Genomic DNA, 56,920 nt, shown 5'->3' with positions numbered 1-56,920 from the left:
GCCTCGCCGTCGACTCCGGCCTCCTGCTGCACGGTCACCTCTCCTGCCTTTTGCCCGCCCGGCCGTACGGGAATCCGGCCAGCTCTGACGGGTGTTGAACGCTTCGACCCTACCTTCGCTCGCTTTCGTATCCCGTTCGCTGGGTATTCCCCTGGCGTGAGGGAGAGCGCAAGGGTGAAGATCGGACACACCCCGACAGTCTTTGTGATCTAGGGGTTTCAATCGACACCCACCCAGGTAGGGTCTGGAAGCGTCCAGCTCCCCTTGGAGGAGGTGAGGACCGTGGCAGCCCACGACGACGACATGAACCGCGGCATCCGCCCGGGACGCGGGTCCGACGACCCGGCCGGGCAGATTGCCTACCTTGAGCAGGAGATCGCCGTCCTGCGACGCAAGCTCGCCGACTCTCCGCGGCACACGAGGATTCTCGAAGAGCGGATCGTCGAGCTGCAGACCAACCTGGCCGGCGTGTCCGCTCAGAACGAGCGACTCGCCAACACGCTCCGTGAGGCACGCGACCAGATCGTGGCCCTCAAGGAAGAGGTCGACCGGCTCGCCCAGCCGCCGGCCGGCTTCGGTGTCTTCCTGCAGGCGAACGAGGACGACACCGCCGACATCTTCACGGGGGGCCGCAAGCTCCGCGTGAACGTCAGCCCCAGCGTCGAACTCGAGGACCTGCGGCGCGGCCAGGAAGTAATGCTCAACGAGGCGCTCAACGTGGTCGAGGCCATGAAGTACGAGCGCGTCGGGGACATCGTCACCCTCAAGGAGATCCTGGAGGACGGCGAGCGCGCCCTGGTGCTCGGGCACACCGACGAGGAACGGGTGGTACGGCTCGCCGAGCCGCTGCTGGACGTCAACATCCGACCCGGCGACGCCCTGCTGCTCGAACCGCGCTCCGGCTACGTCTACGAGATCGTTCCCAAGAGCGAGGTCGAGGAGCTCGTCCTCGAAGAGGTCCCCGACATCGGCTACGAGCAGATCGGCGGCCTCGGCGGCCAGATCGAGGCCATCCGCGACGCGGTCGAGCTGCCGTACCTCTACCCGGACCTGTTCAAGGAGCACGAACTGCGCCCGCCCAAGGGCGTGCTGCTCTACGGGCCGCCCGGATGCGGCAAGACGCTCATCGCCAAGGCCGTCGCCAACTCGCTGGCCAAGAAGGTCGCCGAGGTCACCGGCCAGGCCGCCGGCAAGAGCTTCTTCCTCAACATCAAGGGCCCCGAGCTGCTGAACAAGTACGTCGGTGAGACGGAGCGGCAGATCCGCCTCGTCTTCCAGCGGGCCCGGGAGAAGGCCAGCGAGGGCACCCCCGTCATCGTCTTCTTCGACGAGATGGAGTCCCTCTTCCGCACCCGCGGCTCCGGTGTCAGCTCGGACGTGGAGAACACCATCGTCCCGCAGCTGCTCGCCGAGATCGACGGTGTGGAGGGCCTGCAGAACGTGGTCGTGATCGGTGCCTCCAACCGTGAGGACATGATCGACCCCGCGATCCTGCGCCCCGGCCGGCTCGACGTGAAGATCAAGATCGAGCGTCCGGACGCCGAGGCGGCCAAGGACATCTTCGGCAAGTACCTCACCGAGCGCCTTCCGCTGCACGCCGACGACGTGACCGAGCACGGCGACGACAAGTCCATGACGGTCCAGAGCATGATCCAGACCGCTGTGGAACACATGTACGCCGAGTCCGAGGAAAACCGCTTCCTCGAGGTGACGTACGCCAACGGTGACAAGGAAGTCCTGTACTTCAAGGACTTCAATTCCGGCGCCATGATCGAGAACATCGTCGGCCGCGCCAAGAAGATGGCGATCAAGGACTTCCTGGAGCACAACCAGAAGGGCCTGCGCGTCTCCCACCTCCTCCAGGCCTGCGTGGACGAGTTCAAGGAGAACGAGGACCTGCCCAACACCACCAACCCGGACGACTGGGCCCGCATCTCCGGAAAGAAGGGCGAACGGATCGTGTACATCCGTACGCTCATCACCGGAAAGCAGGGCGCGGACACCGGACGCTCCATCGACACGGTGGCGAACACGGGTCAGTACCTGTAAAAGGCAGGGCGGCTGCGGGTGCCCTCAGCGGGTACCCGCAGCCGACTGTTTTTCGGGCCACGGCTGGAGCACAGCAATGACGCAAATGATCTCCCCACCAGCGCAAAGGCGTTCTAGGCTCTTCCGTACCGCCGGATCGCGCAGTGCGGGGACGGGCACCGCACACGCAACCGAGCGCCAGCGGTATCTGAGCGGCGTCCACGACCGAGGGCACCGCCGGGCAAGGAGGGCCGCATGACCGTACGGCGAGTAATGGGCATCGAGACGGAGTACGGGATCTCCGTCCCCGGCCACCCCAACGCCAATGCCATGCTCACCTCGTCCCAGATCGTCAACGCCTACGCGGCGGCGATGCACCGGGCCCGTCGGGCCCGCTGGGACTTCGAGGAGGAGAATCCGCTGCGCGACGCACGGGGCTTCGACCTCGCCCGTGAGGCCGCCGACTCCAGCCAGCTCACCGACGAGGACATCGGCCTCGCCAACGTCATCCTGACCAACGGGGCCCGTCTCTACGTGGACCACGCACACCCCGAGTACAGCGCTCCGGAGGTGACCAACCCCCGCGACGCCGTGCTCTGGGACAAGGCCGGTGAGCGGATCATGGCGGAGGCCGCGGAACGGGCCGCCCAGCTGCCCGGCGCCCAGCCGATCCACCTGTACAAGAACAACACCGACAACAAGGGCGCCTCCTACGGCACGCACGAGAACTACCTGATGAAGCGGGAGACCCCCTTCTCGGACATCGTGCGCCACCTGACGCCCTTCTTCGTCTCCCGGCAGGTCTTCGCCGGAGCGGGCCGCGTCGGCATCGGCCAGGACGGGCACGAGCACGGCTTCCAGCTGAGCCAGCGCGCGGACTACTTCGAGGTCGAGGTCGGCCTGGAGACGACGCTGAAGCGTCCGATCATCAACACGCGCGACGAGCCGCACGCCGACGCGGAGAAGTACCGCCGGCTGCACGTGATCATCGGCGACGCGAACCTGTCGGAGATCTCGACCTACCTCAAGCTGGGCACCACGGCCCTGGTGCTGTCCATGATCGAGGACGGCTTCATCGCCGTCGACCTGGCCGTCGACCAGCCCGTACGCACCCTGCACCAGGTCTCGCACGACCCCTCGCTCAAGCGTCTCGTCACGCTCCGCAGCGGCCGGACGCTGACCGCGGTCCAGCTGCAGATGGAGTACTACGAGCTGTCCCGCAAGTACGTCGAGGAGCGCTTCGGGGCCGACGCCGACGAGCAGACCAAGGACGTCCTGCAGCGCTGGGAGGACACCCTCAACCGGCTGGAGCACGATCCGATGAGCCTGTCCGGCGAGCTGGACTGGGTCGCCAAGCGGGAGCTGATGGAGGGCTACCGGCGCCGTGACGGCCTCGACTGGGACGCCGCCCGGCTGCACCTGGTCGACCTCCAGTACGCGGACGTACGCCCCGACAAGGGCCTGTACAACCGTCTGGCCTCGCGCGGCCGGATCAAGCGGCTGCTGACCGAGGAGGACGTCGAGCGGGCGAAGTCCAAGCCGCCGGAGGACACGCGCGCGTACTTCCGCGGGCGCTGCCTGGAGCAGTACGCCGACGACGTGGCCGCGGCGTCCTGGGACTCGGTGATCTTCGACCTGCCGGGCCGGGACTCCCTGCAGCGCGTTCCAACCCTGGAACCGCTTCGCGGAACGCGTAATCACGTCAAGGAGCTCTTGGACCGCTGCCGCACCGCGGAAGACCTGGTCAAGGTCCTGAGCGGCGGCTGAGCGGGTACTCGGGCGGGGCCGGGCGCACAGGGTGGAAATCCTGGCGCCCGGGAATCATCGAGGTGGCCCTCGTACGTTGCAGAAACTGCGGGGCCATTGTCGGACCCGGCTTGTAGGGTCTGATCATGACCGATCGGCAGCGATGTCGAACATTCGGGCGAACCGAGCGGGGTGAGGGTTATGGCGACCAAGGACACCGGCGGCGGACAGCAGAAGGCGACGCGTTCCACCGAGGAGGTCGAGGAGCAGGCGACAGAGGCGCAGGCTTCGGAGGACCTCAAGGAGCGTCAGGAGAAGCTCTCGGACGACGTGGACTCGGTACTGGACGAGATCGACGACGTCTTGGAGGAGAACGCAGAGGACTTCGTGCGTTCCTTCGTGCAAAAGGGTGGGCAGTAAGCCCACTTGCCCTTCGAATCGAAGGTCGACGGGGGTGTGGGTGTCCGGCATCCCGCCGATGAGGTGCCACGCGCGGTGCGGTGGGTCCGAGCCGCGCGTGGTCTTCGCCCGCGGCTGCGTGTGATCTGCCGGAAGGCTTCCGCCCTTCATGTGGATCACCGCCATGAGACGGGTAGGGTCCGTGGCGTACCTTGCTTCAACTGCGATACCGGCGTCGGCCTGTTGAGTGACGATCCCGAAGCCGTGTACCGAGCTGCTGACTACTTGGAAGGAAACGCGTGGAAGCCAACACTCGTAGCACCGGGCGTCTACCAGCTGCCTTCCTGACGCCTGGGTCCTCCTCCTTCATGGACTTCCTGGCCAGGCACCAGCCGGAGATGCTGCCCGGCAACCGGCAACTGCCTCCCACCCAGGGTGTGATCGAGGCGCCGCACGGCACCACGATCGTGGCCGTGACGTTCCCCGGCGGAGTCGTGCTCGCCGGTGACCGCCGGGCCACCATGGGCAACGTCATCGCGCAGCGCGACATCGAGAAGGTCTTCCCGGCGGACGAGTACTCGGCCGTCGGCATCGCCGGCACCGCCGGTCTGGCCGTCGAGATGGTCAAGCTCTTCCAGCTGGAGCTGGAGCACTTCGAGAAGGTCGAGGGCGCCCAGCTGTCCCTGGAGGGCAAGGCGAACCGGCTGTCGACCATGATCCGTTCCAACCTCGGCATGGCCATGCAGGGCCTCGCCGTGGTGCCGCTCTTCGCCGGCTACGACGTGGACCGGGGCAAGGGCCGCATCTTCTCCTACGACGTGACGGGCGGCCGCTCCGAGGAGCAGGGCTTCGCGGCCACCGGCTCCGGTTCGATCTTCGCGCGCGGCGCCATGAAGAAGCTCTTCCGTGAGGACCTGACCGAGGACCAGGCCACGACCCTCGTGGTGCAGGCCCTCTACGACGCGGCAGACGACGACTCGGCGACCGGTGGTCCCGATGTCGCCCGCCGGATCTACCCGATCGTCACCGTGATCACCGAGGACGGCTTCCGCCGGCTCACCGAGGACGAGGGCTCCGCGATCGCCCGCGCGATCCTGGAGCGCCGGCTGGAGCAGCCCGACGGCCCGCGGGCCGCGCTGCTGTAGCCGGCGGCCGTTTGTTGTCCGAGGGTTCTCCAGTGACTTCGACAGAAAGGGACGGATAGCCGGTGTCGACGCCGTTCTATGTCTCACCCCAGCAGGCCATGGCCGACCGGGCGGAGTACGCCCGCAAGGGCATCGCCCGGGGCCGCAGCCTGGTCGTGCTGCAGTACGCCGACGGCATCGTCTTCGTCGGCGAGAACCCGTCCCGCGCGCTGCACAAGTTCAGCGAGATCTACGACCGGATCGGCTTCGCGGCCGCCGGCAAGTACAACGAGTACGAGAACCTGCGCATCGGCGGTGTCCGCTACGCCGACCTGCGTGGGTACACCTACGACCGCGACGACGTGACCGCCCGCGGCCTCGCCAACGTCTACGCGCAGACGCTGGGCACGATCTTCTCCAGCGCGGCCGAGAAGCCGTACGAGGTGGAGCTGGTCGTCGCCGAGGTCGGCGAGACGCCCGAGGGCGACCAGATCTACCGGCTCCCGCACGACGGCTCGATCGTGGACGAGCACGGCTCCGTCGCGGTGGGCGGCAACGCCGAGCAGATCAGCGGCTATCTGGACCAGCGCCACCAGGACGGCATGACGCTCGCCGAGGCGCTGAAGCTGGCCGTGCAGGCCCTGTCCCGTGACACCAACGGCAGCCAGCGGGAGATCCCCGCCGAGCGCCTGGAGGTGGCGGTGCTGGACCGGACGCGCCCGCAGAAGCGCAAGTTCAGGCGGATCACCGGCCGACAGCTCGGCCGACTGCTGGAGGCGGGCGGGGCCTCGTCCGCCGCGGAGGCCGAGGACGAGGCCGGCGAGGACGAGTAGACCCGTCTCGGCCCGCCCGACCCCCTTGCGGATGCCCCGGTCCCGACGGCCGGGGCATCCGGCGTTTCAGAGCGCCGGTGGCGGCGCCGTGGAGCCCCGTACGACCAGCTCGACCGGGATGTCCCCGCCCTCGGGCTCCCGGCCCTCCAGGACCGCCAGCAGGGCCCGCATACCGCGTTCCCCGAACAGCTCGGCGTCCAGGCGCACGGTCGTCAGCTCCGGGTCGATCGCGGTGGCCAGGGCGAGGTCGTCGAGGCCGGTGACGGAGATGTCGTCGGGGACGCGCAGACCCAGCCGCCGGACGGCCTTGTAGGCGCCCGCCGCCAGCTTGTCGTCGTCGCAGACGACGGCGGTGGCGGGGCGGCTCCCGAGCGCGGCCTCGGCGGCGCTCAGGGCGTCGTCGATGGAGATGGGCGCGCGGGCCGTGTGCACGGTCGTCCCGGGGACGGCTCCCACGCGCGCGGCGAGCTCCCGGGCGCGCACCTCGAAGGTCCAGGACGGCACGTCGGCCGCCAGGTGCAGGAAGTGGCGGTGGCCGAGGCCCAGCAGGTGGTCGGTGACCTGGCGGACGCCGTCGGCGATGTCGAGGTTGACCGTGGCCGCGCCCAGGCTGCCCCTGGGATCGCTGTCGAGCATCACCAGGGGCAGCTGGTCGCCTCGGATGGCGGTGAGGGCGTCGGCGGCCATGGAGGAGGCGATGACGCCGTCCAGGGCGGCCTGGGCGGACGCGAAGGGGCTTCGCGCGGGCCCGATGCCCTCGGGGGAGGGGTAGAGCACCACGCCGAAGCCGTGCTCGGCGGCGACGCGGGCGGCCCCGGTGTAGACGCCGGCGAAGAACTCGGTGGTCAGGGCGGGGACGACCAGCAGGACCGTGCGGGTGTGGCCGAGGCGCAGGTTGCGGGCGGCGAGGTTGGGGCGGTAGCCCAGGTCACGGGCGGCCGCCCGGACCCGCTCGGCCGTCGCCTCCGAGACGCGGCCGCGCCACTTCTCGCCCAGCACCAGCGACACGGCGGCCTGCGAGACCCCGGCGGCCTCGGCGACGTCCCGGCTGGTGGGGCGGGTGCCGGCTCGTGCCACTCGGCCTGCTCCTTCGTCGCGTGGGGTCCGGGCTTCGCCTGGACGGGTGAACAGCGCACATGGTACGTATGGCAATGGACGTTATACGTAAAACTTCGGCGGAGGGCGGGGTCATGGCCGTGGGATACGGGGAGATCCTCAGGGCGAAACACGCCGCGAGGCTGCTGACCGGCACACTCGTGGGCCGGCTGCCCAACGCCACCGCAGCGATCGCGATCGTGCTGTTCATCCGCGCCGAGGGCGGCTCCTACAGCCTGGCCGGCGCCCTGGCGGCCGTCTACGGCGTCGCCAACGCGGTGGGACAGCCCCTGCTGGGGCGGCTGGTCGACCTGCACGGGCAGCCCCGGATCCAGCTGCCGGCCGCGCTGCTCTCGGCGCTCGCCATGGCCGGCTTCGCCCTCAGCGGCACCGAGGCGCTGCCGCTCTCCTACGCTGCCGTCGCCGCCGCCGGGCTCTTCACACCGCCCCTGGAGGGCGGCCTGCGCGCGCTGTGGCCCTCGGTGCTGCGCCGCGAGGACCAGATCCACACGGCGTACGCCATGGACGCGGTGGCCCAGGAAGTCATGTTCACGGCCGGGCCGCTGCTGGTGACGCTCTGCGTGTCCCTGTGGTCGGCGCAGGTCGCCCTGCTGGTGCTGAACGTCGTCGGGGTGCTCGGCGCGCTCTCCGTCGTGCTGTCGCCGCCCTCGCGCGCGTGGCGCTCGGCGCCGCGCGAGGCGCACTGGCTGGGCGCGCTGCGCTCACCGGGGCTGCTGGCCCTGCTGGCCGCGTTCCTCTTCGTCGGCGTGGCGCTCGGCTCCATCACGGTCGCCGCGGTGTCCTACGCGGACGACCGAGGCGGTGACGCGGTGTACGGCTGGCTGATGGCGGCCCTGGGACTCGGCGCGCTGGTCGGCGGGGTCGGCTACGGGGCGCGGGAGTGGGCCGGTTCCCCCGAACGGCGACTGCGGGTGCTCGTGGGGCTTCTGGCGGTCTGTTACCTGCCGCTGATGCTGATGCCCGGGCCCGTCGCGATGACCGCCCTGTCCGGGCTGGCCGGTGTCTTCCTCGCACCCGCCATCGCCTGCGCCTTCGTCATCGTCGACCGGCACGCTCCGCGAGGGACCGTCACCGAGGCCTTCTCCTGGCTTGTGACGACGTTCACCGTGGGTGCCTCGGTCGGAACGGGGCTGGCGGGGCCCGTCGTCGAGTGGGGCGGGGCGCTGGGGGGCTTCGCCGTGCCCGGTGCGGCGGGAGCCGTGTCGTTGCTGGTTCTGCTGGCCACGGGGCGGGTACTCGCAGCTCCCGCCGGAACGGCGGTCGTTGCGGCTTCATCGGAAAATGATCCAAATCGTGCTGCCGAACCCCGTTTCAGTTCAGGGGATCGGGCGTAATGTTCAGTCATGGACCGCCGCATTTTCGGGCTGGAGAACGAGTACGGCGTCACGTGCACGTTCAGGGGACAGCGCCGTCTGTCGCCTGACGAGGTGGCGCGGTACCTCTTCCGCCGTGTCGTGTCATGGGGCCGCAGCAGCAATGTCTTTCTGCGGAACGGCGCCCGCCTCTATCTCGACGTGGGCTCGCATCCGGAATACGCGACACCCGAATGTGACAACGTGATCGAGCTGGTCACCCACGACAAGGCCGGCGAGCGCATTCTCGAAGGACTCCTGGTGGACGCCGAACGACGCCTGCACGAGGAAGGAATCGCGGGCGACGTCTACCTCTTCAAGAACAACACCGACTCCGCCGGCAACTCCTACGGCTGCCACGAGAACTATCTGGTGGCCCGCCACGGGGAGTTCTCCCGGCTGGCGGACATCCTCATCCCGTTCCTCGTCACCCGGCAGCTGCTGTGCGGCGCCGGCAAGGTGCTGCAGACGCCGCGCGGGGCCGTGTACTGCGTCAGCCAGCGCGCCGAGCACATCTGGGAGGGCGTCTCCTCGGCGACGACCCGTTCCCGGCCCATCATCAACACCCGCGACGAGCCGCACGCGGACGCCGAGCGCTACCGTCGGCTGCACGTCATCGTCGGCGACTCGAACATGTCCGAGACGACCATGCTGCTCAAGGTCGGCGCCACCGACCTGGTGCTGCGCATGATCGAGGCGGGCACGGTGATGCGCGACCTCACCCTGGAGAACCCCATTCGGGCGATCCGCGAGGTCAGTCACGACATAACGGGCCGGCGCAAGGTGCGACTGGCCAGCGGCAGGGAGGCCTCGGCGCTGGAGGTGCAGCGCGAGTACTTCGAGAAGGCCGTCGACTTCTGCGAGCGGCGCGGCATCCGCACCGGCATCGTCGAACAGGTGCTGGAGCTGTGGGGCCGTACGCTCGACGCCATCGAGGCCGAGGACCTGGACCGGATCGACACCGAGATCGACTGGGTCATGAAGTACAAGCTCATCGAGCGGTACCGGGCCAAGCACAACATGACCATGTCGAATCCGCGGGTCGCCCAGATAGACCTCGCCTATCACGACATCCACCGCCGTCGTGGCCTCTACTACCTGCTGGAGAAAAAGGGTCAAGCCGCCCGGATCTGCAACGACTTGAAGATCTTCGAAGGCAAGTCGGTTCCGCCGCAGACCACTCGGGCCCGGCTGCGCGGCGACTTCATCCGGCGGGCCCAGGAGCAGCGCCGGGACTTCACCGTCGACTGGGTTCACCTCAAGCTCAATGACCAGGCCCAGCGGACGGTGTTGTGCAAGGACCCGTTCCGTTCCGTGGACGACCGGGTGGAGAAGCTGATCGCCGGTATGTGAGCCATGTGTTCCGAGTGAAGCCGGAACGCCACACGGGCGCCGTACGTTTCCCGTACGGCGCTCTTCTCACACCGTAGAGTTGCGCGCACGCCATCAACAAGATCGACCGATTACGAGGCCCCCACCGTGCGCCGACGCTCACTGCTCATCGCCGTTCCCGCTGGACTGGTCACACTCGCCGCCTGCGGCGACGAAGGGTCCGACTCCGGCAAGGCCAGCGACACCGCGTCGCCCTCGGACCCGGCGTCGCCCTCCGCAGCACCGTCACCGAAGATCGTCGACGGACCGCTGCCGGCGATCACCGCGGGCACCAAGTTCGGCGAGAAGCCCACGGTGGCCAAGGGCAGTGGCGAGCCGTCGAAGGACCTCGCCGTGAAGACGGTGATCGCGGGCGGCGGCCGCACCGTCGCGGAGAACGACTACCTCGTGGCCAACTACCTGGGTCAGATCTGGTCCAGCGCGAAGGTCTTCGACAACTCCTACGACCGCAAGACGCCGCTGCTCATCCAGCTCTCCCAGGGCAGCATCATCGACGGCTGGCGTTACGGGCTGGCCGGCAAGAAGACCGGCAGCCGTGTCGAGATGGCCGTCCCGCCCACCTGGGGGTACGGCGAGCAGGGCAACCCCCAGGCGGGCATCAAGGGCACCGACACGCTCGTCTTCGTCATCGACATCGAGGACACGTACAACGCGAGCAGCTCCGCCAAGGGCACCGACGTCGCGCAGGACGACGCGGACCTGCCCAAGGTCGGCACCAACACCGACGGCAAGGCACCCTCGATCGAGATCCCCAAGACCGACGCGCCGACCGAGCTGGTGGCGACCTACGTGATCGAGGGCGACGGCGAGGAGCTGAGCGCCGACAGCACCGTGCTCGTGCAGTACAAGGGCGTGCTCTGGGACACCGGCAAGGAGTTCGACTCGTCGTACAGCCGCAAGGCGCTGACCTCCTTCTCGCTCCAGCAGGTCGTCAAGGGCTGGGCGCAGGGTCTGACCGGCAAGAAGGTCGGCAGCCGGGTCCTCATCGTCATCCCGCCGGAGCTGGGGTACGGCGACAACCCGCCGCAGGGCAGTGGCATCGAGAAGGACTCGACGCTGGTCTTCTCGGTCGACATCCTCGCGGCGATGTGATCGCCGGGAATGTAAGACTGTGCGTGTTCGCCTTTCCCCACACGAGCAGGAGCTGAAGACGTGAGCATCGACAAGCCCGAGATCGACTTCCCGGGCGGCGAGCCCCCGGCGGACCTCGAGATCAAGGACATCTGGGAAGGCGACGGCCCCGTTGCGGAGGCCGGCCAGACGGTCACCGTGCACTACGTCGGTGTCGCCTTCAGCACGGGCGAGGAGTTCGACGCCAGCTGGAACCGCGGCACGCCGTTCCGCTTCCCGCTGGGTGGCGGCCGTGTCATCGCCGGCTGGGACAAGGGCGTGCAGGGCATGAAGGTCGGCGGCCGTCGCCAGCTCACCATCCCGGCCCACCTCGCCTACGGCAACCAGAGCCCGACCCCGGCGATCAAGCCCGGCGAGACCCTGATCTTCGTGGTCGACCTGCTCGGCGTCTGAACAGGACCGATCGGAGCCGATCACCTGGGGCCCATGCCTGTTCGGGCATGGGCCCTCGGCTTTTGCCAGGGCCCCGCGGAGCGGTACGGTCAACGGTCGGAAGCACCATAGGGAAGGGCGTCGATGGCCATTGCCAAGGCCGAGCGGCTGATGAACCTGGCGCTGTGTCTGCTGGGAACGCGGCGGCCGCTCAGCAAGCGTGAGCTTCGAGAATCCATCGAGGCCTATCTCGAAGCGGGCAGCGACGACTCCTTCAACCGGATGTTCGAGCGGGACAAGGACGACCTGCGCGAGCTGGGCCTGGTCATCGAGACCGTGGAGAACCTCGACGGTGACGTCGGCTACCTGGCCCGCCGCGACAGCAACCGCCTCCCGCCCATCACGCTGGACGCCGAGGAGGCCGCCGCCCTGGGCCTGGCCGCCAAGGTCTGGCAGCAGGCCCGGCTCGCCGGCGCGGCCAGCGGCGCCCTGCAGAAGCTGCGCGCCGCCGGCCTCCCCGAGGACGTCGACCCGTACGAGTCGCACGGCGCCCTGGAGCCGCGCATCCCCGTGCACGAGGCCGCCTTCGAGCCGCTCATGCTGGCGTGCCGCGACCGCCGCCCGGTCGTCTTCGAGTACCGCAAGGCGAACGCCGCCCACCCCGAGGCCCGGCAGGTGGAGCCGTGGGCGCTGGAGTGCTGGCGCGGCCACTGGTACCTCGCGGGCTGGGACCGGGAGCGCGGCGCCGAGCGGGTCTTCCGGCTGTCCCGGATCACCGGCAAGGTGCGCACCCGCAGCGGCCGCTACACGGCACCCGTCCCGGACGTCGTCACCGTCCGCGAGACCGTCGCCGGGTGGGCCGGTGAGACCGCCGACCGCAGCGCCCGGATCCGGCTGCGCTCCGGCTCGGGGTACCCCCTGCGGGCGAAGGCGGCCGCCGTCCGGGAACTCGGGGACGGCTGGGACGAGTTGGAGATTCCGTACGGCCACGGGCTGGATGCCTGGCTGGTCGAGTTCGGACCGGACGTGGTGGTCCTGGAGCCCGCGGAGCTGCGGGCCGACGTGGTGGACCGGCTGCGTGCCGTGGCCAAGGGCTGAGGGGGAGCGGAAGAAGACAGTGGCCGGCAAACCGATCAGGCCCACGAACGCCATCGACCAGACCCGGCGGATGCTCTCCCTGGTGACCTATCTCAGGGAGCGCCCCGGGGCCCGGGTGGAGGACGTCGCCCGCGCTTTCGGCATCACCGAGGACGAGCTGGTCTCCGACCTCGACCTGCTGCCCATGTGCGGCACCAGCTTCCGCGGCGGCGATCTGCTCGACATCGACACCGACGGTGAGCGCATCTGGTGGCACAACCCCGCCGCCCTCGGCGCGGACGCGGCCGAGCCGCTGCGTCTCGCCGCCGACGAGGCGACCGCCCTGCTGGTCGCCGCCCGGGCCGTGTCCACCCTGCCCGGCCTGCGCGAGAGCGACCGGCAGGCGTTGCTGCGCGCCACCGCCAAGATGGAGGCCTCGGCCGGCGAGGCGGCCGGCGCCAGCTCCCGGCTGTCCGTGACCTTCGAGTCCGAGGGCGGTGTCTTCGCCGACGTCGACCGGGCGATCTCGGAGCGCCGCAGGCTGTGGATCCGCTACTACTCGCCGGCCCGCGACGAGGTCACCGAGCGCGAGGTGGACCCGATCCGCCTGGTCAGCGTCGGTCACACCTATGTCGAGGGCTGGTGCTACCGCTCCGAGGCGCGCCGCACCTTCCGGCTCGACCGGGTCGCTGAGATCAAAGTCCTCGACGAGCCGTCCGCACCGCCCGAGACCGAGCTGCGGGACCTGTCCGAGGGGCTGGTGCAGCCCGCGGCGGAGGACCCGGAGGTCGTCGTCGAGGTCGGCCCCGGCGGCCGCTGGGTCGCCGAGTACTACCCGCACGACACCGCGGATGAGCTTGCGGACGGCGGACTGCGTATCACCCTGCGCACGCCCGACCCGGCGTCGCTGCGCCGCCTCGCCCTGCGCCTCGGGCGCGACGGCCGGATCGTCACCCCGCTGGAGCTGGCCGACAGTGCCCGGCAGGCGGCCCGCGAGGCGCTGGCGGCGTACGACGGGATCGAGGCGGAGGCTCCCGGGAGCGGGCACCCGGGCCAGCCGGGCAAGCAGGCACACGACAGTCAGGAGCAGGGACTTTGAGCGAGCCGGCGGCTGGGGTGCGGGAGATGACTGTGGTGTCCGCGTTCGCGGGGATGAGAAGCGTGGCCCCCGTGGTGTTCCGGGCCGGCTGCCCGGACTGCCGGGGCCGCTTCGAGCTCGCCGCGGGCGCCCTGCGCCTGGCCATCGGCGCCACGAGCCGTACGACCTTCTACTCCTTCACCTGCCCCGAGTGCGGCGCCGCCGTACGCAAGCCGGCGGGGGAGCGGGTCGTCGAGCTGCTCACCGGCGGCGGGGTCCGGACCCTGCGGCTGCACTCCACGCTGTAGCGGTGTCGGCGCACCTGTGCGCACCCGCCGCCGGACAGGCCCTAGGCTCTGGGGCATGTTCTGGCCGATGTTCGCGGTAGCTGTGGGTTTCCTGGGAATCGCCGTTCTCGGCGTGCTCGCCGTCCGGGTCTTCCTGGAGGCCCAGCGTTTGGGCAGGCAGGTGTCGGACTCCGCGCGCCGGATCAACCGCGCCGCGGAGGATCTGGAGCGGGCGGCGGCGAGCACGGCACAGTCCGTGGACGCGCTGTGACCGGCCGCTGACCTGGCCTGACCCGGCCGGTGAACCCGGCGCTTGGTGTCCCTTTGAACCGCTTCGCCCTGTCAACTTCCCCCATGCGGAAGGTACGCTGCTGATCGCGGCCCGGAGAACGAGGCCCGGGCCGTGGACCGGGAGTACGCACGGGGATTGCTTCACGTTCACCCCCGAGCGTTACGATCGCTGTCAGCACGGTCGTTCGGATTCCTGTCCGACCGGTCGGACAGCACCCACCCGCCCGCCTCGGTGAGAAGGTAAAGACTTATGTTCGGAAGGCTCGGAGCCCCCGAGATCATTCTCATCCTCGTCGTCATCATCCTGCTGTTCGGCGCGAAGAAGCTTCCGGACATGGCTCGCTCGCTCGGCAAGTCGGCGCGGATCCTCAAGAGTGAGGCCAAGGCGATGAAGGACGACAGCAAGTCCTCCGCCCCCGCCGACCCGCCGAACACCGACGAGCAGCAGGCTGCCCCGTCTCAGCGCATCATCCAGGCCTCGCCCGGCGACGTGTCCAGCTCCCGCCCGGTCAACGAACCGACGGACACGACCAAGCGCTGACGCCGGGCCGGTGACTCTCCGGCCTGCCGCACGAGATGGGAATGTGGGTTGCTGAAGCCTGCCCGCAACAAGGAGAAGGATCCCGAGGGGCGGATGCCCCTCGCGGAGCACCTGCGTGAGCTCCGCAACCGGCTCGCGAAGGCACTGCTGGCCATCATCGGTGTCACGGTCGTCGCCGCCTTCTTCTACAACGACATCATCAACTTCTTCACCGAACCGATCCTCGACTCGGTCGGTTGCTCCCAGTCGTTCGAGGAGCTTGCCAGGGCGTCCGCGGAGAACGCCAAGAACGCGGAGCCGTGTGCGCAGATCACGATCAACGGTCTGCTCGCGCCGTTCACGCTGGCCCTGAAGGTCTCGCTGATGGCCGGCGTCGTGCTGGCCTCGCCGGTCTGGCTCTACCAGCTGTGGGCCTTCATCGCGCCCGGTCTGCACCGGCACGAGAAGAAGTACGCGTACGCGTTCGTCGGCACCGGTGCCCCGCTGTTCCTCTGCGGCGCCTTCTTCGCCTACAAGGTGCTGCCCACCACAGCCAACGTGCTGATCGAGTTCACGCCGTTCGGTGTCGACAACCTGCTGCCGCTCGACGACCTGCTCGACCTCGTCACCCGCATGGTGATCGTCTTCGGTCTCTCCTTCGAGCTGCCGCTGCTGCTGGTCATGCTCAACTTCAGCGGCGCCATCTCCGGCAAGCGGATGCTCGGCTGGTGGCGCGCGATGATCATGGGCATCACGGTGTTCGCGGCGATCGCCACTCCCAGCACCGACCCGCTGACCATGCTGGCCCTGGCCGGGCCGATCTGGATCCTGTACTTCGGCGCGGTGGCCGTCTCCCTTGTCAACGACCGGCGCAGGCGCCGTCGAGACGCGCTGGGACCCGCCGACGACGAGGCCTCCGAGCTGGACCTCACGCCCGACGAGATCGGCGAGGTGGAGACCGTCAGCGCGAGCCGTGCCCTGCCCGAGCAGCCGGGCAAGGACCGGATGAACGGCTACGACGACGTGACCTGAGACCCTCTTCGTCAACCCCTCCGCGGGCAGCGGCCGGGGCGCCCACGGGGCGCAGCCGGCCGCTTCCGCTGTGCGGGCGGCCGGTTCCTCCCCCTCGGTCCCTGCCGCCGAGCGTGCGGTGCGTGCCGGGGCGGTGCGCCTCGTGGGGCGCTGAGCTGGGGTGATCACCGGATTCAGCGCAGCGGATCCGGATAATGATCGTCCTGTTGTCAGTGCGGGCCGGTACGCTCGAAAGCACGATGACTGAGGACCTCTCCCCGGCCGAGCGGTACGTGGCGGCGCGTCGGCGCGCCGCCGAGCAGGCCACCGCGCTCGCGTCCTTCCGCGAGATGTACGACTTCGGCCTCGACCCCTTTCAGATCGAGGCATGCGAGGCGCTCGAAGCGGGGAAGGGCGTGCTGGTCGCGGCGCCCACCGGCTCGGGCAAGACGATCGTCGGTGAGTTCGCCGTCCACCTCGCGCTCCAGCAGGGCAAGAAGTGCTTCTACACGACGCCCATCAAGGCGCTGTCGAACCAGAAGTACAACGACCTGTGCAGGCGCTACGGCGCCGACAAGGTCGGCCTCCTCACCGGCGACAACAGCGTCAACTCCGACGCCCCGGTGGTCGTGATGACCACCGAGGTGCTGCGGAACATGCTCTACGCCGGCTCGCAGACCCTCCTCGGCCTCGGCTACGTGGTCATGGACGAGGTGCACTACCTCTCCGACCGGTTCCGGGGCGCCGTCTGGGAAGAGGTGATCATCCACCTCCCCGAGTCGGTGACGCTGGTGTCGCTGTCCGCGACCGTGTCCAACGCCGAGGAGTTCGGCGACTGGCTCGACACCGTGCGCGGCGACACCGAGGTGATCGTCTCCGAGCACCGGCCCGTGCCGCTGTTCCAGCACGTGCTCGCCGGGCGCCGGATGTACGACCTGTTCGAGGAGGGCGAGGGCCAGCGGAAGGCCGTCAACCCCGACCTCACGCGCATGGCGCGTATGGAGGCGAGCCGGCCGTCGTACCAGGACCGCAGGCGGGGCCGGGCGATGCGTGAGGCCGACCGGGAGCGGGAGCGGCGGCAGCGGACGCGGATCTGGACGCCGAGCCGTCCCGAGGTCATAGAACGGCTGGACGCGGAAGGGCTGCTGCCCGCCATCACGTTCATCTTCAGCCGCGCCGCGTGCGAGGCCGCCGTCCAGCAGTGCCTGCACGCCGGGCTGCGGCTGAACGACGAGGAGGCCCGGGAGAAGGTCCGGGCGCTGGTGGAGGAGCGCACCGCCTCGATCCCGGCCGAGGACCTGCATGTGCTCGGGTACTACGAGTGGCTGGAGGGCCTGGAGCGCGGCATCGCCGCCCACCACGCGGGCATGCTGCCGACCTTCAAGGAGGTCGTCGAGGAGCTGTTCGTGCGCGGGCTGGTGAAGGCGGTCTTCGCCACCGAGACGCTGGCCCTGGGCATCAACATGCCCGCGCGGTCGGTCGTGCTGGAGAAACTCGTCAAGTGGAACGGCGAGCAGCACGCCGACATCACCCCGGGCGAGTACACGCAGCTGACGGGGCGTGCGGGGCGGCGCGGCATCGACGTCGAGGGTCACGCCGTGGTGCTGTGGCAGCGCGGGATGAACCCCGACCACCTCGCGGGACTGGCCGGGACGCGCACGTATCCGCTGAAGTCCAGCTTCAAGCCGTCGTACAACATGGCGGTCAACCTGGTCGAGCAGTTCGGGCGGCATCGCTCGCGGGAGCTGCTGGAGACCTCGTTCGCGCAGTTCCAGGCCGACAAGTCGGTCGTGGGCATCTCGCGCCAGGTGCAGCGCAACGAGGAAGGACTCGAAGGCTACAAGGAGTCGATGACCTGCCACCTCGGGGACTTCGAGGAGTACGCGCGGCTGCGTCGCGAACTGAAGGACCGCGAGACCGAGCTGGCGCGCCAGGGCGTGGCCGACCGGCGGGCCGAGGCGGCCGTCGCGCTGGAGAAGCTGCGGCCGGGCGATGTCATCCATGTGCCGACCGGGAAGTACGCCGGGCTGGCGCTGGTGCTGGATCCCGGGCTGCCCGCCGGCCGGTCCAACGGCCACCGCGGCTTCGAGCACCACGACGGGCCGCGGCCCCTGGTGCTGACGGCGGAGCGGCAGGTCAAGCGGCTGGCGTCGATCGACTTCCCGGTGCCGGTCGAGGCCCTGGAGCGGATGCGGATCCCGAAGTCCTTCAATCCGCGTTCGCCGCAGTCCCGGCGGGACCTGGCGTCGGCGCTGCGCAGCAAGGCCGGGCACATCGCGCCGGAGCGGCAGCGCAAGCGGCGTTCGCAGGCCGCGGACGACCGGGAGATCGCGCGGTTGCGGACGGCGCTGCGGGCCCATCCGTGCCATGGGTGCAACGACCGTGAGGACCACGCCCGCTGGGCCGAGCGGTACCACCGGCTGATGCGGGACACCTCGCAGCTGGAGCGGCGCATCGAGGGGCGTACGAACACGATCGCCCGGACGTTCGATCGGATCGTCGCGTTGCTGACCGAGCTGGACTACCTGCGCGGTGACGAGGTCACCGAGCACGGCAAGCGGCTGGCGCGGCTCTACGGCGAGCTGGACCTGCTCGCCAGCGAGTGTCTGCGAGAGGGGGTCTGGGAGGGGCTGGGTCCGGCGGAACTCGCCGCGTGCGTCTCGGCGTTGGTGTTCGAGGCGCGGGCCGCTGACGACGCGATGGCGCCGAAGCTGCCCTCCGGCAAGGCGAAGGCCGCGCTCGGTGAGATGGTGCGGATCTGGGGGCGGCTGGACGCGCTGGAGGAGGAGTTCCGGATCACGCAGACCGAGGGCGTCGGGCAGCGAGAGCCGGATCTCGGCTTCGCCTGGGCCGCGTACATGTGGGCCTCCGGGAAGGGGCTCGACGAGGTGCTGCGCGAGGCGGAGATGCCGGCGGGGGACTTCGTGCGGTGGTGCAAGCAGGTCATCGACGTGCTGGGGCAGATCAGTGCGGCGGCGCCGCAGGGCTCGACCGTGGTGAAGAACGCGCGGAAGGCCGTCGAGGGGTTGCTGCGAGGGGTTGTCGCGTACTCGTCGGTGGGGTGAACTCGTCGGTGGGGTGACGAGGCGCCGGGCGGGGTGCGGGGTGCGGGGTGCGGGGTGCGGGTCCGCGCGCCGTCCTGTGGCGGTCGCTGACCGCCCACTTCACTCATCACGGTGAGTCGTTTTCGCATGCCCATGCACGGCTACTTACCGTGTTCGAATGTGATCACAGCGTGCAAATGGGGCTGAGCGTACTCCTGTTGCATGCCCCATTTCAGGTGCTTGCTGAATATGACATGGCGATGATCCGGTCGGACTAAGCTCGCCCGCAGCGCACCGAGTTGCGGTGTATTCGTGCGCTTGTTCCCAAGAACCCTGATGATCCCAACAGTCCCATGACGCATACCCCCACAAGCTCCCCCGACTCCCCGCCGACTGCTTTCAGAGGGCCCACATGGTGAGTGTTCAATCCCCACCCGCACGCCGTGAACTTCCCTACGCGCGCGTGCTGTTGCTCCCGGCGATACTGATGGCCGCGGCGACCGGAGCCGCCGTCGCCCTGGTGACGTCCTCGGCCCGGACCGCGGTCGCCGTGTGCGGCACCGTCGCCACACTCCTGGTGATCGCCGCCGCGGCCGAGGCGGTGCGCCGCGGCCGCGCGCTGCGGGACGCGCAGATCGAGCACGCCCGTCACAGCGCGTCGCTGGAGCGGCGCATCACCGACCATCACGACGACTGGGTCCGCTTCGGCGAGGTGGTCGTGCCGACGGCCCTGCGGCGGATGGCCGGCGGTGTCACCGCCGTCGAGGTGATCCGCCAACTGAGCCTCATCGAGCCGGTCTTCCGGGACATGCCCGACCCGCAGCGCCAGTTGCTGAAGAAGCTGATGCGCATCGTCGACCACGAGGAAGCCCTGCGCGACTCCGCGGCGGCCTCGTTCGTCAGCGTCGCCCGGCGCGTCCAGGCGATCGTCCACCAACAGGCCAACGAGCTGCGGGAGATGGAGGAGGACCACGGCCGCAACCCCGAGGTCTTCGACGACCTGCTGCGCATCGACCACGGCAACGCGCTGATCGGCCGTCTCGCCGACTCCATCTCCGTCCTCGGCGGCGGCCGTCCGGGCCGGCAGTGGCCCCTGCCGGTGTCCCTGTACAGCACGCTGCGCGGCGCGATGTCGCGCATCCTGGAGTACCGGCGCATCAAGCTCGACAACATCTGCCGCATCAGCGTCAAGGGCATCCACGTCGAGCCCGTCATCCACGCCTGCGCGGAGCTCTTCGACAACGCCACCCGCTACTCGCCGCCGCACACCGACGTGCACGTCACCGCGGTCCGGGTGCAGACCGGCATCGCCATCGAGATCGAGGACGCCGGCGTCAGCTTCAGCGAGGAGGCCCGCGCGCGGATCGAGGGCATGCTGGAGCGCGCCAAGGCCGGCGTGGACCTCCAGGACCTCGGTGACGCCCCGCGCCTCGGCCTCGCCGTCGTCGGCCGCCTGTGCCGGGCGTACAACATGCAGGTCGCCCTGCGCTCCTCGGCCTACGGCGGGGTGCGGGCCGTGGTCATCGTGCCGAGCAACATGCTGACCGACGAGCCCGGCGTCGGACTCGCCCACGGCATCGGCGCCACCTCCGTGCCCAATGTCTCGCCCGACGCGCTGGAGGGCCCCAAGCGGCCCCCGAAGCGGCGCCGCCCGACCAGCCCGAAGATCCCCGCCTCGGTCTCCATGGAGGACGACGTCCCGGTCGTCACCGAGTGGACCGCGGGCGGCCTGCCGCAGCGCCGCAGCCGGGTGAAGACCCCGCTGAGCCAGCGGATCGCCGAGCAGTACGCCGCCGAACGCGCCGAACGCGAGGCCGCCGAACGGGAGGGGCGCGAACCCCGGTCGGTCTGGGGGGCCCCGGAACCCAGGACCGAGGACAAGGACCAGCCCCCGCCCGGAATGTGGGTCGAGGCGTTCATGGAGGGGCTCAAGCGACCGACGCCGACCTCGTCCACCCAGCCGACCAACGAGCCGGCCCGCGTTGAGGCCGACGACGAGAGGGACCCCAACTGATGGCGTACCGAGCGGACTTCGACTGGATGCTCCAGGACCTCGCCAAGGGCGTACCGGGTATTCAGATGATCGTGGTGCTCTCCGCCGACGGGCTGCGCATCGCCCGGCACGGCGGCGACCCGGACACCGCCGACCGGGTCGCCGCGGCCTGCGCCGGACTGCAGAGCCTGGCGAGCGCCGTGGCCGACGAGATCCCGACGAGCGACGGCCAGATGCGCATGGTCCTCATCGAGGTCAACGGCGGCTACTTCTACCTGATGGCCGCGGGGCCCAACGCCTATCTCGCGGTGCTGTCCAACATCGTCGCCGAACCGGGTCTGATGAGCGCCCAGATGCGCGACCTGGTCGACCGGATCGGTCCCCACCTGACCAGTCCGCCGAGGCGCAACGGGAAGGCCGTATGACTCCCCCGAAACGCAAGCGGCGCTCCCCGAGGCAGGGGCCCCCACCGCAATCGCAGCCGTTCTCCCCGGAGGGCGGCGAGGGCGACGACGGCACGGACGGCCCGGAGGGCAAGGACGGCAAGCCCTCCAACCCCGAGCGCCTGTTCGTGATCGGCGAGGCGGACGGCGACCGCGCGGAGCTCGACCTGGTCACGTTGGTCGTGGCACGCGCCGAGCCCAAGCCGTCCACCAGCCCGGAACAGGCAGCGGTGCTCCGGCTGTGTTCCGCCCCGCTCTCCGTGGCCGAGTTGTCGGCCTACCTCAGTCTGCCGTTCAGCGTGATCACCGTGCTGCTCACCCAGATGCTGACGGCCGAACTCGTACAGGCACGCGCCCCGGTCGTCCGCCAGGCGCTCCCGGACCGTTCCATCCTCGAAGCGGTGATGCATGGACTTCAAAAGCTCTGAGACCATCCCGGGCCCACGCGCCGAGGACCATCTGCCGCACACGGCGCAGGCCGCGGTGAAGATCGTCATCGTGGGTGGCTTCGGGGTCGGCAAGACCACCATGGTCGGCTCGGTCAGCGAGATCAAACCGCTGACCACCGAGGAGACCATGACGCAGGCCGGCGTGGGTGTCGACGACAACTACGGCTCCGACTCCAAGACGGCCACCACCGTGGCGATGGACTTCGGCCGCATCAGCATCACCGACCAGCTCGTGCTGTACCTCTTCGGCACGCCCGGCCAGGAACGCTTCTGGTTCCTGTGGAACGGGCTGTTCGAGGGCGCGCTGGGCGCGGTGGTCCTGGTCGACACCCGCCGGCTGGAGGTCAGCTTCGACGTCATGGGCCGGCTGGAGGAGTGCGGCGTGCCCTTCGTGGTCGCCGTCAACACCTTCCCGGACGGCCCCCGTTACCCCCTTGCGGACCTGCGCGCGGCGCTCGACCTGTCGGAGGAGATCCCGATCCTGGAGTGCGACGCCCGCCGCCGCGCCTCCAGCAAGGAGGTCCTCATGACGTTGATGCGGTTCCTGCACTCCCTCGCCATGACGGGACAGCTCACCTGACCCGCCCGCACCGCCGCAGCCCCACTGCCCAGACAACGGCCCCCCCCACAGTTTCCGAAAGCGACTCGCTGTGACGCCTGAATCCCACTCCACGACAGACACGGACGACCTCGGCATCAGCCCGCCCCCCGGCTGCCCCGCGCACAACCTCGGCCCCGGCGGACTGCACCGGCTCTACGGCCCCGAAGCGCGCGACCTGGGCGCCCTGTACGAGGGACTCCGCGCCGAGCACGGGGCCGTGGCCCCCGTCCTCCTCCATGACGACGTACCGATGTGGGTGGTCCTCGGCCACGCGGAGAACCTGCACATGGTCCGCTCGCCCACGCAGTTCACCCGGGACAGCCGCATCTGGAGCCCGCTGCTGGAGGGCATGGTCAAGCCCGACCACCCGCTCATGCCGCACATCGCCTGGCAGCCCATCTGCTCGCACGCCGAGGGCGACGAGCACCTCAGGCTGCGCGGCGCGGTCACCGGCGCGGTCTCCACCATCGACTTCCGCAGCCTGCGCCGGCACATCACCCGCTACACCCAGATCCTCGTCAACCGGTTCTGCGAGGTGGGGGAGGCCGACCTCGTCGGCCAGTACGCCGACCATCTGCCCATGGCCGTGATGTGCGAGATCCTCGGCATGCCCGACGAGTACGGGGACCGGATCGTGCACGCCGCCCGCGACATGCTCAAGGGCACCGAGACCGCGATCGCCAGCAACCAGTACATCGTGGACGCCCTCGGACGGCTCGCCGCCCAGCGGCGCGCACAGCCCGAGGACGACTTCGCCAGCCACCTCGTCACCCACCCGGCCGGCCTCACCGACGACGAGGTCCGCGAGCACCTGCGGGTCGTCCTGATCGCCGCCTACGAGGCCACCGCCAACCTCCTGGCCAACGTGCTGCGCACGGTGCTCACCGACCCGCGCTTCCGCGCCCAGCTCAACGGCGGGCAGATGACCGTGCCCGAGGCGGTCGAGCAGTCGCTCTGGGACGAGCCGCCGTTCAGCGCGGTCTTCGCCTACTTCGCCAAGCAGGAGACCGAGCTGGGCGGGCAGCGCATCCGCAAGGGCGACGGGCTGCTGTTCGCCCCGGCTCCGGGCAACGTCGATCCGCGGGTGCGGCCCGATCTGACCGCCAACATGCAGGGCAACCGCTCCCACCTCGCCTTCGGTGGCGGCCCGCACGAGTGCCCCGGCCAGGACATCGGCCGTGCCATCGCCGACATCGGTGTGGACGCGCTGCTGATGCGGATGCCGGACGTCGAACTCGACTGCGACGAGGAGGACCTGCACTGGTCCGAGTCGATCTCCTCACGCCATCTGGTGGAGCTGCCGGTGCGGTTCGACCCCTCGCCGCGGCAGGACGTGATGGAGAAGCCCGGCCTCCAGCCGGTGCACCGCCCGCGCGCCGACTGGCAGGTCGGCACCGCTGCCCCCGAGCCGGTGCCCGCCGCCGTACCCACGGCCGCCCCCGTGTACCCGCAGTTCACCGAAACCGCGGCGCCGGGACAGCCCCCGCAGCCCCCGCATCCCGCGCCGGTCGCGGAGCCGGACGGCGCCCGGAGGCCGGGCGCCTGGCAGCGGTTCCTGCGCTGGTGGCGCGGTTACTGACCGGCCCACTCCCGAGCGCCGGCCGCCGTGGTACGACGGCGACTGCTCCGGCCGCTGCCGTCCTGCTACCGACCGGCCCACTCCGGGTCTCCGGACCAGGCCGTCAGCGTCCGCCGACTGCGCACGGCGTGCGTCAGCCCCGTGACCGGGTCGGTGAACTCCAGCTCCCGCGCCAGCAGTTGCAGCGGGCGCCGGAAGTCACCGGCCGGCACGGGGTCGGTCACCACCGGATACAGCGGATCGCCGAGGATCGGCACGCCCAGCGCGTTCATGTGCACCCGCAGCTGGTGCGTCTGCCCGGTGCCGGGCACCAGCCGGTACCGGGCGAGATCCGCGCGGTGCTCGATCAGCTCGACGCGGCTCACCGCGTTCGGCTCGCCCTCGACCTCACGGGCCGTCAGCGTCCCGCGCTCCTTGACGATCCGGCTGCGCACGGTCCGGGGCAGCCCGAGCGCGGGATCGTACGGCGCCACCGCCTCGTACACCTTGCGCACCAGTCGGCGCTGGAACAGCGTCTGGTAAGCACCCCGTTCCTCGGGCCGCACCGTGAACAGCACCAGCCCGGCGGTGAGCCGGTCCAGTCGGTGCGCGGCGGTGAGCGTGGGGATGCCCAGCTCACGGCGGAGCCGGGCGAGCGCGGTCTCGGCGACATGGCTGCCGCGCGGGGTGGTGGCGAGGAAGTGCGGCTTGTCGGCGACGACGATGTGCTCGTCGCGGTAGGCGACCTGCAGCGGGAACGGCACCCGCACCTCGGCGGGCAGCTCCCGGTGGAACCACACGAACATCCCCGGCTCGTAGGCCGCGTCCGGCGCCACCGCCGTGCCGTCCGCCCCGACGATCAGCCCCGCCTCGAACATCCCGTCGACGACCCCGGTGCCGGCGCCCGTGAGTCGCTCCACCAGATGCTCCCGGACGGTCGCCCACGCGCCCTCGAAGGGCAGCCGCACCCGCACCGGGTCCACCCCGTCACGCTGCGGCAACGGGGAGGGCGGTATGCGGGTCCTGCGTCTCATGGCTGTTCAGCGTAGGCGCTCGGGCGAGGCGGGCGCCCGGGGCGGCGAGTCCCGTGAACGCCGGAACGGCGGCACCTCTTCCGGTGCCGCCGCCTTGGGAACGTATGCCTAGGCGGCCGAAACCGCTGCTCCGGTCTCCTGCTCCGCCTCGATCCGGGCGTTCCACTCCCGCTTCGACGCCTGCCAGCCGTCCTCGTTGTGGCCGAGACGCCAGTAGCCGGAGATGGACAGGTCCTCGCGCGGTACCTGGCGCTCCAGGCGCAGCAGTGCGCGCAGTTCCTTCACGAAGGCCGCCTCGCCGTGCACGAACGCCTGCATCCGGCCCTCGGGGCAGTCCAGCGTCCGTACCGCGTCGACCAGCAGCTCGCCGACGGGGCGGTCGCCGCGGTGCAGCCAGACGACCTCCACGTCGGAGTCGATCTTCTGCTCCTCCTCGGGCCCGGAGATCTCCACGAAGGCCCGTACGTCGGCGCCGTCGGGGAGCGACTCCAGGGCGGCGGCGATCGCGGGCAGCGCGCTCTCGTCACCGGCGAGCAGATGCCAGTCGGCGCTCGGGGCGGGCGCGTAGGCGCCGCCGGGGCCGAGGAAGCGCACGGTCTCGCCCGGCTGGGCGCGCATGGCCCACGGGCCGGCCAGCCCCTCGTCGCCGTGCAGCACGAAGTCCAGGGTCAGCTCGCGCAGTTCGGGGTCCCAGCACCGCACGGTGTACGTCCGGGTCACCGGCCACTGGTCGCGGGGGAACTCCTCGCGGATGCGCTGCAGGTCGAAGGGCTCCGGATAGGAGGCGCCCCCGGTCGGGAACAGCAGCTTCACATAGTGATCGGTGCACGTACCCGCCTCGAACCCGGCGAGACCGTCGCCGCCGAGAACCACTCGCTGCATATGGGGGGTCAGCCGCTCGGTGCGGACGACCCGCGCGGAGTGGGCCTTGCGCGGCTGGCGGGCCGGACGATCTGCCATGACGGCCTCCCTGATCCGATAGCTTAGGCTTACCTAAGCTAGCATCCCCGCCCCGCAGACGCCTCTCCGCTGTTCAAGTGCGTCTCTCAGGTGTTCAAGTGTATGAGCCGACTCGTCCGAATCGTCATGATTCGAGCGTGGTGCGGAGGCGTTGGAGCGCGCCGCCCAGCCCCCAGCGCCCCGACAACGCCTCCAGCGCCGCCGGATCGCGCGGTGCACGCGGCACGGTCGTGTCGACGTCCGGCAACGGCACGTCGCACGCCACGCGGACGACCGTCGGCGCCACCGCGAGGTAGGGCCGCGACTCGTCCAGCCGCTTGCGCTGGGTGGGCGTCAGCTTCGCCCTCGGGTCGTCGACCGCGGCCAGGATCCCGGGCAGGTCGCCGAACTCGGCGAGCAGCTTGGCGGCCGTCTTCTCGCCGATGCCCGGCACGCCCGGCAGGCCGTCACTGGGGTCGCCGCGCAGCAGCGCGAGGTCCGCGTACCCACCGCCGGCGACGCCGTACTTCTCGAGCAGCCACGCCTCGTCCGTGAGCTGGAGGGTGCCCACGCCCTTCAGCGGGTACAGCACGCGCACGCCCCGTGCGTCGTCCACCAGCTGGTAGAGGTCGCGGTCGCCGGTCACGATGTCCACCGGGCCGGTGGCCCGCGCGGTGAACGTGCCGATGACGTCGTCCGCCTCGTACCCCTCGACCCCCACGCGCGCGATGCCGAGCGCGTCCAGGACCGCCTCGATGACCGGCACCTGCGGTGACAGCGTGTCCGGCACCTCCTCCACGTCCGGCCCGACCTCGTGCTCCTCGGCGACCCGGTGCGCCTTGTACGAGGGGATCAGGTCGACCCGCCACTGCGGGCGCCAGTCGGCGTCCATGCACGCCACCAGGTGTGTGGGGTGGTGGTCCCTGACCAGCCGCTCGATGAAGTCGAGCAGCCCGCGCACGGCGTTCACCGGGGTGCCGTCCGGCGCCTTCACGGAGTCCGGGACGCCGAAGTAGGCGCGGAAGTAGAGCGAGGCGGTGTCGAGGAGCATCAGTCGTCCGGTCACGTCCCGCATCATGCCGTACCCCACCGACAGTCACCTGGTCATGGCCGCGGCATGGCAGTCGTGAACGGCATGTGAACCGGATCACCATCTCGTTTGCCTTGGGCGCCCCTGGGCAGGCGCCGCCTCGGAGCGAGTCCGGTTGCATTTTCAACCGTTTGCGGGCCCCAGGCCCTTCGTCTCCGATCTTTGCCGTCGAGACGAGAGGTACGCGTGACAGCCAGGCTTGAGGCCCAGCATCTCTACAAGGTGTTCGGCAGACGACCGGACGAGGCAGTGGACCGGCTCCGCGAGGGAGCCGACCGGGAGGAGTTGCGGGCCGACGGCACCACCGCCGCCGTGATCGACGCGTCCTTCAGCGTGGAACCGGGCGAGATCTTCGTCGTGATGGGCCTCTCCGGGTCCGGCAAGTCCACACTGCTGCGCATGCTCAACGGGCTGCTGGAGCCCACGGCCGGAACGGTCGGCTTCGACGGCCAGGACCTGACCGCGCTCGCCGACCGCGATCTGCGTGAGGTCCGGGCGAAGAAGATCAGCATGGTCTTCCAGCACTTCGCGCTGTTCCCGCACCGCAGCGTCCTGGAGAACGCCGCCTACGGCCTGGCCGTGCAGGGCGTGCCCCGCGCCGAGCGCGAGCACCGCGCCGGCGAGGCGCTGGCCCTGTGCGGACTGGACGGCTGGGCGAAGTCCTGGCCCGACGAGCTGTCCGGCGGCATGCAGCAGCGCGTGGGCCTCGCCCGCGCGCTCGCCACCGATGCCGACGTGCTGCTGATGGACGAGTCCTTCAGCGCGCTGGACCCGCTGATCCGTCGCGACATGCAGGACCAGCTCCTGGAGCTGCAGCGCACGCTGAGGAAGACCATCGTCTTCATCACGCACGACCTGAACGAGGCCATGCGCCTCGGTGACCGGATCGCCGTCATGCGCGACGGCCGGATCGTGCAGACCGGCACCGCCGAGGACATCCTGCTGCGCCCCGCGAACGACTACGTCGCCTCCTTCATCAAGGACGTCGACCGCTCCCGTGTGCTGACCGCGGGGGCCGTCATGGACGCCGGGGTCCGCGGCGACGAGGCCGACTGCGGCTGCGAGACCGCGACGCCCGACACCCCGTTCACCGAGCTGTGCGCGATCAGCGCCAGGGTGACGCACCCCGTCGCCGTGCTCGGCCCGCGGCGCGAGCTCGTCGGCGTGGTGCCGAAGCAGCGCCTGGTCGGCTTCCTGGGCGACGAGCGGGGCGCGGCCCCCGCGGCCTGCGACCAGCCGCGTGCGGAGGCGGTGACCGCCGATGCCTAGGCTGCGTCTCGGCGACTGGGTCGACTCCGGTGTCGACTGGCTCGTCAGCCACCTCTCCTGGCTCTTCGACGCGGTCAAGGCCGTCGTCGAGGGCATGTACGACGTCATCAGCGACGTCCTGACCGCCCCGGAGCCGCTGCTGCTGGCCGGCATCCTCGCGGTGCTCGCCTGGTGGCTGCGCGGGCTGCTGGGCGGCGTCCTGGCCTTCGCCGGGTTCGCCCTCATCGACTCGCTGGACCTCTGGGACCAGGCCATGTCGACGCTGTCCCTGGTGATCGTGGCGACCGTGATCGCCCTGGTGATCTCCATACCCCTCGGCATCTGGTCCGCCCGCTCCAAGACCGTGAGCGGGTTCGTACGGCCGGTCCTGGACCTGCTCCAGACGATGCCGTCGATGGTGCTGCTGATCCCGGCGATCCTGTTCTTCGGCATGGGCGTGCCGGCCGGTGTCGTGGCCACCCTGATCTTCGCGCTCGCGCCCGGTGTCCGGATGACCGAGCTGGGCATCCGCCAGGTCGACGCCGAACTCGTGGAGGCCGCCGAGGCGTTCGGCACCACGCCCCGCGACACCCTGCTGCGGGTGCAGCTGCCGCTCGCCCTACCGACCATCATGGCCGGCATCAACCAGGTCATCATGCTCGGCCTGTCGATGGTCGTCATCGCCGGCATGGTCGGCACCGGCGGCCTCGGCGGCGCCGTCAACGAGGCGATCGGCCAGCTCGACATCGGCCTCGGCTTCGAGGCGGGTCTCGGCATCGTCGTCCTCGCCATCTACCTGGACCGGATCACCGGCGCGCTCGGCGAGCAGATCTCACCGCTCGGCCGCCGTGCCGCAGCCCGGGCCCGTGCCGCGGGTGACCGCCGGGTGTGGGACCACCGCCCCCGCCCGGTCGTCGCGGTCGTCGGCGTGGTCGTCCTCGCCCTGGTCGCCGGCGGCATGGGCGTCTTCGGCACCTCCGCCGGCACCGCCCAGGCCTCCGCCACGGACGTCGGCAAGGGCAAGGAGATCAAGCTCGGCTACATCCCCTGGGACGAGGGCATCGCCTCGACGTACCTGTGGAAGGAGATCCTGGAGCGGCGCGGCTTCGAGGTCTCCACCACGCAGTACACGGCCGGCCCGCTCTACACCGGCCTTGCCACCGGCGAGGTCGACTTCGAGACCGACTCCTGGCTGCCCACCACGCACGCCGAGTACTGGAAGAAGTACGGCGAGCAGCTCGACGACCTCGGCTCGTGGTTCGGCCCCACCTCCCTGGAGCTGACGGTCCCGTCCTACATGAAGGACGTGAACTCCCTGGAGGACCTGAAGGACCACGCCTCCGACGTCGACGGCAAGATCGTCGGCATCGAGCCGAGCGCCGGAATGATGGGCATGCTCAAGGACAAGGTGCTCAAGGAGTACGGGCTGGAGAACTCGTACGAGGTCGTCGACGGCTCCACCCCCGCGATGCTCGCCGAGCTCAAGCGGGCCTACGCGAAGAAGGAGCCGATCGTCGTCACGCTCTGGTCGCCGCACTGGGCGTACAGCGAATACGACCTCAAGAAGCTCAAGGACCCGCAGGGCGCCTGGGGCAAGGGCGACGGCGTGCACACCCTCTCCCGCAAGGGCTTCTCCGACGACAACCCCGAGGTCGGGCAGTGGCTGCGGGACTTCTCCATGACGGAGCAGCAGCTCACCGGCCTGGAGGCGCAGATCCAGAAGTCCGGCCAGGGCCAGGAGCAGGAAGCCGTGCGCACCTGGCTGAAGCAGAACCCCGGGCTGGTCGACAAGTGGGCCCCCGTGGACGAGGGCAGGAGCCAGGCGGCCGAGTGACCTGACCGGCCCGGCCGCCGGGGCGAGGGGTGGGCAGCGACGTACACGCACGCGCGGTGTGTGGACGCTCGCGCCCACCCCTCGTGGCATTGCGGGTACGGGGGGTGCGCCGTCCGCACGAAAAGGATCCGGACAACCACGCAGCGCTACACCACCACCAGAGCCCGGGTGTCAACTTCGCCGGTCCCGGCCCGACTTGCGCGGCGCCGGGCGCCCTTGTCGGCTCAGGCCCACGGCGGGAACATCGGTGACCGGTCGCGCATTGAACCGAACAGCGGGAGGCTCGTACTGATCGACGGTCAGGGTCGCGGCCGTGATGACGCGGTCCTGAGGCGCGAGGCGGAGTCCGGCCCGCTGGTCAGGGCGTTCGCCGTGAAGGAGGAGGCCGTGGCGGGCGACGCCGCGAGGCCGGTCCGGTGGCGCGAACTGTGAGGTCCCGGGCCACGCTGCGTGACGGCGATGTGACGGCCGCATGAAACGGTTTGCCGAACATGCATAGGGTGCAGAGAACTCATCAGAAAGGAGTGCGCCCGGACAGCGGCGTACGACGACCGACGGACGAGCGAAGGAGGGAGCCGGAGCGATGGGCGACCACAAAGAGCAGCCCCTTCGGGTGGGCGCGGCCGTGCGGCGGCGCCGTCGTGCCCTGGAGCTCACTCTCGCCGTCGTGGCCGAGCGCAGCGGCCTGTCGGTCCCCTTCCTGAGCCAGGTCGAGAACGACCGGGCCCGGCCCAGTCAGAGCTCCCTGGAGAAGGTCGCCGACGCCCTGCGCACCACCGCCGTGGAGCTGCTCGCCGCCGCCGACCCGGCGTGCAGCGTCGACGTGGTGCGCGCCGACACCGCCGAGCAGGGCCTCTTCCCGCAGGTGCGTTCCTTGGTGCGCGGTCATCATCAGATGCACGCCTCGGAGTTCACCGGCGACCACGAGGCGGGCCGTGAAATCCAGTACCGCAACGACCAGTTGATGTACGTCGCCGACGGAGCCGTCGAGATCGAGGCGGAGGGCCGCGCGTACCGCCTGGGCCGTGGCGACACCCTGTACCTCACCGGGGGAGTGCGACACCGCTGGCGGGCGACCGTGCCGGACACGCGCGTGCTCGTGGTCGCCGTCGCCGAGCACATCGAGGCCGTCCAGGACCGGCACCGCTAGTCGTGCGCGTCGTCTCCCTGGTGCCCTCCCTGACGGAGGCCGTGGCGGTGTCCGCCCCCGGCGTCCTGGTCGGCGCCACCGACTGGTGCACCCACCCGGCCGACCTCGGTGTCACCCGTGTCGGTGGCACCAAGAACCCCCAGGTCGACCGGGTTCTCGCGCTCGCTCCCGACCTGGTGGTCGCCAACGAGGAGGAGAACCGCGCCCCCGACCTGGACGCCCTGCGCGCGGCCGGCGTCGACGTGCTGGTGACCGAGGTGCGGGACGTGCCGCAGGCCTTCAAGGAGCTGGCGCGGGTGCTGGACGCCTGCGGCGCCGGACCCCGCCCGGCGTGGCTGCGGGACGCGGAGGCGGCCTGGGCGCGGCTGACGGCCCGCGAGCCGCGGCTGACGGCCGTCGTGCCGATCTGGCGGCGGCCCTGGATGGTGCTGGGCCGCGCCACCTTCGCGGGTGACGTCCTGGCCCGCCTGGGCGTCGACCACCGGTACGCGGACCACGCGGACCGCTACCCGAAGGTTCCCCTCGACGCCCTGCGCGCCGCCGCTCCGGACGTGGTCGTCCTGCCGGACGAGCCGTACCGCTTCACCGCGGGCGACGGCCCGGAGGCCTTCGAGGGGCTGCCCTGCGCGCTCGTCAGCGGACGGCACCTGACGTGGTACGGACCGTCACTGGCCGAGGCGCCACGGGTGCTGGGCGAGGCCCTGCGAGCAGCTCTCGGCTGATCAGCCCACGCGCCGTGCGCACGGCGACGACGGCCCAGGCGACCACCAGGACGACGTACATACCGGTCGCGAGCCAGTCGAAGGCGGCCAGGCCGGTGTGCCGCCCGAGGGCCTCGGCGCCCGTCACGCAGGTGCCGACCGGGAAGGTGAACGCCCACCACGTCATCGCGAAGCCCATCCCACGCCGGCGGGCCCGCAGCACCAGCGCGGTCGCCAGCGCGGACCACAGCAGCGCGAAGCCCATCACGGGAACGCCGTACAGCACGACGAGGAAGCCGTCGGCGAAGGGCGCGGCGTCCGCGATGTTGCCGACGGCGGTCGTGGACTGCCCCAGCGGGCCGAGCACCAGGAACAGCGTCGGGGTGAGGGCGAGCGGCAGCGGCCCGGCGGTGCGCAGGCGGGCGAATATCACCGGCAGGGTGAGCGCGGTGGCGAGCAGACTCAGCCCGAACATCACCGCGCAGGCCGGCAGGAGCGCCTCCCGAGCCGGCCCGGGCGGCAGGTACGGCAGGAGCAGCGGCCCGACGGCCGCGGACACCATGGGCGCCACCAGCGGCAGCAGCCACACGGGAGTGGCCTGCCGTCGATCGACCCGGTGGTGTACGGCCATCAGGTACGGCACCGTGACGGCGGCCGCCAGCCCGAGCACCGTCCCGGCCGTGAACAGCACGGCGTCGAGCGCCACCGCCGCCCCGGTGCCGATCCGGTCCCGCCCCACGACGACCGTGGCCCCGCCGACGGCCAGCAGGGCCATCGCCAGGCAGCCGTAGAAGGGGGCCGTCGCAGGGTCCAGCAGGTGGGCGCGCGCCTGGTCGCGGTGGTGGGTCCAGTGCAGGGCGCGGGCGACGAGCAGGGCCGCCAGCAGGAGCAGGGACAGCGCCCAGACGCCCGCGCAGACGGTGCGCAGGCCCGGGAGCCGTACGGGGAGCGCGGCGCCGGCGGTGGCGACGACGGCGGTGCCCATGACGGAGGCGTACCAGTTCGGTCCGAGGTGACGGACGGCGAGGGCACGCCCGGTGGGGCGTGGCAGAGGGTGGGCGGCGGTGACCATGTGCTCACCGTCCCGGCGGTCAGGGGCCGCCACCAGGGACCACGTCCCTATGGGGGCATAAGGTGGGGTTATGAGCAGCGCTGAGGGGCAGGGGAACGGACGGACGCCTCCGGGGGCGGGCTCGCTGGCGCACCGGGTGCCGGATCTGGGGGCACTGGAGCTGCTGCTGGCCGTGGCGCGGCTGGGGAGTCTGGGCGCGGCGGCCCGGGAGGTCGGCGTCTCGCAGCCGGCGGCGAGCAGCCGGATCCGGTCCATGGAGCGGCAGTTGGGAGTGGCGCTGGTCGACCGCTCGCCGCGCGGTTCCCGGCTCACCGACGCGGGTGTGCTGGTGACGGACTGGGCGCGGCGGGTCGTGGAGGCGGCGGAGGCCTTCGACGTGGGGGCGCAGGCGCTGCGGGACCGGCGGGACTCGCGGCTGCGGGTCGCGGCCAGCATGACCATCGCCGAGTATCTGCTGCCGGGCTGGCTGCTGGCGCTGCGCGCCGGGCGTCCCGACACGGCGGTGTCGCTGCTCGCGGGCAACTCGGCGGCCGTCGCGGAACGGCTTCTGTCCGACGAGGCCGACCTGGGCTTCGTGGAGGGCCTGACGGTCCCGGCGGGGCTGGACTCGGTGGTCGTCGCCCATGACCACCTGGTCGTCGTGACGGCACCAGGTCACCCCTGGGCCCGCCGGCGCCGCCCGCTGCCGGCGGACGAGCTGGCGGCGACCCCGCTGGTCCTGCGGGAGAAGGGCTCGGGCACCCGCCAAGTCCTGGACGCGGCCCTCGGCGGCCTGGCACGTCCCCTGATCGAGCTGTCCTCCACCACGGCCGTGAAGGCATCGGCGGTCGGTGGCGCGGGTCCCGCGGTGCTGAGCGAACTGGCGGTCGGCGAGGAACTGGCGACCCGGCGCCTGGTGAGCGTCCCCGTGGAGGGCGTGCGGCTGCGACGCGAGCTGCGGGCGGTGTGGCGCACGGGCCACCGCCCGGCGGGCCCGGCGCGGGAACTGCTCGGGCTCACTCGGAACGTGCCCAAGGGGAGATGAGCGCCCGGGCCAGGAGCGGTGGACCACGCGGCCCGGCGGCGGTGGATGCCCCGTCCGTCAGGCGTCGGTCACGTCCCGGCCGCTTCCACCAGCCCCCGCATCACGCGTACGTCCTCGCCCATCTCCGGATGCCACTGCACTCCCAGCACCCAGTGGTCGCCGGGCAGCTCGACGGCCTCCGGTGTCCCGTCCGCCGCGTAGGCCGACGGCACCAGGCCCGTGCCGAGCCGGTCCACGGACTGGTGGTGGTACGTGGGCACGGTCATCTCCTCCGCCACCAGAGCGGCGTACCGCGTGCCGGGGACCGGCTTGACGGGGTGCCCGCCGAAGACGCCGACCAGCTCCGCGTGCCCGTCGAGATGCTGGACGAGGGTGCCGCCCAGGGCGACGTTCAGCAGCTGCATGCCCCGGCAGATGCCCAGCAGCGGCACCCGCGCCGCGAGCGCGGCGCCGATCAGGGCGAGTTCCCAGGTGTCGCGCTCCCGTGCCGGCGGCCCGGTGCGCGGGTCGCGCGCGGCGCCGTAGCGGTCCGGGTCGACGTCCGGGCCGCCCGCGATCACCAGGCCGTCGAGCCGGGCGACCGTCGCCGCCGCGCGCTCCGGCGCGTCCGGCGGCAGCAGCGCGGCCAGGCCGCCGGCCCGCTGCACCAGGCGGGGGTAGCCGGCCGGCAGCAGTGCCGCGTCCAGCTCCCACACGCCCCAGCGGGCCCCGGTCTCCAGATAGGTGCTGACGCCGATCAGCGGCCTGGCCACCTTGTGCTCCTTCACGGCGAGGACAGACGTACGAGCGACTTCGAGGAGGTCGCGGAACCGGTGGAGCTCAGTCCCGGACCAACTCTGCCTCGGCCGCGGCCAGTGCCGCGAATTCCTCCTCCGGCGCCTTCGCCACCAGCCGCTTGCGGCTGTACAGGCCGAAGTACGCCACGGCCACGACGTACACGCCGAGCGCGATGAACGCCGCGGTCACGTCGACCAGGAACGTCGCCACCAGCGCCGCGCAGGCCAGGACCAGGGCCGCGGAGGACGTCAGCACACCGCCCGGCGTACGGTACGGCCTCGGCAGGCGCGGCTCCCGGCGGCGCAGCACGATGTGCGACAGGGACATCAGCGCGTAGCTGATCGTGGCGCCGAAGACCGCGACGTTCAGCAGCCGGGCACCGTCGCCCGTGCCGGCGGCCAGGCCGAAGCCGATCGCCCCGGGCACCAGCAGGCCCAGGTACGGGGCCTTGCGGCTGCTGGTCAGGGACAGGAACCTCGGCAGGTAACCCGCGCGGGAGAGCGCGAACAGCTGGCGCGAGCCGGCGTAGATCAGCGAGAAGAACGAGGCCACCAGGCCCGCCAGGCCGGCGTAGTTCACGATCCGGCTGAGCGCTGTGGCCTCGCCGTCCGGCTGGAGCGCCTCCACCAACGGGTTGCCCGCGTCCTGGACCGCCGCCGAACCGCGCGCCCCGGCCGCCGCGAAGAAGGTGACCACCGCGAGGACCACCAGGATGCCCATCGACCAGCGGATCGCCTTCGGCAGCGTACGGGCGGGGTCCCTGGTCTCCTCTGCGGCCAGCGGCACGCCCTCGACGCCCAGGAAGAACCACATGCCGAAGGGGAACGCCGCCCAGATGCCGAGCAGTCCCATCGGCAGCCAGGAGTTCGCGCCGAGCGCCGCGGAGTCCACCGGGATGTCGTCGAGGCCGGAGAGGTCGAAGGAGGGCAGGGCCGCCACCGCGAACACGATCAGCGCCGCCACCGCTATGCCCGTGACGACGAAGCTGAAGCGCAGGGCCTCGCCCACGCCCCAGAGGTGGATGCCGAGGAAGATCGCGAAGCAGACCAGGTACATCGGCCAGCCCGACTCCAGGCCGAACAGGCCCAGTGACTCGACGTAGTCCCCGATGAAGATCACGATCGCGGCGGGCGCCAGGACGTACTCGATGAGGATCGCCGTACCGGTCAGGAAGCCGCCCCACGGGCCGAGGGCCCGGCGGGCGAAGCCGTAGCCGCCGCCCGCCGTGGGGAGGATCGAGGAGAGCTCGGCCAGCGCGAAGACCATGCAGGTGTACATGGCGCCCATGAGCAGCATGGCGATGGCCAGGCCGCCGAAGCCGCCCTCGGCCAGGCCGAAGTTCCAGCCGGAGTAGTCGCCGGAGACGACGTAGGCGACGCCGAGGCCGGTCAGCAGCAGCCACCCGGCGCTGCCGCGGCGCAGCGCCCTGCGTTCCAGGTAGTCGTCCGTCTCGGGGGCGGTGGGCGGTGTTGCGGGATCCACGGGCATGGGACGACTCCCCAGGGGGCGGCGGACACGAAGGACGGGTCGTTGGAGGCGCCGCGGCCGGTCACCGGCCGCCGGCTCAATGGAGTGGATGCATACCTTTGTGTGGCCGGCCGGGGAAAGCAAGACCCCTGCGTTAATCCGTGGTAAACGCCGCCCGGGGCGACACGCCGCCCGGCTCAGGTCAGGAACCCGCGCAACAGCGCCGCCGTCCCCCCGCAGTGCTCCCGCATGATCTCCCGCGCCGCGTCGGCGTCCCCGTCGAGCACCGCCTCCACCACGGCGGCGTGCTGGCGCTGCGAGTGCTCCAGGTTGCGCACCAGCAGCGGGATGCAGTCCAGCAGGTCGTTGACCGTGGCCCGGACCGCCGCGTACTGCGCGGTCAGTGTCGGTGACCCGGACAACTCGGCGAGCGTGAGGTGCAGCAGCGTGTCCAGTCGCCGGTAGTCGGCCAGCGGGGCCTCGTGCGTCGCCGTCAGCGCCTGACGCAGCCGCTCCGCCCGCCGGTCCGTGAGCCCGTGCGCCGCGCACAGCCCGGCCGCCCCCACCTCCAGCACCTCGCGGAAGCGCAGCACGTCCTCGATGTCGACCCCGGCCACCCGCCGCCGCAGCTCGTCCTCGCCGCCGGCGTCCGCGCGCGGCAGCACGAAGGTGCCGCCGTACCGCCCCCGCCGCGCCTCCACCAGCCCCTGGTCCTGGAGCACCTTCAGGACCTCGCGCAGCGTCACCCGGCTGATCCCGAGCCGCTCCGCCAGCTCCCGCTCCGCGGGCAGCCGCTCACCGCCGGGCACCAGCCCGAGCCGGAGGACCTGCAGGATCTGCTCCAGCGCCTCCTCGAAGCCGTTGCCCGCCCGCACGGGTCGCAGCACCGGTGCCAGCCGGTCCCCGGTGCCGCCGTCGGAATTCACCGGATTCAGCGCCATCTTGCCGTGCCCCCTTCCCAAGCAATGGTTCTCGGCAATACCTTATGGCTCCCGGCCCGGCCGGCAGAAGCGCACAGCAGCCGGCAGACGACGGAAGAAGCCCCAAGGAGGCCCTCCCGTGGCAGACCGCACACCCCCGCTCGGCGTCGAGGAGCTGCACGCCCTCGTCACGGGCGGCGAGATCGACACCGTCGTCCTGGCCTTCCCCGACATGCAGGGGCGCCTGCAGGGCAAGCGGTTCGCCGCGCGCTTCTTCCTCGACGAGGTGCTGGAGCACGGCACCGAGGGCTGCAACTACCTCCTCGCCGTCGACGTCGAGATGAACACCGTCGACGGCTACGAGATGTCCTCCTGGGACCGCGGCTACGGCGACTTCGCCCTGCACCCCGACCTGAGCACCCTGCGCCGCGTCCCGTGGAACGAGGCCACCGTCCTGCTGATGGCCGACCTGGCCTGGGCCGACGGCTCCCCGGTCGTGGCCGCGCCCCGGCAGATCCTGCGCCGCCAGCTGGACCGCCTCGCGGAGCTCGGCCTGAGCGCGCAGGCCGGCACCGAGCTGGAGTTCATCGTCTTCCGGGACACCTACGAGCAGGCCTGGGACGCCGGCTACCGCGGGCTCACCCCGGCCAACCAGTACAACATCGACTACTCGGTCCTCGGCACCGGCCGTATCGAGCCCCTGCTGCGCCGCATCCGCAACGAGATGACCGGCGCCGGGATGACCGTCGAGTCCGCCAAGGGCGAGTGCAACCCCGGCCAGCACGAGATCGTCTTCCGCTACGCCGAGGCCCTGGTCACCTGCGACCAGCACGCGATCTACAAGACCGGCGCCAAGGAGATCGCCGCCCAGGAGGGCATGTCGATCACCTTCATGGCCAAGTACGACGAGCGCGAGGGCAACTCCTGCCACATCCATCTGTCGCTCGCCGACGACAAGGGCCGCAGCCTGATGCCCGGCGACGACGGGATGTCCGAGCTCATGCGGCACTTCCTCGCCGGACAGCTCGCCGCGCTGCGGGACTTCTCGCTGCTCTACGCGCCGCACATCAACTCGTACAAGCGGTTCCAGCCGGGGTCCTTCGCCCCGACCGCCGTCGCCTGGGGCCACGACAACCGCACCTGTGCGCTGCGGGTCGTCGGCCACGGACAGTCGCTGCGCTTCGAGAACCGGCTGCCCGGCGGTGACGTCAACCCGTACCTCGCGGTGGCGGGGATGGTCGCGGCGGGTCTGTACGGCGTCGAACAGAAGCTGGAGCTGCCCGAGGCCTGCCCCGGCAACGCGTACACCGCGGGCTTCGCGCAGGTGCCGACCACCCTGCGCGAGGCGGCCGAGCTGTGGGAGAACAGCCCGATCGCCCAGGCGGCCTTCGGCGACGAGGTGGTCGCCCACTACCGCAACATGGCGCGCGTCGAGCTGGAGGCCTTCGACGCCGCGGTGACCGACTGGGAGCTGCGCCGCTCCTTCGAACGTCTGTGAGGCATCAGGTGTCCCGACTGCTCGACGTACTCAACCCCGCGACGGAGGAGGTCGTCGCCTCCGTCCCCGCCGCCACACCGCGGGACGTGGACGCGGCGGTCGTACGGGCCACGCGGGCCCAGGCCGGCTGGGCCGCGCTGGCCCCCGGTGAGCGTGCCCGCCTGCTGCGCCGGTTCGCCGTCGTGGTGGACGAACACCTCGAAGATCTGGCCCAGTTGGAGGTCCGTGAGGCCGGTCATGTGATCGGCAACGCGCGCTGGGAGGCCGGCAACGTCCGCGACCTGCTCGACTACGCGGCCGGGGGAGTGGAGCGGCTGACCGGGCGCCAGATCCCGGTGCCGGGCGGCCTCGACGTCACGATCCTCGAACCGCTGGGCGTGGTCGGCGTCATCGCGCCCTGGAACTTCCCGATGCCGATCGCGGCCTGGGGCACCGCACCGGCCCTCGCGGCGGGCAACGCGGTGATCCTCAAGCCCGCCGAGACGACCCCGCTGACCGCCCTGCGCCTGGCCGAACTCGCCCTGGAGTCGGGCCTGCCCGAAGGCCTCTTCCAGGTGCTCCCCGGCCACGGCCCGGTCGCGGGCAACGCCCTCGTCGAGCACCCCGGCGTCGCGAAGATCGTCTTCACCGGCTCGACGGCCGTGGGCAAGCAGGTGCTGGCGAAGGGGGCGGCCCTCCTCAAGCGCGTCACCCTCGAACTCGGCGGCAAGAGTCCCAACGTCGTCTTCGCCGACGCCGACCTGGAGGCCGCCGCGGCCGCCGCCCCCATGTCCTTCCTCGACAACTCCGGCCAGGACTGCTGCGCCCGCACCCGCATCCTGGTCCAGCGCACCGCCTACGACCGGTTCCTGGAGCTGCTCGCGCCCGCCGTCGAGGCCGTCACCGTCGGCGACCCGGCCGACGCGACCACGGACATGGGCCCGCTGATCTCCCGGACCCAGCTGGACCGCGTCCGCTCCTACGTCGACCCGGCCGCGCCCGGCATCCGCGGCAAGGCTCCCGAAGGCCCCGGTTTCTGGTTCCCGCCCACCGTCCTGACCGGCGTCGACCCCGACGCGCGCGTGGCCGTCGAGGAGGTCTTCGGCCCCGTCGCCGTCGTCCTGCCCTTCGACGACGAGGCCGACGCCGTCCGCCTCGCCAACGCCACCGACTACGGCCTCGCCGGCTCCGTCTGGACCCGGGACGTCGGCCGCGCCCTGCGCGTCTCGGGGGCCGTCCGGGCGGGCAACCTGTCCGTCAACTCGCACTCCAGCGTGCGCTACTGGACCCCCTTCGGCGGTTTCAAGCAGTCCGGCATCGGCCGTGAGCTGGGCCCGGACGCGCTCGCCGCCTTCACCGAGACCAAGAACGTCTTCATCAGCACGGAATCCCGCACGGAAGGCCCCGCACAGTGAGCGCATCGCCCGAGGAAAGCATCTGCCGCCGGCTGGTCGGCCGTACCGCCGTCGTCACCGGAGCCGGCAGCGGCATCGGTCTCGCCGCCACCCGACGGCTCGCCTCCGAGGGCGCGCACGTCGTCTGCGGCGACGTCGACGAGGTCCGCGGCAAGGCGGCCGCCGAGGAGGCCGGCGGCATCTACGTCGACGTCGACGTCACCGACCCCGAGCAGGTCGAGGCGCTGTTCCGGACGGCGTACGAGACGTACGGCAGCGTCGACATCGCCTTCAACAACGCCGGGATCTCGCCGCCCGACGACGACTCCATCCTGGAGACCGGCCTGGAGGCCTGGAAGCGCGTCCAGGAGGTCAACCTCACCTCCGTCTACCTGTGCTGCAAGGCGGCGATCCCCTACATGCGCCGCCAGGGCAAGGGGTCCATCATCAACACCGCGTCCTTCGTGGCCCGGATGGGCGCGGCCACCTCGCAGATCTCGTACACCGCGTCCAAGGGCGGCGTCCTCGCGATGTCCCGTGAACTCGGTGTGCAGTTCGCCCGCGAGGGCATCCGCGTCAACGCGCTCTGCCCCGGGCCCGTCAACACCCCGCTGCTCCAGGAGCTGTTCGCCAAGGACCCGGAGCGCGCCGCGCGCCGCCTGGTGCACATCCCGCTCGGCCGGTTCGCCGAGGCCGACGAGATCGCCGCCGCCGTCGCCTTCCTGGCCAGCGACGACTCCTCGTTCGTCAACGCCACCGACTTCCTGGTGGACGGCGGGATCTCGGGGGCGTACGTCACACCGCTGTAGCCGTCGGCCTACAGTGCCGGGGTGAGCATGTCACCTCCGCCCGGCTGGTACCCCGACCCGTCGGCCCCGCACGTCGAGCGCTGGTGGGACGGCACGGCCTGGACCCGGCACCGGCGCCCGCCCGAGCCCCCCGGCCCGCCGTCCCCGGCAGGTCGCGCCACCTCCCCGCGCGGCAGGGTCGTGGCCCTGACCGCCGCCGGGGCGCTCCTGGCCGCCGCCGTGGTCACCGGCGCCGTCGTCCTCGGCACGGGCGGCGACGGCGACGGCAAGGGCGGCGGCCCGCAGGCGGGGACCGCGCCGCCGGGCACCACGACCACGACGCCGCCCACCACGTCCCAGGAGTCCCCGGCGGACGACCCGAACGTCGTGGTCGACGAACTCAACGGAATCACCCTGCCGTTGCTCGACGGCTGGGTCCGCCCGGAGAACATCAGCCTGGACCACGTCATGATGACCACCGACGGGACGTACGACTGCCCGGGCGACGCCGGGCAGTGCCGGCACGGCCTGGTCTTCTCCCACACGGCCACCGCCGGCGAGGGGACGTCCCCCGAGGCGCTGGCCAAGGCCGACATCGCGGACGCGGCCGACGAGGCGTACGACCGTGACATCGTCGGCCGGCGCCCCTTCGGCGGCATCGAGTCGCACCGGGTCGTCAAGTCGGGGCCGGTCGCGGTGGCGGGCCGCGCCGGGTACTTCGTGCGGTGGCGGGTCGTCACCGCCGAGGGGCCCGGCGGCTACGTGCAGTCCCTCGCCTTCCAGTCCAGCGTGGGCACGCAGGCCCCGATCGTCGTGCGCTACGTGCTCGACGCCGGTCCGGCCGGGCCGCCGCCCGCCGACATGGACCGGATCACCGACGGGATCCGGCCGGTCGGCGACGCGGACACCGGCGGCGGGGTCGGCGCCGGTATCAGTCCGGCCGGCTGACCGTCACAGGAACGTGCGGCCCTCGCCCCGGTACGTCGGTACGGTCGCCGTCACCCGGTCCCCCCGGACCAGGTGCAGCGTGTCGAACCGCTCGCACATCTCGCCGGCCTTGGCGTGCCGGAACCACACCTTGTCGCCGATCAGCAGGTCGTCGGCCGGTGAGCCGAGCAGCGGCGTCTGCACCTCACCGGCGCCCTCCTGAGGGTCGTAGCGCAGGCCCTCGGGCAGATACGGGACCGGCAGCCGGTCCACGCCGGCCGCGCCGGACGCCGGGTAGCCGCCACCGAGGACGGTCACCACGCCGACGCCGGGCCTGCGCACCACGGGCAGGGCGAACGTCGCCGCCGGACGGCCGCTGAACGACGTGTAGTTGTCGAACAGCCGCGGCACGTACAGCCCCGACCCGGCGCCGATCTCGGTGACCGCGTCCTCGGCGGCGGTGTGCTGAACGCTGCCCGTGCCGCCGCCGTTGACGAACTCCAGCCCCGGCGCCACGGCGCGCACCGCGCGCACCACGGCCGCGCGCCGCTCGACCAGCTCCCGCCGGGCGGTGGCCTGCATCAGCCGCACCGCCCGCGAGCGCAGCGGCCGCCCCACGACGGCGTCCCCCACCCCGGCGATGTGTCCCTCGTACGCCATGATCCCCACGACCTCGAACCCCGGCCGCCGGGCCACCAGCCGGGCCAGGTCGGCGACGTCGGCGGGGGAGTGCAGCGGCGAGCGGCGGGCCCCGACGCGCACCCGCCCGCCGAGCAGCCTCAGGGACGTGTCCAACTCCAGGCAGACCCGCACGACTTCGCGGCCCCCGTCCCGCGCCTCGTCGATGAAGGCCAGTTGGGCGGGGTCGTCGACCATCACCGTGACGGCGGCGGCGAGCTTGGCGTCCGAGGTGAGTTCGGCGAAGCCGGCGCGGTCGGCGGACGGGTAGGCGAGGAGGACGTCCTCGTACCCGGAGCGGGCCAGCCACAGGGACTCGGCGAGCGTGAACGACATCACCCCGGCGAAACCGTCCTTGGCCAGGACTCGTTCGAGCAGGGCGCGGCAGCGTACGGACTTGCTGGCGACGCGGATCGGCTTCCCGCCCGCGCGGCGGACCATGTCGTCCGCGTTGGCGTCGAAGGCGTCCAGGTCCACGATCGCAACAGGGGCGTCGAGATGGGCGGTGGCCCGGTCGTAACGGGCCCGGTCGGCGGCGCGCGCAGTCATGAACGAAGCCTGCCAGACAGGATTACCGCAGGGTAGGGGGATGTTCCGGGCAGATGCCCCGGCCTCGCGGACTGGTTCCCTCATCTGCCGGGGCAACCCGTAGAGTGACGCGCACGCAGGGAGGAACGACTCCGCCCGCCGCCGCGCCGGGATGCCGGACCGTCCGCGCGGGTATGCGTGCGACGACTTGACGAGGCGGCCCGCGTACGGGGAGACGGGCACGGGCACGAGGAAACGGGGGCTGCATGAGCACGGAAGCGCAGCACGCCCCGATCCCGCCCCGCCCGCCCCACCCCCCGAGACCGTCGAACGCCGACGCGGAAACCCCCGCGAAGGCCCCCGGGCCCCAGTCCCCCCAGCACCCGCAGGCCCCCACCCCCTCGTCGCCGTCCCCCGGCCCCTCGTCGTCGGACACCGGCACGCGCTCCAGTGGGTCATCGCCGCTGGACGTCCGGGTTCCTGGCCGTCGTGCGGCGGGGAGTCAGGACACCGGCGCTGGCACCCCGCCCCCGCCGCCGGCCTCCGCCCGTTTCCCTGATGCCCCGCCCCGTCCGGGGCACCGTCCAGCCGTGCCGCCCGTCGAGGATCCCTCGGAGACGACCCGGCGCCTGCGGCCCGTCGCGCCGGAGAGCAGGCGTGGGTTTGCGGGCGCCTCGACGGAAGCCGTCGCGGCCGTGACCCCGAACCCCGTCCACTCCTGGGGTGCCCAGCACACAGCCGGTGGGTCGTTCGGCCCGGGGCGGCCGCGGCCCGTGGTCGGTTTCGGTGAGTCCGAGGCGTTCGGCGACCCCGCGCGGACCGGCTGGTCCGGCAGGCTCGTCCGGCGGCGCACCGTTGCGGCGGCCGTCTGTTTCGTCCTCGGCGCCGGGCTCATCGGGGGTGCCGTGGCCGGGAGTTGGCTGGCCGGGGACTCCGGGGAGAGCGGCGAGCCCGGGACCTACGCCGCCGCCGGAGGCCTGTGGCACAGCGTGCCCGTCGACCAGCTGTTCCCGCCCACCGTGCAGGGCCGCGGCGCCGGCCCCGGCGGAGCCGACAGGCTCTGGACGCGTATCGCCGTCGCACCGGACAGCGACTGCGCCGGCGCGTTCGACCCGCTGCTCGGCAAGGCCCTCGCCCCGGTCGGCTGCGAGCGCCTGCTCCGCGCCACCTACACCGACGCCACCCAGAGCTACGTCACCACCGTCGGCGTGCTCTTCACCAAGGCCGACGCCACCGCGATGCGCTCGCTGGAGACCCGCTTCGACAAGGACCGCCTGGACCGGCGTGCCGACCTGATGCCCCGCCCGTACGCCGCGCGCGACACCGTCGCCGCGGGCTTCGGCGACGGGCAGCGGGCCTCCTGGACGGTCTCCGTGCTGACCGACGCCCCGGTCGTCGTCTACGCCGTCTCCGGCTGGGCCGACGACCGGACCGTCGACGAGCCCCAGTCCGCCGCCGACGCCACGCGCTCCGGCGCCACCACCGCCGTCGCCCAGGCGGGCCTCGGCCACGAGGCGAAGGGCCTCGCCGACCGGGTCGAGCGCGGCCTGCGCAAGTCCGTCACGTCGTCCCCGGAACGGCCCTCATGAACCCCACCACCCGCAGGGCGGGACTGCTCGGCGTCCTGCTCGCCTCCTCCGTCGCCCTGGTCCCGCCCACCGTGGCGCACGCGGACGGCATCCGCGGCCAGCAGTGGGCCCTTGAGGCCATGCACACCGAGGACGCCTGGCAGACCACCAAGGGCGCCGGCGTCACGGTCGCCGTCCTGGACACCGGCGTCGACGACGACCACCCCGACCTCGCGGGCAACGTGCTGGCCACCAAGGACATGGTCGGCTTCGGCGCCGGCCGCGGGGACCGGGCGTGGGCCCGGCACGGCACCGCCATGGCCGGCATCATCGCCGGACACGGCCATGGGGACGGCAACGGCGACGGCGTCATGGGCATCGCGCCGGAGGCCAGGATCCTGCCCGTCCGCGTCATCCTGGAGGACGGCGACCCGGCCCGCGCCAAGGCCCGCAAGACCCGCGGCAACGCCCTCGCCGACGGCATCCGCTGGGCCGCCGACCAGGGCGCCGACGTCATCAACCTCTCCCTGGGCGACGACTCCGCCTCCGCGCACCCCGAACCCGCGGAGGACGAGGCCGTCCAGTACGCACTGAGGAAGGGCTCCGTCGTCGTCGCCTCGGCCGGCAACGGCGGCGAGAAGGGCGACCACATCTCCTACCCGGCCGCCTACCCCGGTGTGATCGCCGCGACCGCCGTCGACCGCCTCGGCACCCGCGCCTCCTTCTCCACCCGCCGCTGGTACGCCACGGTCAGCGCCCCCGGCGTCGACGTCGTGATCGCCGACCCCGACCGCAAGTACTACGAGGGCTGGGGCACCAGTGCCGCCGCCGCCTTCGTCTCCGGCGCCGTCGCCCTGGTCAAGGCGGCCCACCCCGGCCTGACCCCGGCCCAGATAAAACAGCTCCTCGAGGACACCGCCCGCGACGCCCCCGCCGACGGCCGTGACGACTCGCGGGGCTTCGGCTTCATCGACCCGGCCGCCGCCATCGAGGAGGCCGGCCGCCTCGACCCGGAAGGCCTGCGCTCGGCGTCGTACGGCGAGAAGTACTTCGGGCCCGGCCCGGACACCGAAGACTCCGACGACGACACCGCGAGCTGGGCCGGCCCCCTCGCCGGCAGCGTGGGCGGCGTCCTCCTGGTCGCGGCCGTGGTGCTCTGGCGCGCCCGCCGCGAGTACGACGCCTTCTAGCCGCACCGGCTCGGCGCCCCGTCCGCCGTCGGCGCGTCCCGGCGGCCGGCTCCTCCCGGGGCACACGGGAACCCCAAGCCCAGACCCCCGTGGCCCGGGACGGACACGACGCCTGCTTCCCCACTCCGATGACATCCTCCGCCCGCTCAGCCGGGCGTCGCGGACGCGGTGGCCCACGCCGGCGCCTCCCCTGGGAACACCGAGACGGCGGCCCGCGCCGCCGACTCCACCAGCGCGATGCCCCTCTCCTTCGTCGTGTTGCCGTCCGACAGCACCGCCACCAGGAAGGCACGGCCGTCGACCGTCACCCGGCCGATGCTGTGGACGTCCCACAGCCCGGTCTCCTTGTGGGGCAGCCAGCCGTTCTTCAGGGCCCACCCGGACGCGCCCCCGGCCGCCGACACCCCCCACCGCTGACCGCGGGTCACCCGCCCCATCAGCTCCTGGACATACGCCCGCGAGGCCGCGCTCAGCTCCGACTCCGCCGCGAACACCTGCCGCAGCAGGGCGAGTTGGTCGGCCACCGTCGTGCTGGTCAGCCCCCACTCCATCCTGCGGCCGCCCTCGGTCCCGGTCAGCCCGAACCGCTCGTTCGCGGCGTCCAGTCCCTCCTCCGCGCCGATGGCGCGCCACAGGGCCGACGCGGAGTCGTTGTCGCTGCGCTCGATCATCGCGGTGGCGTACGACTTCTCCCCCGCCGTCAGTTCCCGCCCGGCGTCCTGCGCCTGAAGCAGCAGCGCCGCCAGGATGTCCACCTTGACGATGCTCGCGGTGCCGAAGGCTGTGTCGCCGTACGCGGCGCTCTGTCCGGACGCCAGGTCCAGCACCGCCACCGACACCTCGGCCCCGTCCTCGACCGGCACGGTCCCCATGGCCCGGGCCAGCGCCGCGTCATGGTCCACCGTCGACCGCGTCACACCTTCCATCCCTGTCTCCCCGCCCATCCCTGTCTCCCCACCCAGCCTTGTCTCCCCGCCCAGCCTTGTCTCCCCGCCCAGCCTTGTCTCCCCGCTCGCCGCCACCGAGGCCGACGGCGTCACGGCCGGCGACAAGGCCCACGTCCCGGGGAGCGCCCACGCCGCACCGCCCGCCGTACCGCCCAGCGCGACGGCGGAGGCAGCGCAGGCGCCGATCAGGGCGCGGCGGACTCCGGGTCGGTCCATACCTCCATGGTGGGCGCCGCGCCGGTCTGCGGCTCCCCCCGATAGGGTCGGTGACCGTGGCGAACAAGAACATTCCCGACCCCGGCTTCTCCGACGACGACGGCTCCGCCGACCCCCGGCTGAGCGCGGCGCTCGCCGCCTGGGCCGAGGACCGCACCGCCGTGGGACCCGTGCTGGCCGCGCTGAAGGGCGCCCGGCTGCTCGTCCCCGTGGTCGCCGTGCTCGGCGAGGTCGAGGAGGACGAGAACGGGCTGCGCCGCGAGAAGACCAGCGACATGGCCGTACCCACGCTGAAGGCAGGCGGCCGCACGGCCCTGCCCGCCTTCACGTCCACCGAGGCGCTGGCCCGCTGGGACGCGCAGGCCCGTCCGGTGGCCGTACCGCTGCACCAGGCCCTCCAGGCCGCCGCGCACGAGAAGGCGGACACCGTCGTGCTGGACCTGGCCGGTCCCGTGCCGTTCGAGCTGACCGGCCCCGCGCTGCTCGCGCTGGCCGAGGGGCGCACGAGCACCGACCCGCTCACCGACCCCGCGGTCGTCGCGGCGGTACGGGACGCCGTGGCCGCCGAGCCCGCCGTGCTCCGCGCCCACCTGGGGCCCGGACAGGCGGACGGCACCCTGGCCCTCGTCCTCGACCCGGCCGCCGCCCCCGCCGAGGCCGCCCGCGCGGTGGCGCGGCGGATGGCCGCCGACGAGACACTGAGGGCCCGCCTGGTGCGCGGCCTCGACCTGGCACTGCTGCCGGCCGGGACCACACCACCGGGCGAGCCCCTGTACGTACGAGGGTGACTCGGCCTGAGGCCGGGATCAGCTGTAGACCGGGCCCGTGTACTTCTCGCCCGGGCCCTGGCCGGGTTCGTCGGGCACGAGGGACGCCTCGCGGAACGCCAGCTGGAGCGACTTCAGGCCGTCCCGCAGCGGGGCCGCGTGGAAAGAGCTGATCTCGGTCGCGCTCCCGTCCAGCAGACCCGCGAGGGCGTGGATCAGCTTGCGGGCCTCGTCCAGGTCCTTGTGCTTCTCGCCCTCCTCGGTCAGACCGAGCTTCACCGCGGCCGCGCTCATCAGGTTGACGGCGACCGTCACGATCACCTCGACCGCGGGGACCTCGGCGATGTCGCGGGTCATGGCGTTGAAGTCGGGCGTCTCTTCACTCATGCCTTTCACCATAGGGGCAGAGGGAGAGCCGGCCCCAGTGGGCCTCGGTTAGCCGATTCCGGCCGAGGCTGCTAACCTTGTGTAACGACCGGTCGGACACGTATGCCTCACCGCACAACGAGCCCGACCTACAAGTGGAGGCTTTCGAACTCCCACCTGACCGCTCATCCGGGCGGCGGGTCACCGGTCAGGCGGTCCTGTCCTCCGTGACGGCACCCGCCCGAAAGTGCGCCCCGCGGTCACCGCGGCGGTCGCTCCGGTTGTTCGAGGAGCCCCCGCCTGTGATCGGCCGGGGCATTTCTTGTGCTTCGGCGCGGTTTGGTCTATCGAACAGAGACGTTACGCGGCTGTCCGCCAGACCGTCGCGTGGTGCTACCGAGGAGGATCCATCAGCGCCGAGCCCCGCATCAACGACCGGATTCGCGTTCCCGAGGTGCGACTTGTCGGTCCCAGTGGCGAGCAGGTGGGCATTGTCCCGCTCGCTAAGGCACTGGAGCTTGCGCAGGAGTACGACCTGGACCTGGTCGAGGTCGCGGCGAACGCCCGTCCGCCCGTCTGCAAGCTCATGGACTACGGGAAGTTCAAGTACGAGTCGGCCATGAAGGCCCGTGAGGCGCGCAAGAACCAGGCGCACACGGTCATCAAGGAGATGAAGCTCCGGCCGAAGATCGACCCGCACGACTATGACACCAAGAAGGGTCACGTCGTCCGGTTCCTCAAGCAGGGCGACAAGGTCAAGATCACGATCATGTTCCGTGGACGTGAGCAGTCCCGGCCCGAGCTGGGCTACCGGCTGCTGCAGCGGCTCGCGGAGGATGTCCAGGACCTCGGTTTCGTCGAGTCGAACCCGAAGCAGGACGGCCGAAACATGATCATGGTTCTCGGTCCGCACAAGAAGAAGACCGAGGCGATGGCCGAGGCTCGCCAGGCGCAGGAGGCCCGCAAGGCCGAGGCGAAGGCCAATCCCGGCAAGTCGCAGAACGCCGCGGACGGCGATATCCCGGCGGACGACGAGATCGCCGAGGCCCCGGCCGAGGCTTCCGCCGAGGCGTGACCCCGGGGGACGCGAGTCCCCAGGACCTAACCGAAACAGAGAGCGACGCTCCACAGTGCCCGGTTTTCGTGACCGGGCACCGGAGCGCCACCGACGAGGAGAGAACGGCGCTATGCCGAAGAACAAGTCGCACAGCGGTGCCAGCAAGCGCTTCAAGATCACCGGCTCCGGCAAGGTGCTCCGTGAGCGCGCCGGCAAGCGCCACCTGCTCGAGCACAAGTCGTCCCGCGTGACGCGTCGCCTCACCGGCAACGCCGAGATGGCCCCGGGCGACGCCGCGAAGATCAAGAAGCTTCTCGGCAAGTGACGTACGGGCGCCACTGAGCGTCGTACGTCTGGACCGGGACCCCATCGATTCCGGGCCGTGTGAGGACAACCACGGCCCCGCTACAAGGAGTTAAAAAGTGGCACGCGTCAAGCGGGCAGTCAACGCCCACAAGAAGCGCCGGGCGATCCTCGAGCAGGCCTCCGGCTACCGCGGTCAGCGCTCGCGCCTGTACCGCAAGGCCAAGGAGCAGGTCACCCACTCGCTGGTCTACAACTACAACGACCGCAAGAAGCGCAAGGGTGACTTCCGCCAGCTGTGGATCCAGCGCATCAACGCCGCTGCCCGCGCCAACGGCATCACGTACAACCGCTTCATCCAGGGTCTGAAGGCCGCGAACGTCGAGGTCGACCGCAAGATCCTGGCCGAGCTGGCCGTGAACGACGCCGGCGCGTTCGCCGCGCTCGTCGAGGTCGCGCAGAAGGCGCTGCCGGCGGACGTCAACGCGCCGAAGGCCGCGTGACGCTGCGCCGGCTCTAGGCCGACGTGACCGAGGACCCGCAGGTGTCAGCCTGCGGGTCCTGCTGTGTCCGCGTGGTCGTCGAAGCCGCGGGTCGCCGGTGGCTGGTCGCGCAGTTCCCCGCGCCCTGTGCAGGTCCACTCGCGCCCGTGATCCGCGGCGCGATCCGTAGTACGAAGGTGAGCTGTACATGCCCCCCGCCAGCCCCGAGCTGATCTCCCCCCGCTGCCCCCGGGTCCTGGCCGCGCGGCGGCTGGCCAAGCGGAACTTCCGGGGGAAGGAGCAGCTGTTCCTCGCAGAGGGGCCGCAGGCCGTGCGCGAGGCCGGGGTGCAGCCGGGGACCCTCGTGGAGCTGTTCGTGACCGTCGAGGCCGCCGAGCGGTACGCCGACGTCGTCGGCGAGGCCCGCGACACCGGCGCCCGGGTGCATCTGGCCTCCGAAGAGGTCATCGCCGACATCTCCACGACCGTGACCCCGCAGGGGCTGGTCGGCATCTGCCGGTTCCTGGACACGCCCTTCGAGGAGATCCTCGCCGCCCGCCCCCGGCTCGTCGCCGTGCTCGCGCACGTGCGGGACCCTGGCAACGCCGGGACCGTGCTGCGCTGCGCGGACGCCGCCGGTGCCGAGGCCGTCGTCCTGACCGACGCGTCCGTCGACCTCTACAACCCCAAGGCGGTGCGCGCCTCCGTGGGGTCGCTGTTCCATCTGCCGGTCGCCGTCGGGGTGCCCGTCGAGCGGGCCGTCGCGGGACTGAAGGACGCCGGGGTGCGCATCCTCGCCGCCGACGGGGCCGGGCGGCACGACCTCGACGACGAGCTCGACAAGGGCACCATGGGCGGGCCGACCGCCTGGGTCTTCGGCAACGAGGCCTGGGGCCTGCCCGAGGAGATCCGCGCCCTTGCGGACGCCGTCGTGCGGGTCCCGATCCACGGGAAGGCCGAGAGCCTGAACCTCGCGACCGCCGCGGCCGTATGCCTCTACGCGTCGGCCCGTGCACAGCGCGCCCCCGGAGGCTGCCGCAGCGTGACCGGGAGCTAGTAGGGTGACCAGCTCGGGGGCCTCCTGCGCCGTCTGAGAGGTGGGGTACGCGGATGAGCGTCGGCACGAGCAGCGCTCCGGGGGGACGGGACGTGCGGCGACCGCCCGCGTCCCGGCAAGGCGATCCCGCCGGGCACGGCATCGACCCCGACGACCTGCCCGACGGCCTCGTCGTCGCCGACGAGAACGGGCACGTGATCTGCTTCAACGCCGCCGCGGAACGCATCACCGCCGTCGCCGCCACCGACGTCCTCGGACAGCCGCTCGACAAGGCGCTGCCCCTGGAGGACCTGGAGGGCCGGCGCTGGTGGCAGCTGACCGACCCCTACGGCGGCCTCGCCATCCGGGTCCGGCAGCCGGAGCGGAACCTGCTGCTGCCGGGCGGGCGGGAGGTGCTCGTCTCGGTGCGCTACGTGCGCGGCGAGCCCACCGGACCCGTCCGCCGCGTCGTCGTCTCGCTCCGGGACACCGAGGCCCGCCGCCGCACCGAGCGCAGCCACGCCGAGCTGATCGCCACCGTCGCCCACGAGCTGCGCTCGCCGCTCACCTCCGTCAAGGGGTTCACGGCCACGCTGCTGGCCAAGTGGGAGAGGTTCACCGACGACCAGAAACGGCTGATGCTGGAGACCGTCGACGCCGACGCCGACCGCGTCACCCGGCTCATCGCCGAGCTGCTCGACATCTCCCGGATCGACTCGGGCCGGCTGGAGGTGCGCCGCCAGCCGGTCGACATCGGCGCCGCCGTCGGCCGGCACATCCAGGCGTACGTCGCGGCGGGCCTGACCGCCGACCGGTTCCTGCTGCGCCTGGAGCAGCCGCTGCCCGCGCTCTGGGCCGACCCCGACAAGATCGACCAGGTGCTCAGCAACCTCATCGAAAATGCCGTGCGGCACGGCGAGGGAACCGTCACCATCGACATCACGCCCGCCGCGTCCCCGCGCGAAGGAGAGGACGCCGGCACATCGGTCACCGTGAGCGACGAGGGCACCGGCATCCCGGAGGAGTCCATGAACCGCGTCTTCACCCGCTTCTGGCGGGGCAGCAAGCGCGGCGGCACGGGCCTCGGGCTGTACATCGTCAAGGGCATCGTCGAGGCCCACGGCGGCACCATCACGGTCGGACGCGCCCCCGACGGCGGCGCGGAGTTCCGATTTACGTTGCCCGTGGCCGCGCCGGCGTATCTCGCCTGACGGCCACGGGCGCATTCGTACACCCCCACCCCGTTAGACTCGGCCTTTGGCACCTTTGTGTCCCACAGACGGCCCATCCAGTCGGTGACGGGGACTTCAGCCAGCCAATCGGAAGCACGGGAAGAGATGTCGGCACCCAATAAGTCGTACGACCCTGTCGAGGTCGAGGCGTTGAAACCGGAAGAGATCGAGCGCATGCGGGACGAGGCGCTCGCCGCCTTCGCCGCCGCAGGCTCCCTCGACGCGCTCCAGGAGGCCAAGGTCGCCCACACCGGCGGCACCTCTCCGCTGGCGCTGGCCAACCGCGAGATCGGCGCCCTGCCCCCGCACGCCAAGGCCGCCGCCGGAAAGCTGGTCGGCCAGGCACGCGGCGCCGTCAACAAGGCCCTGGCCGCGCGCCAGGTCGAACTGGAGGCCGAGCGGGACGCCCGGGTGCTGGTGGAGGAGGCGGTGGACGTCACGCTGCCCCACGACCGGGTGCCCGCCGGCGCCCGGCACCCCCTGACCACGCTCTCCGAGCGCATCGAGGACGTCTTCGTCGCCATGGGCTACGAGGTCGCCGAGGGCCCGCAGGCCGAGGCCGAGTGGTTCAACTTCGACGCCCTCAACATCGGCCCGGACCACCCGGCCCGCGGTGAGGCCGACACCTTCTTCGTGCAGGGCGAGGACGGCGGCTCCGAGTCCGGTGTCGTGCTGCGCACCCACACCTCGCCGGTGCAGATCCGCTCCCTGCTGGAGCGCGACCTGCCGGTGTACGTGATCTGCCCCGGCCGCGTCTACCGCACCGACGAGCTGGACGCCACGCACACCCCGGTCTTCCACCAGGTCGAGCTGCTCGCCGTCGACGAGGGCCTGACCATGGCCGACCTCAAGGGCACCCTGGACCACATGGTCCAGTCGCTGTTCGGCGAGGGCATGAAGACCCGGCTGCGGCCGAACTTCTTCCCGTTCACCGAGCCGTCCGCCGAGATGGACATGGTGTGCTACGTCTGCCGCGGCGACTCCGTCGGCAACCCCGACCGGCCCTGCCGCACCTGCTCCAGCGAGGGCTGGATCGAGCTGGGCGGCTGCGGCATGGTCAATCCGCGGGTGCTCACCGCCTGCGGCGTCGACCCGGAGAAGTACAGCGGCTTCGCCTTCGGGTTCGGCATCGAGCGGATGCTGATGTTCCGCCACAACGTCGAGGACATGCGAGACATGGTCGAGGGTGACGTCCGGTTCACCCGGCCGTTCGGGATGGAGATCTGATGCGGGTCCCGCTTTCTTGGCTGCGGGAGTACGTCGACCTGCCGGAGACGGAGACCGGTCGTGACGTGCAGGCCAAGCTCATTTCGGCCGGTCTGGAGGTCGAGACCGTCGAGCAGCTCGGCGACGGCCTCAAGGGCCCCCTGGTCGTCGGCCAGGTGCTGACCATCGAGGAGCTGGAGGGCTTCAAGAAGCCGATCCGCTTCTGCACGGTCGACGTCGGGCAGGCCAACGGCACCGGCGAGCCCCAGGAGATCGTCTGCGGCGCCCGTAACTTCGCCGTCGGCGACAAGGTCGTCGTGGTCCTCCCGGGCGCCGTGCTGCCCGGCGGCTTCGCGATCTCCGCGCGCCAGACCTACGGCAAGACCTCGCACGGCATGATCTGCTCCAGCGACGAGCTGGGCATGGGCGACGACGGCACCAAGGGCATCATCGTGCTGCCGCCCGAGACCGAGGTCGGCAAGGACGCGATCGAGCTGCTGGAGCTGGTCGACGAGGTGCTGGACATCGCCGTCACCGCCAACCGCGGCGACTGCCTGTCCCTCCGCGGCGTCGCCCGCGAGACCGCCATCGCCTACGGCCTGCCGCTGCGCGACCCGGCCCTGCTCGACGTACCGGCGCCGAACGCCTACGGCTACCCGGTGAAGGTCTCCGAGCCGATGGGCTGCGACCGTTTCACCGCCCGTACCGTCTCCGGGCTGCGCCCCGAGGCCCGCTCCCCGATCTGGCTCCGGCGCCGGCTGCAGAAGGTCGGCATGCGCCCGATCTCGCTGGCGGTCGACGTCACCAACTACGTGATGATGGAGCTCGGCCAGCCGCTGCATGCCTACGACCGCAAGCTGGTCCAGGGCACCATCGGCGTCCGGCGGGCGGCCGAGGGCGAGAAGATCGTCACCCTCGACGGGGTCGAGCGCAAGCTGCACGCCGAGGACCTGGTGATCACCGACGACCGTGGCCCCATCGGGCTCGCGGGCGTCATGGGCGGCGCCGACACCGAGATCGCCGACCTCCCCCAGGCTCTCGACTCCGCTCGGGCAGGGGAGACCCCCGTCACCGAGGGCGCCACGACCGACGTGGTGATCGAGGCCGCGCACTTCGACGCGGTGTCGATCGCGCGCACGGCCCGCCGCCACAAGCTGTCCTCCGAGGCCTCCCGCCGCTTCGAGCGGGGCGTCGACCCGCAGGCCGCGTCGGCCGCCGCCCAGCGCACGGTCGACCTGCTGGTGCTGCTCGCGGGCGGCACTGCCGAGGCCGGTGTCACCGAGGTCATGGCCCCGTCCGCGCCGCACACCATCACCGTCGCGGCCGACCACCCGGACAAGGTCGCGGGCGTCGAGTACGGCCGCGAGACCGTCGTACGGCGCCTCCAGCAGGTCGGTTGTGACGTGTACGGGCAGGACGAGCTGATCGTCACCGTCCCGTCCTGGCGGCCCGACCTCCTGGAGCGGAACGACCTCGCCGAGGAGGTCATCCGCCTGGAGGGCTACGAGAACCTGCCCTCCACGCTGCCCAGGCCCACCTCGGGCCGCGGTCTGACGCACCGGCAGCGGCTGCACCGCCGGGTCGGCCGGGCGCTGGCCGGGGCCGGCTACGTCGAGGCGCCGAACTACCCGTTCGTCGGCGAGCAGGTCTTCGACCAGCTCGGCCTCGACGCCGACGACCCCGCCCGCCGCGTGGTCAAGCTGGTCAACCCGCTCAACGACGAGGAGCCCGCCCTTCGTACGTCGCTGCTGCCGGGCCTGCTCGGCGCGCTGCGCCGCAACGACGGCCGGGGCTCGCACGACCTCGCGCTGTTCGAGACCGGACTGGTCTTCCTCCCGCGCGCCGAGCGCAGCGGCACCGCCGCTCATCTGCCGGTCGACCGTCGGCCCACCGCCGAGGAGATCGCCGCGCTCGACGCCGTGCTGCCCGAGCAGCCGCGCCATGTCGCCGTCGTCCTCGCGGGCGCCCGCGAGCAGGCCGGCTGGTGGGGCAAGGGCCGGCCGGGCGACTGGGCCGACGCGGTCGAGACGGCGCGTACGGTCGCCCGTGAGGCCGGTGCCGAACTCGTCGTGCGCGGCGGCCGGTACGGGCCGTGGCACCCGGGTCGCTGCGCCGAGCTCGTGATCACCCTCGACGGCACCGAGCGGGTCGTCGGCCACGCGGGTGAGCTGCACCCGCGTGTCCTGAAGGCGCTGGGCCTGCCCGCGCGCACCTGCGCGATGGAGCTGGACCTGGACGCCCTGGAGCAGGTCGGGGACGGCACCCCGCAGGCGCCGAGCATCTCCTCCTTCCCGGTGGCCACGCAGGACGTCGCGCTGGTCGTCGAACAGGCGGTCGCGCACGCGGACGTCGAGGCCGCGCTGCGCGAGGGCGCCGGCGAACTGCTGGAGTCCATCCGGCTGTTCGACGTGTACGAGAACGCCGAGCAGCTCGGCGCGGACCGGAAGTCGCTGGCGTACGCGCTGCGCTTCCGGGCCGGGGACCGGACGCTGACCGTCGACGAGGCGTCCGCGGCGCGGGATGCCGCGGTCGCGCTGGCCGCGGAGCGTACGGGCGCGGAGTTGCGCGGCTAGTTCCCTGAGGGGGGCCGCGTCCTGGGCCGGTCACGGGTCGTCCGTGGCCGGTCGCGCGGTTCCCCGCCCCCCTTCGGGGCCTGCCTCGGCAGTACCTCACTCGTTCGGGTGGGATGTCCCGGTGATCTGGTCCTACCGGGCCATGCGGCGACAGAATCGGACCGGCCTTTCGGGGTCGGTCTGCGCTGTCACGGCCTGCATGGGAGGCCACCCGCATGATCCGTATCAGGGCCCTGGGGCTGCCCACGGTGTGGGGTGCCATGGCGATCACGTACAAACTGGCCTGTCCGCTCGCCCAGCAGACCTCCCTGGGCGCGCGGATCGTCACCAGCGCCGTGTTCTTCGCCGTCGGCACCGGCCTCGTCCTCCATGTCCGCCGGACGCTGCTGCGTGAGCTCAGGCAGGCCCGCCGCGTCGCGGGTGCCGCCCAGAGCGCGCTGTTACGGCCGCTGCCCCCACGCGTCGACGGGCTGAACGTCGCCGCGGCCCAGCTGTCCGCCGAACGCGGTTCCTCCGTCGGCGGCGACCTGTACGAGGTGATCGCCACCGAGCACGGCGTGCGGGTCGTGATGGGCGACGTACGGGGGCACGGGCTCGACGCGCTCGGGACGGCCGCCGCCGTGCTGGGCAGCTTCCGCGAGGCCGTGCACGACGAGCCCGAACTCGGCCGGGTGCTGCACAGACTGGACCGCGCGCTGGCCCGGCACCTGCGCGAGCGTCCACGCGTGGAGCAGGCCGAGGAGTTCGTGACCGTACTGCTGCTGGAGATCTGCCCGGACGGAGAGGTGCGGGCGCTCAACTGCGGCCATCCCTGGCCGTACCGGCTCCGGGAGACCGGCGTCGAGCCGCTGGCCCGGACCGAGCCCCTGCCGCCGCTCGGCCCGTTCCCGCTGCCGGCCGACCTGCCCGCCGTACGCCACGGCGAACTCCGCCCGGGCGACGCGCTGTTCCTCTTCACGGACGGGGCCGAGGACGCCCGGGACGGTCATGGCCGGTTCTTCCCGCTGGCGGACGTGCTGACCGAGGCCGACCGCAACGGCACGCTCTTACCGCAGGACGTCCTTGGCGCCGTGTTCACCCGTTT

At 71.7% G+C, this 56,920-nt stretch carries 53 protein-coding genes and 2 pseudogenes (2 of these 55 running past the window's edge); 43 read left to right on the top strand and 12 right to left on the bottom strand.

The features are described 5' to 3' along the window. Positions 1-38, bottom strand: the 5' end (the start) of a protein-coding gene (locus ACFV6X_RS21380; RefSeq protein WP_385385714.1) for a ferredoxin. The gene continues 268 nt to the left of window position 1, outside the view; only the first 38 of its 306 coding nucleotides appear in the window; it begins with the start codon at positions 36-38; its stop codon lies beyond the left edge, outside the window. A gap of 244 nt (positions 39-282) precedes the next feature. On the opposite strand from ACFV6X_RS21380, the gene arc reads away from it, so the two are divergent. The 6 genes and pseudogenes from arc (at position 283) to prcA (ending at position 6,130) form a co-directional block, all read left to right on the top strand. Continuing rightward, positions 283-2,049 (top strand): proteasome ATPase, encoded by a 1,767-nt coding sequence (arc, locus tag ACFV6X_RS21375; protein WP_365448411.1) that lies wholly within the window; start codon positions 283-285, stop codon positions 2,047-2,049. A 234-nt stretch (positions 2,050-2,283) separates the two neighbouring features. Next, positions 2,284-3,795 (top strand): depupylase/deamidase Dop, encoded by a 1,512-nt coding sequence (gene dop, locus ACFV6X_RS21370; protein ID WP_365448409.1) that lies wholly within the window; start codon positions 2,284-2,286, stop codon positions 3,793-3,795. A gap of 180 nt (positions 3,796-3,975) precedes the next feature. Continuing rightward, positions 3,976-4,194 carry a ubiquitin-like protein Pup gene (locus tag ACFV6X_RS21365; RefSeq protein WP_062722796.1) on the top strand — a complete coding sequence of 73 codons (219 nt, stop codon included), beginning with the start codon at positions 3,976-3,978 and terminating at the stop codon, positions 4,192-4,194. Positions 4,195-4,317: 123 nt separating this feature from the next. Then, a pseudogene (locus ACFV6X_RS21360) lies at positions 4,318-4,521 on the top strand (endonuclease domain-containing protein); the annotation flags it as partial. Further along, positions 4,473-5,318: a proteasome subunit beta gene (gene prcB, locus ACFV6X_RS21355; protein WP_385385712.1), complete on the top strand. Its 846-nt coding sequence runs from the start codon at positions 4,473-4,475 to the stop codon at positions 5,316-5,318. The pseudogene ACFV6X_RS21360 and the gene prcB, both read left to right, overlap by 49 nt. Positions 5,319-5,380: 62 nt before the next feature. Beyond that, entirely contained in the window at positions 5,381-6,130 is a 750-nt protein-coding gene (prcA, locus tag ACFV6X_RS21350; RefSeq protein ID WP_385385710.1) for a proteasome subunit alpha, read from the top strand. Positions 6,131-6,196: 66 nt separating this feature from the next. Here prcA and ACFV6X_RS21345 read toward each other — a convergent pair whose 3' ends face one another. After that, positions 6,197-7,207, bottom strand: coding sequence for a LacI family DNA-binding transcriptional regulator (locus tag ACFV6X_RS21345; protein ID WP_385385708.1), 1,011 nt, complete (start codon positions 7,205-7,207; stop codon positions 6,197-6,199). Positions 7,208-7,320: 113 nt separating this feature from the next. On the opposite strand from ACFV6X_RS21345, the gene ACFV6X_RS21340 reads away from it, so the two are divergent. From ACFV6X_RS21340 to ACFV6X_RS21260, 17 genes and pseudogenes are all read left to right on the top strand, one after another. Then, the gene (locus ACFV6X_RS21340) at positions 7,321-8,580 is read left to right on the top strand and encodes an MFS transporter (RefSeq protein WP_385385707.1); all 1,260 of its coding nucleotides are present in this window, start codon (positions 7,321-7,323) and stop codon (positions 8,578-8,580) included. 9 nt (positions 8,581-8,589) lie between these two features. Next, the gene (gene pafA / locus ACFV6X_RS21335; protein ID WP_365448399.1) at positions 8,590-9,951 is read left to right on the top strand and encodes a Pup--protein ligase; all 1,362 of its coding nucleotides are present in this window, start codon (positions 8,590-8,592) and stop codon (positions 9,949-9,951) included. A gap of 126 nt (positions 9,952-10,077) precedes the next feature. Continuing rightward, on the top strand, positions 10,078-11,082 hold the full coding sequence (locus ACFV6X_RS21330) for an FKBP-type peptidyl-prolyl cis-trans isomerase (protein WP_385385705.1): 1,005 nt from the start codon (positions 10,078-10,080) through the stop codon (positions 11,080-11,082). Positions 11,083-11,142: 60 nt separating this feature from the next. Continuing rightward, a complete protein-coding gene (locus ACFV6X_RS21325) occupies positions 11,143-11,514 on the top strand; it encodes an FKBP-type peptidyl-prolyl cis-trans isomerase (protein WP_385385703.1) in 372 nt (123 codons plus the stop codon). A gap of 123 nt (positions 11,515-11,637) precedes the next feature. Further along, positions 11,638-12,591, top strand: coding sequence for a helix-turn-helix transcriptional regulator (locus ACFV6X_RS21320; RefSeq protein ID WP_385385702.1), 954 nt, complete (start codon positions 11,638-11,640; stop codon positions 12,589-12,591). 19 nt (positions 12,592-12,610) lie between these two features. Next, positions 12,611-13,669: a helix-turn-helix transcriptional regulator gene (locus ACFV6X_RS21315; protein WP_385385701.1), complete on the top strand. Its 1,059-nt coding sequence runs from the start codon at positions 12,611-12,613 to the stop codon at positions 13,667-13,669. Positions 13,670-13,695: 26 nt separating this feature from the next. Further along, on the top strand, positions 13,696-13,956 hold the full coding sequence (locus ACFV6X_RS21310) for a hypothetical protein (RefSeq protein ID WP_385385699.1): 261 nt from the start codon (positions 13,696-13,698) through the stop codon (positions 13,954-13,956). 55 nt (positions 13,957-14,011) lie between these two features. After that, positions 14,012-14,206, top strand: coding sequence for a hypothetical protein (locus ACFV6X_RS21305; RefSeq protein ID WP_365448389.1), 195 nt, complete (start codon positions 14,012-14,014; stop codon positions 14,204-14,206). 270 nt (positions 14,207-14,476) lie between these two features. Further along, a complete protein-coding gene (gene tatA / locus ACFV6X_RS21300) occupies positions 14,477-14,767 on the top strand; it encodes a Sec-independent protein translocase subunit TatA (protein WP_385385697.1) in 291 nt (96 codons plus the stop codon). A gap of 48 nt (positions 14,768-14,815) precedes the next feature. Continuing rightward, on the top strand, positions 14,816-15,778 hold the full coding sequence (gene tatC, locus ACFV6X_RS21295; RefSeq protein ID WP_385385695.1) for a twin-arginine translocase subunit TatC: 963 nt from the start codon (positions 14,816-14,818) through the stop codon (positions 15,776-15,778). Position 15,779: 1 nt separating this feature from the next. After that, a pseudogene (locus tag ACFV6X_RS21290) lies at positions 15,780-15,896 on the top strand (sphingosine kinase); the annotation flags it as partial. 76 nt (positions 15,897-15,972) lie between these two features. Next, positions 15,973-18,822: a DEAD/DEAH box helicase gene (locus ACFV6X_RS21285; protein WP_385385693.1), complete on the top strand. Its 2,850-nt coding sequence runs from the start codon at positions 15,973-15,975 to the stop codon at positions 18,820-18,822. Between the two features lie 391 nt (positions 18,823-19,213). Then, complete coding sequence (locus tag ACFV6X_RS21280; protein WP_385385691.1) at positions 19,214-20,815, top strand: sensor histidine kinase; 1,602 nt, start codon at positions 19,214-19,216, stop codon at positions 20,813-20,815. Continuing rightward, positions 20,815-21,219, top strand: a complete 405-nt coding sequence (locus ACFV6X_RS21275; RefSeq protein WP_385385689.1) for a roadblock/LC7 domain-containing protein — start codon at positions 20,815-20,817, stop codon at positions 21,217-21,219. The genes ACFV6X_RS21280 and ACFV6X_RS21275 overlap by 1 nt, the downstream gene beginning before the upstream one ends. Further along, positions 21,216-21,665: a DUF742 domain-containing protein gene (locus ACFV6X_RS21270; protein WP_385385687.1), complete on the top strand. Its 450-nt coding sequence runs from the start codon at positions 21,216-21,218 to the stop codon at positions 21,663-21,665. Before ACFV6X_RS21275 ends, ACFV6X_RS21270 begins: the two co-directional genes overlap by 4 nt. Next, complete coding sequence (locus ACFV6X_RS21265; protein WP_385385685.1) at positions 21,646-22,266, top strand: ATP/GTP-binding protein; 621 nt, start codon at positions 21,646-21,648, stop codon at positions 22,264-22,266. Before ACFV6X_RS21270 ends, ACFV6X_RS21265 begins: the two co-directional genes overlap by 20 nt. 70 nt (positions 22,267-22,336) lie before the next feature. Next, positions 22,337-23,866, top strand: a complete 1,530-nt coding sequence (locus tag ACFV6X_RS21260) for a cytochrome P450 (protein ID WP_385385683.1) — start codon at positions 22,337-22,339, stop codon at positions 23,864-23,866. 65 nt (positions 23,867-23,931) lie between these two features. Here the strand turns inward: ACFV6X_RS21260 and ACFV6X_RS21255 are convergent, their stop codons facing one another. The 3 genes from ACFV6X_RS21255 to ACFV6X_RS21245 all read right to left on the bottom strand — a co-directional run bounded on the left by ACFV6X_RS21255 (position 23,932) and on the right by ACFV6X_RS21245 (position 26,893). Next, on the bottom strand, positions 23,932-24,879 hold the full coding sequence (locus tag ACFV6X_RS21255; protein WP_385385681.1) for an RluA family pseudouridine synthase: 948 nt from the start codon (positions 24,877-24,879) through the stop codon (positions 23,932-23,934). Positions 24,880-24,987: 108 nt separating this feature from the next. After that, positions 24,988-25,839, bottom strand: coding sequence for a siderophore-interacting protein (locus tag ACFV6X_RS21250; protein ID WP_385385679.1), 852 nt, complete (start codon positions 25,837-25,839; stop codon positions 24,988-24,990). A 124-nt stretch (positions 25,840-25,963) separates the two neighbouring features. Further along, positions 25,964-26,893 (bottom strand): 5'-3' exonuclease H3TH domain-containing protein, encoded by a 930-nt coding sequence (locus ACFV6X_RS21245; RefSeq protein ID WP_385385729.1) that lies wholly within the window; start codon positions 26,891-26,893, stop codon positions 25,964-25,966. Between the two features lie 201 nt (positions 26,894-27,094). On the opposite strand from ACFV6X_RS21245, the gene ACFV6X_RS21240 reads away from it, so the two are divergent. The 4 genes from ACFV6X_RS21240 (at position 27,095) to ACFV6X_RS21225 (ending at position 31,862) form a co-directional block, all read left to right on the top strand. Further along, positions 27,095-28,177: a glycine betaine/L-proline ABC transporter ATP-binding protein gene (locus ACFV6X_RS21240; RefSeq protein ID WP_385385678.1), complete on the top strand. Its 1,083-nt coding sequence runs from the start codon at positions 27,095-27,097 to the stop codon at positions 28,175-28,177. Next, entirely contained in the window at positions 28,170-29,990 is a 1,821-nt protein-coding gene (locus ACFV6X_RS21235) for an ABC transporter permease/substrate binding protein (protein WP_385385676.1), read from the top strand. Before ACFV6X_RS21240 ends, ACFV6X_RS21235 begins: the two co-directional genes overlap by 8 nt. A gap of 583 nt (positions 29,991-30,573) precedes the next feature. After that, positions 30,574-31,140 (top strand): helix-turn-helix domain-containing protein, encoded by a 567-nt coding sequence (locus ACFV6X_RS21230; RefSeq protein ID WP_385385674.1) that lies wholly within the window; start codon positions 30,574-30,576, stop codon positions 31,138-31,140. Positions 31,141-31,142: 2 nt separating this feature from the next. Further along, positions 31,143-31,862 carry a helical backbone metal receptor gene (locus tag ACFV6X_RS21225; protein ID WP_385385672.1) on the top strand — a complete coding sequence of 240 codons (720 nt, stop codon included), beginning with the start codon at positions 31,143-31,145 and terminating at the stop codon, positions 31,860-31,862. Here ACFV6X_RS21225 and ACFV6X_RS21220 read toward each other — a convergent pair. Next, the gene (locus tag ACFV6X_RS21220; protein WP_385385727.1) at positions 31,774-32,913 is read right to left on the bottom strand and encodes a TDT family transporter; all 1,140 of its coding nucleotides are present in this window, start codon (positions 32,911-32,913) and stop codon (positions 31,774-31,776) included. The two genes, ACFV6X_RS21225 and ACFV6X_RS21220, sit on opposite strands and share 89 nt — an antisense overlap. 70 nt (positions 32,914-32,983) lie before the next feature. On the opposite strand from ACFV6X_RS21220, the gene ACFV6X_RS21215 reads away from it, so the two are divergent. After that, positions 32,984-33,937 carry a LysR family transcriptional regulator gene (locus tag ACFV6X_RS21215; protein ID WP_385385670.1) on the top strand — a complete coding sequence of 318 codons (954 nt, stop codon included), beginning with the start codon at positions 32,984-32,986 and terminating at the stop codon, positions 33,935-33,937. 68 nt (positions 33,938-34,005) lie between these two features. On the opposite strand, the gene ACFV6X_RS21210 is transcribed toward ACFV6X_RS21215, so the two are convergent. The 3 genes from ACFV6X_RS21210 to ACFV6X_RS21200 all read right to left on the bottom strand — a co-directional run bounded on the left by ACFV6X_RS21210 (position 34,006) and on the right by ACFV6X_RS21200 (position 37,122). After that, positions 34,006-34,689: a gamma-glutamyl-gamma-aminobutyrate hydrolase family protein gene (locus tag ACFV6X_RS21210; protein WP_385385668.1), complete on the bottom strand. Its 684-nt coding sequence runs from the start codon at positions 34,687-34,689 to the stop codon at positions 34,006-34,008. 67 nt (positions 34,690-34,756) lie between these two features. Next, positions 34,757-36,202 (bottom strand): ethanolamine permease, encoded by a 1,446-nt coding sequence (gene eat / locus ACFV6X_RS21205; protein ID WP_385385666.1) that lies wholly within the window; start codon positions 36,200-36,202, stop codon positions 34,757-34,759. Between the two features lie 176 nt (positions 36,203-36,378). Next, complete coding sequence (locus tag ACFV6X_RS21200) at positions 36,379-37,122, bottom strand: FadR/GntR family transcriptional regulator (RefSeq protein WP_385385664.1); 744 nt, start codon at positions 37,120-37,122, stop codon at positions 36,379-36,381. A 118-nt stretch (positions 37,123-37,240) separates the two neighbouring features. Here ACFV6X_RS21200 and ACFV6X_RS21195 point away from each other — a divergent pair, with 118 nt between their 5' ends. Genes ACFV6X_RS21195 through ACFV6X_RS21180 form a run of 4 tightly spaced genes read left to right on the top strand, consistent with a single transcriptional unit; the run spans position 37,241 to position 41,708 of the window. Next, complete coding sequence (locus ACFV6X_RS21195) at positions 37,241-38,599, top strand: glutamine synthetase family protein (RefSeq protein ID WP_385385662.1); 1,359 nt, start codon at positions 37,241-37,243, stop codon at positions 38,597-38,599. Between the two features lie 8 nt (positions 38,600-38,607). Beyond that, positions 38,608-39,993, top strand: coding sequence for an aldehyde dehydrogenase family protein (locus ACFV6X_RS21190; RefSeq protein WP_385385661.1), 1,386 nt, complete (start codon positions 38,608-38,610; stop codon positions 39,991-39,993). Continuing rightward, positions 39,990-40,781 carry a 3-oxoacyl-ACP reductase gene (locus ACFV6X_RS21185; protein ID WP_385385659.1) on the top strand — a complete coding sequence of 264 codons (792 nt, stop codon included), beginning with the start codon at positions 39,990-39,992 and terminating at the stop codon, positions 40,779-40,781. Before ACFV6X_RS21190 ends, ACFV6X_RS21185 begins: the two co-directional genes overlap by 4 nt. Positions 40,782-40,808: 27 nt before the next feature. Further along, positions 40,809-41,708 carry a DUF2510 domain-containing protein gene (locus tag ACFV6X_RS21180; RefSeq protein WP_385385725.1) on the top strand — a complete coding sequence of 300 codons (900 nt, stop codon included), beginning with the start codon at positions 40,809-40,811 and terminating at the stop codon, positions 41,706-41,708. A gap of 3 nt (positions 41,709-41,711) precedes the next feature. Here ACFV6X_RS21180 and ACFV6X_RS21175 read toward each other — a convergent pair whose 3' ends face one another. Then, positions 41,712-42,914 carry an amino acid deaminase/aldolase gene (locus ACFV6X_RS21175; protein WP_385385657.1) on the bottom strand — a complete coding sequence of 401 codons (1,203 nt, stop codon included), beginning with the start codon at positions 42,912-42,914 and terminating at the stop codon, positions 41,712-41,714. A 569-nt stretch (positions 42,915-43,483) separates the two neighbouring features. Here ACFV6X_RS21175 and ACFV6X_RS21170 point away from each other — a divergent pair. Both ACFV6X_RS21170 and mycP read left to right on the top strand, forming a co-directional pair. Further along, on the top strand, positions 43,484-44,482 hold the full coding sequence (locus ACFV6X_RS21170) for a hypothetical protein (protein ID WP_385385656.1): 999 nt from the start codon (positions 43,484-43,486) through the stop codon (positions 44,480-44,482). Further along, positions 44,479-45,651, top strand: coding sequence for a type VII secretion-associated serine protease mycosin (mycP, locus tag ACFV6X_RS21165; RefSeq protein WP_385385654.1), 1,173 nt, complete (start codon positions 44,479-44,481; stop codon positions 45,649-45,651). The genes ACFV6X_RS21170 and mycP overlap by 4 nt, the downstream gene beginning before the upstream one ends. A 146-nt stretch (positions 45,652-45,797) precedes the next feature. On the opposite strand, the gene ACFV6X_RS21160 is transcribed toward mycP, so the two are convergent. Continuing rightward, positions 45,798-46,814, bottom strand: coding sequence for a serine hydrolase (locus ACFV6X_RS21160; protein WP_385385652.1), 1,017 nt, complete (start codon positions 46,812-46,814; stop codon positions 45,798-45,800). 56 nt (positions 46,815-46,870) lie between these two features. Between ACFV6X_RS21160 and ACFV6X_RS21155 the strand changes: the two genes are divergently transcribed. Beyond that, positions 46,871-47,602, top strand: coding sequence for an SseB family protein (locus tag ACFV6X_RS21155; protein WP_385385651.1), 732 nt, complete (start codon positions 46,871-46,873; stop codon positions 47,600-47,602). A gap of 18 nt (positions 47,603-47,620) precedes the next feature. Here ACFV6X_RS21155 and ACFV6X_RS21150 read toward each other — a convergent pair whose 3' ends face one another. Next, a complete protein-coding gene (locus tag ACFV6X_RS21150; protein ID WP_385385649.1) occupies positions 47,621-47,968 on the bottom strand; it encodes a DUF1844 domain-containing protein in 348 nt (115 codons plus the stop codon). A gap of 388 nt (positions 47,969-48,356) precedes the next feature. Here ACFV6X_RS21150 and infC point away from each other — a divergent pair, with 388 nt between their 5' ends. From infC to ACFV6X_RS21110, 8 genes are all read left to right on the top strand, one after another. Next, positions 48,357-49,022, top strand: coding sequence for a translation initiation factor IF-3 (gene infC, locus ACFV6X_RS21145; protein WP_385385723.1), 666 nt, complete (start codon positions 48,357-48,359; stop codon positions 49,020-49,022). A 112-nt stretch (positions 49,023-49,134) separates the two neighbouring features. Further along, a complete protein-coding gene (gene rpmI, locus ACFV6X_RS21140) occupies positions 49,135-49,329 on the top strand; it encodes a 50S ribosomal protein L35 (RefSeq protein ID WP_003977225.1) in 195 nt (64 codons plus the stop codon). Positions 49,330-49,426: 97 nt separating this feature from the next. Beyond that, positions 49,427-49,810, top strand: a complete 384-nt coding sequence (rplT, locus tag ACFV6X_RS21135) for a 50S ribosomal protein L20 (protein ID WP_055492778.1) — start codon at positions 49,427-49,429, stop codon at positions 49,808-49,810. A 187-nt stretch (positions 49,811-49,997) separates the two neighbouring features. Continuing rightward, a complete protein-coding gene (locus ACFV6X_RS21130; protein ID WP_385385647.1) occupies positions 49,998-50,846 on the top strand; it encodes a TrmH family RNA methyltransferase in 849 nt (282 codons plus the stop codon). A 53-nt stretch (positions 50,847-50,899) separates the two neighbouring features. Next, positions 50,900-52,036 carry an ATP-binding protein gene (locus ACFV6X_RS21125; protein ID WP_385385645.1) on the top strand — a complete coding sequence of 379 codons (1,137 nt, stop codon included), beginning with the start codon at positions 50,900-50,902 and terminating at the stop codon, positions 52,034-52,036. A 126-nt stretch (positions 52,037-52,162) separates the two neighbouring features. Continuing rightward, entirely contained in the window at positions 52,163-53,284 is a 1,122-nt protein-coding gene (gene pheS, locus ACFV6X_RS21120; RefSeq protein ID WP_365448341.1) for a phenylalanine--tRNA ligase subunit alpha, read from the top strand. Then, positions 53,284-55,836, top strand: coding sequence for a phenylalanine--tRNA ligase subunit beta (gene pheT, locus ACFV6X_RS21115; RefSeq protein ID WP_385385643.1), 2,553 nt, complete (start codon positions 53,284-53,286; stop codon positions 55,834-55,836). The genes pheS and pheT overlap by 1 nt, the downstream gene beginning before the upstream one ends. A gap of 215 nt (positions 55,837-56,051) precedes the next feature. Next, on the top strand, positions 56,052-56,920 hold the 5' portion of the coding sequence (locus tag ACFV6X_RS21110; RefSeq protein ID WP_385385641.1) for a PP2C family protein-serine/threonine phosphatase. It continues 142 nt past the right edge of the window; 869 of the gene's 1,011 nt are visible here — the first part of the coding sequence; it begins with the start codon at positions 56,052-56,054; the stop codon falls past the right edge of the window.

This window comes from Streptomyces sp. NPDC059861 (genome assembly GCF_042731435.1).
Taxonomy (GTDB): domain Bacteria; phylum Actinomycetota; class Actinomycetes; order Streptomycetales; family Streptomycetaceae; genus Streptomyces.
The sequence above is the reverse complement of the archived record's forward strand: the minus strand, read 5'-3'. Positions and strand labels throughout refer to the sequence as shown.

Bases quoted from the DNA above. Each gene is read 5' to 3' on its own strand.
- dop (WP_365448409.1), top strand. From the start codon at position 2,284: ATGACCGTACGGCGAGTAATGGGCATCGAGACGGAGTACGGGATCTCC.
- ACFV6X_RS21365 (WP_062722796.1), top strand. From the start codon at position 3,976: ATGGCGACCAAGGACACCGGCGGCGGACAGCAGAAGGCGACGCGTTCC.
- ACFV6X_RS21340 (WP_385385707.1), top strand. From the start codon at position 7,321: ATGGCCGTGGGATACGGGGAGATCCTCAGGGCGAAACACGCCGCGAGG.
- pafA (WP_365448399.1), top strand. From the start codon at position 8,590: ATGGACCGCCGCATTTTCGGGCTGGAGAACGAGTACGGCGTCACGTGC.
- ACFV6X_RS21320 (WP_385385702.1), top strand. From the start codon at position 11,638: ATGGCCATTGCCAAGGCCGAGCGGCTGATGAACCTGGCGCTGTGTCTG.
- ACFV6X_RS21310 (WP_385385699.1), top strand. From the start codon at position 13,696: ATGACTGTGGTGTCCGCGTTCGCGGGGATGAGAAGCGTGGCCCCCGTG.
- ACFV6X_RS21305 (WP_365448389.1), top strand. From the start codon at position 14,012: ATGTTCTGGCCGATGTTCGCGGTAGCTGTGGGTTTCCTGGGAATCGCC.
- tatA (WP_385385697.1), top strand. From the start codon at position 14,477: ATGTTCGGAAGGCTCGGAGCCCCCGAGATCATTCTCATCCTCGTCGTC.
- ACFV6X_RS21285 (WP_385385693.1), top strand. From the start codon at position 15,973: ATGATCGTCCTGTTGTCAGTGCGGGCCGGTACGCTCGAAAGCACGATG.
- ACFV6X_RS21280 (WP_385385691.1), top strand. From the start codon at position 19,214: ATGGTGAGTGTTCAATCCCCACCCGCACGCCGTGAACTTCCCTACGCG.
- ACFV6X_RS21275 (WP_385385689.1), top strand. From the start codon at position 20,815: ATGGCGTACCGAGCGGACTTCGACTGGATGCTCCAGGACCTCGCCAAG.
- ACFV6X_RS21270 (WP_385385687.1), top strand. From the start codon at position 21,216: ATGACTCCCCCGAAACGCAAGCGGCGCTCCCCGAGGCAGGGGCCCCCA.
- ACFV6X_RS21265 (WP_385385685.1), top strand. From the start codon at position 21,646: ATGGACTTCAAAAGCTCTGAGACCATCCCGGGCCCACGCGCCGAGGAC.
- ACFV6X_RS21255 (WP_385385681.1), bottom strand. From the start codon at position 24,879: ATGAGACGCAGGACCCGCATACCGCCCTCCCCGTTGCCGCAGCGTGAC.
- ACFV6X_RS21250 (WP_385385679.1), bottom strand. From the start codon at position 25,839: ATGGCAGATCGTCCGGCCCGCCAGCCGCGCAAGGCCCACTCCGCGCGG.
- ACFV6X_RS21245 (WP_385385729.1), bottom strand. From the start codon at position 26,893: ATGCGGGACGTGACCGGACGACTGATGCTCCTCGACACCGCCTCGCTC.
- ACFV6X_RS21235 (WP_385385676.1), top strand. From the start codon at position 28,170: ATGCCTAGGCTGCGTCTCGGCGACTGGGTCGACTCCGGTGTCGACTGG.
- ACFV6X_RS21230 (WP_385385674.1), top strand. From the start codon at position 30,574: ATGGGCGACCACAAAGAGCAGCCCCTTCGGGTGGGCGCGGCCGTGCGG.
- ACFV6X_RS21220 (WP_385385727.1), bottom strand. From the start codon at position 32,913: ATGGTCACCGCCGCCCACCCTCTGCCACGCCCCACCGGGCGTGCCCTC.
- ACFV6X_RS21215 (WP_385385670.1), top strand. From the start codon at position 32,984: ATGAGCAGCGCTGAGGGGCAGGGGAACGGACGGACGCCTCCGGGGGCG.
- eat (WP_385385666.1), bottom strand. From the start codon at position 36,202: ATGCCCGTGGATCCCGCAACACCGCCCACCGCCCCCGAGACGGACGAC.
- ACFV6X_RS21200 (WP_385385664.1), bottom strand. From the start codon at position 37,122: ATGGCGCTGAATCCGGTGAATTCCGACGGCGGCACCGGGGACCGGCTG.
- ACFV6X_RS21180 (WP_385385725.1), top strand. From the start codon at position 40,809: ATGTCACCTCCGCCCGGCTGGTACCCCGACCCGTCGGCCCCGCACGTC.
- ACFV6X_RS21175 (WP_385385657.1), bottom strand. From the start codon at position 42,914: ATGACTGCGCGCGCCGCCGACCGGGCCCGTTACGACCGGGCCACCGCC.
- mycP (WP_385385654.1), top strand. From the start codon at position 44,479: ATGAACCCCACCACCCGCAGGGCGGGACTGCTCGGCGTCCTGCTCGCC.
- ACFV6X_RS21160 (WP_385385652.1), bottom strand. From the start codon at position 46,814: ATGGACCGACCCGGAGTCCGCCGCGCCCTGATCGGCGCCTGCGCTGCC.
- ACFV6X_RS21150 (WP_385385649.1), bottom strand. From the start codon at position 47,968: ATGAGTGAAGAGACGCCCGACTTCAACGCCATGACCCGCGACATCGCC.
- rpmI (WP_003977225.1), top strand. From the start codon at position 49,135: ATGCCGAAGAACAAGTCGCACAGCGGTGCCAGCAAGCGCTTCAAGATC.
- ACFV6X_RS21130 (WP_385385647.1), top strand. From the start codon at position 49,998: ATGCCCCCCGCCAGCCCCGAGCTGATCTCCCCCCGCTGCCCCCGGGTC.
- ACFV6X_RS21125 (WP_385385645.1), top strand. From the start codon at position 50,900: ATGAGCGTCGGCACGAGCAGCGCTCCGGGGGGACGGGACGTGCGGCGA.
- pheS (WP_365448341.1), top strand. From the start codon at position 52,163: ATGTCGGCACCCAATAAGTCGTACGACCCTGTCGAGGTCGAGGCGTTG.
- pheT (WP_385385643.1), top strand. From the start codon at position 53,284: ATGCGGGTCCCGCTTTCTTGGCTGCGGGAGTACGTCGACCTGCCGGAG.